General features: G+C 56.3%; 58 protein-coding genes (1 of these 58 cut by a window edge). 19 read left to right on the top strand and 39 right to left on the bottom strand.

Features of this window, described 5'->3' with window-relative positions; genetic code table 11:
• From ABIC80_RS16345 to fkpA, 9 genes are all read right to left on the bottom strand, one after another.
• Positions 1–668, bottom strand: a 668-nt coding sequence (locus tag ABIC80_RS16345; RefSeq protein WP_180238798.1) for a GTP-binding protein, incomplete at its 3' end; no start/stop codon positions are given.
• Between the two features lie 70 nt (positions 669–738).
• Positions 739–2853, bottom strand: coding sequence for an elongation factor G (gene fusA, locus ABIC80_RS16350; protein WP_023481958.1), 2115 nt, complete (start codon positions 2851–2853; stop codon positions 739–741).
• A 100-nt stretch (positions 2854–2953) separates the two neighbouring features.
• Positions 2954–3424: a 30S ribosomal protein S7 gene (gene rpsG / locus ABIC80_RS16355; RefSeq protein ID WP_007369802.1), complete on the bottom strand. Its 471-nt coding sequence runs from the start codon at positions 3422–3424 to the stop codon at positions 2954–2956.
• Between the two features lie 96 nt (positions 3425–3520).
• The gene (gene rpsL, locus ABIC80_RS16360; RefSeq protein WP_003023654.1) at positions 3521–3895 is read right to left on the bottom strand and encodes a 30S ribosomal protein S12; all 375 of its coding nucleotides are present in this window, start codon (positions 3893–3895) and stop codon (positions 3521–3523) included.
• Positions 3896–4020: 125 nt separating this feature from the next.
• Positions 4021–4308, bottom strand: coding sequence for a sulfurtransferase complex subunit TusB (gene tusB / locus ABIC80_RS16365; RefSeq protein WP_263753844.1), 288 nt, complete (start codon positions 4306–4308; stop codon positions 4021–4023).
• Between the two features lie 7 nt (positions 4309–4315).
• Positions 4316–4675, bottom strand: coding sequence for a sulfurtransferase complex subunit TusC (gene tusC, locus ABIC80_RS16370; RefSeq protein WP_429177834.1), 360 nt, complete (start codon positions 4673–4675; stop codon positions 4316–4318).
• Positions 4675–5061, bottom strand: a complete 387-nt coding sequence (gene tusD / locus ABIC80_RS16375) for a sulfurtransferase complex subunit TusD (protein WP_200580521.1) — start codon at positions 5059–5061, stop codon at positions 4675–4677. Before tusD ends, tusC begins: the two co-directional genes overlap by 1 nt.
• Positions 5061–5783 (bottom strand): helix-turn-helix transcriptional regulator, encoded by a 723-nt coding sequence (locus ABIC80_RS16380; protein WP_023482043.1) that lies wholly within the window; start codon positions 5781–5783, stop codon positions 5061–5063. The genes tusD and ABIC80_RS16380 overlap by 1 nt, the downstream gene beginning before the upstream one ends.
• Positions 5784–5941: 158 nt before the next feature.
• Entirely contained in the window at positions 5942–6790 is an 849-nt protein-coding gene (fkpA, locus tag ABIC80_RS16385; protein WP_042716141.1) for an FKBP-type peptidyl-prolyl cis-trans isomerase, read from the bottom strand.
• A gap of 229 nt (positions 6791–7019) precedes the next feature.
• Here fkpA and ABIC80_RS16390 point away from each other — a divergent pair, with 229 nt between their 5' ends.
• Positions 7020–7238 (top strand): protein SlyX, encoded by a 219-nt coding sequence (locus ABIC80_RS16390; RefSeq protein WP_023482131.1) that lies wholly within the window; start codon positions 7020–7022, stop codon positions 7236–7238.
• A 110-nt stretch (positions 7239–7348) separates the two neighbouring features.
• On the opposite strand, the gene slyD is transcribed toward ABIC80_RS16390, so the two are convergent.
• The 4 genes from slyD to kefG form a co-directional block, all read right to left on the bottom strand.
• Positions 7349–7942: a peptidylprolyl isomerase gene (slyD, locus tag ABIC80_RS16395; protein WP_023482004.1), complete on the bottom strand. Its 594-nt coding sequence runs from the start codon at positions 7940–7942 to the stop codon at positions 7349–7351.
• Positions 7943–8036: 94 nt separating this feature from the next.
• Complete coding sequence (locus ABIC80_RS16400) at positions 8037–8237, bottom strand: YheV family putative zinc ribbon protein (RefSeq protein WP_023482007.1); 201 nt, start codon at positions 8235–8237, stop codon at positions 8037–8039.
• 10 nt (positions 8238–8247) lie between these two features.
• Positions 8248–10053 (bottom strand): glutathione-regulated potassium-efflux system protein KefB, encoded by a 1806-nt coding sequence (gene kefB / locus ABIC80_RS16405; RefSeq protein WP_429177836.1) that lies wholly within the window; start codon positions 10051–10053, stop codon positions 8248–8250.
• Positions 10053–10604 (bottom strand): glutathione-regulated potassium-efflux system ancillary protein KefG, encoded by a 552-nt coding sequence (gene kefG, locus ABIC80_RS16410; protein ID WP_042716144.1) that lies wholly within the window; start codon positions 10602–10604, stop codon positions 10053–10055. The genes kefB and kefG overlap by 1 nt, the downstream gene beginning before the upstream one ends.
• Before the next feature lie 179 nt (positions 10605–10783).
• On the opposite strand from kefG, the gene ABIC80_RS16415 reads away from it, so the two are divergent.
• Positions 10784–12688 carry an ABC transporter ATP-binding protein gene (locus ABIC80_RS16415; protein ID WP_042716145.1) on the top strand — a complete coding sequence of 635 codons (1905 nt, stop codon included), beginning with the start codon at positions 10784–10786 and terminating at the stop codon, positions 12686–12688.
• Between the two features lie 59 nt (positions 12689–12747).
• Here the strand turns inward: ABIC80_RS16415 and ABIC80_RS16420 are convergent, their stop codons facing one another.
• Both ABIC80_RS16420 and prs read right to left on the bottom strand, forming a co-directional pair.
• A complete protein-coding gene (locus tag ABIC80_RS16420; protein WP_023482005.1) occupies positions 12748–14238 on the bottom strand; it encodes a nicotinate phosphoribosyltransferase in 1491 nt (496 codons plus the stop codon).
• A gap of 12 nt (positions 14239–14250) precedes the next feature.
• A complete protein-coding gene (gene prs / locus ABIC80_RS16425; protein WP_429177989.1) occupies positions 14251–15111 on the bottom strand; it encodes a ribose-phosphate diphosphokinase in 861 nt (286 codons plus the stop codon).
• 196 nt (positions 15112–15307) lie between these two features.
• Here prs and ABIC80_RS16430 point away from each other — a divergent pair, with 196 nt between their 5' ends.
• From ABIC80_RS16430 to ABIC80_RS16445, 4 genes are all read left to right on the top strand, one after another.
• Positions 15308–16027 (top strand): NUDIX hydrolase, encoded by a 720-nt coding sequence (locus tag ABIC80_RS16430; RefSeq protein ID WP_413312655.1) that lies wholly within the window; start codon positions 15308–15310, stop codon positions 16025–16027.
• A 90-nt stretch (positions 16028–16117) separates the two neighbouring features.
• Entirely contained in the window at positions 16118–17137 is a 1020-nt protein-coding gene (locus tag ABIC80_RS16435) for a hydrolase (protein WP_200135387.1), read from the top strand.
• On the top strand, positions 17134–17352 hold the full coding sequence (locus tag ABIC80_RS16440; protein WP_023481955.1) for a YheU family protein: 219 nt from the start codon (positions 17134–17136) through the stop codon (positions 17350–17352). Before ABIC80_RS16435 ends, ABIC80_RS16440 begins: the two co-directional genes overlap by 4 nt.
• Positions 17353–17406: 54 nt before the next feature.
• Positions 17407–18276 (top strand): phosphoribulokinase, encoded by an 870-nt coding sequence (locus ABIC80_RS16445; protein ID WP_023482098.1) that lies wholly within the window; start codon positions 17407–17409, stop codon positions 18274–18276.
• A gap of 30 nt (positions 18277–18306) precedes the next feature.
• Here the strand turns inward: ABIC80_RS16445 and ABIC80_RS16450 are convergent, their stop codons facing one another.
• Complete coding sequence (locus ABIC80_RS16450) at positions 18307–18711, bottom strand: OsmC family protein (protein WP_023482049.1); 405 nt, start codon at positions 18709–18711, stop codon at positions 18307–18309.
• 309 nt (positions 18712–19020) lie between these two features.
• Between ABIC80_RS16450 and crp the strand changes: the two genes are divergently transcribed.
• Complete coding sequence (gene crp / locus ABIC80_RS16455; RefSeq protein WP_000242758.1) at positions 19021–19653, top strand: cAMP-activated global transcriptional regulator CRP; 633 nt, start codon at positions 19021–19023, stop codon at positions 19651–19653.
• A 48-nt stretch (positions 19654–19701) separates the two neighbouring features.
• On the top strand, positions 19702–21780 hold the full coding sequence (locus ABIC80_RS16460) for a YccS/YhfK family putative transporter (RefSeq protein WP_429177838.1): 2079 nt from the start codon (positions 19702–19704) through the stop codon (positions 21778–21780).
• Here ABIC80_RS16460 and argD read toward each other — a convergent pair.
• Both argD and pabA read right to left on the bottom strand, forming a co-directional pair.
• On the bottom strand, positions 21770–22990 hold the full coding sequence (gene argD / locus ABIC80_RS16465; protein WP_094422347.1) for a bifunctional acetylornithine/succinyldiaminopimelate transaminase: 1221 nt from the start codon (positions 22988–22990) through the stop codon (positions 21770–21772). The two genes, ABIC80_RS16460 and argD, sit on opposite strands and share 11 nt — an antisense overlap.
• Positions 22991–23077: 87 nt before the next feature.
• A complete protein-coding gene (gene pabA, locus ABIC80_RS16470) occupies positions 23078–23641 on the bottom strand; it encodes an aminodeoxychorismate synthase component 2 (RefSeq protein ID WP_429177840.1) in 564 nt (187 codons plus the stop codon).
• A gap of 151 nt (positions 23642–23792) precedes the next feature.
• Here pabA and ABIC80_RS16475 point away from each other — a divergent pair, with 151 nt between their 5' ends.
• The gene (locus tag ABIC80_RS16475; protein WP_429177842.1) at positions 23793–24170 is read left to right on the top strand and encodes a type II toxin-antitoxin system RelE/ParE family toxin; all 378 of its coding nucleotides are present in this window, start codon (positions 23793–23795) and stop codon (positions 24168–24170) included.
• Positions 24148–24471, top strand: coding sequence for a helix-turn-helix domain-containing protein (locus ABIC80_RS16480; RefSeq protein ID WP_054804345.1), 324 nt, complete (start codon positions 24148–24150; stop codon positions 24469–24471). The genes ABIC80_RS16475 and ABIC80_RS16480 overlap by 23 nt, the downstream gene beginning before the upstream one ends.
• 19 nt (positions 24472–24490) lie before the next feature.
• Here the strand turns inward: ABIC80_RS16480 and ABIC80_RS16485 are convergent, their stop codons facing one another.
• From ABIC80_RS16485 to ABIC80_RS16500, 4 genes are all read right to left on the bottom strand, one after another.
• On the bottom strand, positions 24491–25093 hold the full coding sequence (locus ABIC80_RS16485) for a putative adenosine monophosphate-protein transferase Fic (RefSeq protein WP_429177844.1): 603 nt from the start codon (positions 25091–25093) through the stop codon (positions 24491–24493).
• Positions 25083–25253: a YhfG family protein gene (locus ABIC80_RS16490; protein WP_023482040.1), complete on the bottom strand. Its 171-nt coding sequence runs from the start codon at positions 25251–25253 to the stop codon at positions 25083–25085. The genes ABIC80_RS16485 and ABIC80_RS16490 overlap by 11 nt, the downstream gene beginning before the upstream one ends.
• A gap of 125 nt (positions 25254–25378) precedes the next feature.
• Positions 25379–25951, bottom strand: coding sequence for a peptidylprolyl isomerase A (ppiA, locus tag ABIC80_RS16495; RefSeq protein ID WP_042717446.1), 573 nt, complete (start codon positions 25949–25951; stop codon positions 25379–25381).
• 155 nt (positions 25952–26106) lie between these two features.
• Complete coding sequence (locus tag ABIC80_RS16500; protein ID WP_429177846.1) at positions 26107–27405, bottom strand: cytosine deaminase; 1299 nt, start codon at positions 27403–27405, stop codon at positions 26107–26109.
• Positions 27406–27645: 240 nt separating this feature from the next.
• Here ABIC80_RS16500 and nirB point away from each other — a divergent pair, with 240 nt between their 5' ends.
• The 3 genes from nirB (at position 27646) to cysG (ending at position 32000) form a co-directional block, all read left to right on the top strand.
• Positions 27646–30189, top strand: a complete 2544-nt coding sequence (nirB, locus tag ABIC80_RS16505) for a nitrite reductase large subunit NirB (RefSeq protein ID WP_429177848.1) — start codon at positions 27646–27648, stop codon at positions 30187–30189.
• Positions 30186–30512 carry a nitrite reductase small subunit NirD gene (gene nirD / locus ABIC80_RS16510; protein ID WP_054804348.1) on the top strand — a complete coding sequence of 109 codons (327 nt, stop codon included), beginning with the start codon at positions 30186–30188 and terminating at the stop codon, positions 30510–30512. The genes nirB and nirD overlap by 4 nt, the downstream gene beginning before the upstream one ends.
• Positions 30513–30635: 123 nt before the next feature.
• Positions 30636–32000 (top strand): siroheme synthase CysG, encoded by a 1365-nt coding sequence (gene cysG, locus ABIC80_RS16515; protein WP_429177850.1) that lies wholly within the window; start codon positions 30636–30638, stop codon positions 31998–32000.
• A gap of 397 nt (positions 32001–32397) precedes the next feature.
• Here the strand turns inward: cysG and trpS are convergent, their stop codons facing one another.
• The 12 genes from trpS to ABIC80_RS16575 all read right to left on the bottom strand — a co-directional run bounded on the left by trpS (position 32398) and on the right by ABIC80_RS16575 (position 42484).
• Positions 32398–33402, bottom strand: a complete 1005-nt coding sequence (trpS, locus tag ABIC80_RS16520; RefSeq protein ID WP_429177851.1) for a tryptophan--tRNA ligase — start codon at positions 33400–33402, stop codon at positions 32398–32400.
• Positions 33395–34156 (bottom strand): phosphoglycolate phosphatase, encoded by a 762-nt coding sequence (gph, locus tag ABIC80_RS16525; RefSeq protein WP_076769397.1) that lies wholly within the window; start codon positions 34154–34156, stop codon positions 33395–33397. Before gph ends, trpS begins: the two co-directional genes overlap by 8 nt.
• Positions 34149–34826, bottom strand: a complete 678-nt coding sequence (gene rpe / locus ABIC80_RS16530; protein WP_023482084.1) for a ribulose-phosphate 3-epimerase — start codon at positions 34824–34826, stop codon at positions 34149–34151. The genes gph and rpe overlap by 8 nt, the downstream gene beginning before the upstream one ends.
• A gap of 55 nt (positions 34827–34881) precedes the next feature.
• Complete coding sequence (gene dam / locus ABIC80_RS16535; protein ID WP_023482009.1) at positions 34882–35709, bottom strand: adenine-specific DNA-methyltransferase; 828 nt, start codon at positions 35707–35709, stop codon at positions 34882–34884.
• Positions 35710–35776: 67 nt separating this feature from the next.
• Positions 35777–37138, bottom strand: a complete 1362-nt coding sequence (damX, locus tag ABIC80_RS16540) for a cell division protein DamX (RefSeq protein ID WP_305207343.1) — start codon at positions 37136–37138, stop codon at positions 35777–35779.
• A gap of 87 nt (positions 37139–37225) precedes the next feature.
• Positions 37226–38314, bottom strand: coding sequence for a 3-dehydroquinate synthase (aroB, locus tag ABIC80_RS16545; protein ID WP_094422364.1), 1089 nt, complete (start codon positions 38312–38314; stop codon positions 37226–37228).
• Positions 38315–38368: 54 nt separating this feature from the next.
• Complete coding sequence (aroK, locus tag ABIC80_RS16550; RefSeq protein WP_002920267.1) at positions 38369–38890, bottom strand: shikimate kinase AroK; 522 nt, start codon at positions 38888–38890, stop codon at positions 38369–38371.
• 286 nt (positions 38891–39176) lie between these two features.
• Positions 39177–40412 carry a DNA uptake porin HofQ gene (gene hofQ / locus ABIC80_RS16555; protein WP_429177853.1) on the bottom strand — a complete coding sequence of 412 codons (1236 nt, stop codon included), beginning with the start codon at positions 40410–40412 and terminating at the stop codon, positions 39177–39179.
• Positions 40378–40725: a HofP DNA utilization family protein gene (locus ABIC80_RS16560; RefSeq protein WP_429177855.1), complete on the bottom strand. Its 348-nt coding sequence runs from the start codon at positions 40723–40725 to the stop codon at positions 40378–40380. The genes hofQ and ABIC80_RS16560 overlap by 35 nt, the downstream gene beginning before the upstream one ends.
• Positions 40715–41176: a hypothetical protein gene (locus ABIC80_RS16565; RefSeq protein WP_429177856.1), complete on the bottom strand. Its 462-nt coding sequence runs from the start codon at positions 41174–41176 to the stop codon at positions 40715–40717. The genes ABIC80_RS16560 and ABIC80_RS16565 overlap by 11 nt, the downstream gene beginning before the upstream one ends.
• Positions 41160–41699 (bottom strand): PilN domain-containing protein, encoded by a 540-nt coding sequence (locus ABIC80_RS16570; RefSeq protein ID WP_429177858.1) that lies wholly within the window; start codon positions 41697–41699, stop codon positions 41160–41162. Before ABIC80_RS16570 ends, ABIC80_RS16565 begins: the two co-directional genes overlap by 17 nt.
• A complete protein-coding gene (locus tag ABIC80_RS16575; protein WP_429177860.1) occupies positions 41699–42484 on the bottom strand; it encodes a DNA utilization protein HofM in 786 nt (261 codons plus the stop codon). Before ABIC80_RS16575 ends, ABIC80_RS16570 begins: the two co-directional genes overlap by 1 nt.
• A gap of 119 nt (positions 42485–42603) precedes the next feature.
• Here ABIC80_RS16575 and mrcA point away from each other — a divergent pair, with 119 nt between their 5' ends.
• Positions 42604–45156 (top strand): peptidoglycan glycosyltransferase/peptidoglycan DD-transpeptidase MrcA, encoded by a 2553-nt coding sequence (gene mrcA, locus ABIC80_RS16580; RefSeq protein WP_305207337.1) that lies wholly within the window; start codon positions 42604–42606, stop codon positions 45154–45156.
• Positions 45157–45226: 70 nt separating this feature from the next.
• Here mrcA and nudE read toward each other — a convergent pair whose 3' ends face one another.
• The gene (gene nudE / locus ABIC80_RS16585) at positions 45227–45787 is read right to left on the bottom strand and encodes an ADP compounds hydrolase NudE (RefSeq protein ID WP_042717419.1); all 561 of its coding nucleotides are present in this window, start codon (positions 45785–45787) and stop codon (positions 45227–45229) included.
• A 317-nt stretch (positions 45788–46104) separates the two neighbouring features.
• Between nudE and ABIC80_RS16590 the strand changes: the two genes are divergently transcribed.
• From ABIC80_RS16590 to pckA, 5 genes are all read left to right on the top strand, one after another.
• On the top strand, positions 46105–48240 hold the full coding sequence (locus tag ABIC80_RS16590; protein ID WP_042717418.1) for an intracellular growth attenuator family protein: 2136 nt from the start codon (positions 46105–46107) through the stop codon (positions 48238–48240).
• Between the two features lie 66 nt (positions 48241–48306).
• Positions 48307–48984, top strand: a complete 678-nt coding sequence (gene yrfG, locus ABIC80_RS16595) for a GMP/IMP nucleotidase (protein ID WP_200135373.1) — start codon at positions 48307–48309, stop codon at positions 48982–48984.
• On the top strand, positions 48984–49385 hold the full coding sequence (gene hslR / locus ABIC80_RS16600; protein WP_042717416.1) for a ribosome-associated heat shock protein Hsp15: 402 nt from the start codon (positions 48984–48986) through the stop codon (positions 49383–49385). The genes yrfG and hslR overlap by 1 nt, the downstream gene beginning before the upstream one ends.
• 24 nt (positions 49386–49409) lie before the next feature.
• Positions 49410–50288: an Hsp33 family molecular chaperone HslO gene (gene hslO / locus ABIC80_RS16605; protein ID WP_429177861.1), complete on the top strand. Its 879-nt coding sequence runs from the start codon at positions 49410–49412 to the stop codon at positions 50286–50288.
• Positions 50289–50622: 334 nt separating this feature from the next.
• Positions 50623–52242 (top strand): phosphoenolpyruvate carboxykinase (ATP), encoded by a 1620-nt coding sequence (gene pckA, locus ABIC80_RS16610; RefSeq protein WP_094422381.1) that lies wholly within the window; start codon positions 50623–50625, stop codon positions 52240–52242.
• Between the two features lie 62 nt (positions 52243–52304).
• Here pckA and feoC read toward each other — a convergent pair whose 3' ends face one another.
• From feoC to ABIC80_RS16630, 4 genes are all read right to left on the bottom strand, one after another.
• On the bottom strand, positions 52305–52544 hold the full coding sequence (feoC, locus tag ABIC80_RS16615) for a [Fe-S]-dependent transcriptional repressor FeoC (protein WP_042717405.1): 240 nt from the start codon (positions 52542–52544) through the stop codon (positions 52305–52307).
• An 11-nt stretch (positions 52545–52555) separates the two neighbouring features.
• Positions 52556–54874, bottom strand: coding sequence for a Fe(2+) transporter permease subunit FeoB (gene feoB / locus ABIC80_RS16620; RefSeq protein ID WP_429177862.1), 2319 nt, complete (start codon positions 54872–54874; stop codon positions 52556–52558).
• 30 nt (positions 54875–54904) lie between these two features.
• Positions 54905–55132: a ferrous iron transporter A gene (feoA, locus tag ABIC80_RS16625; protein WP_023482091.1), complete on the bottom strand. Its 228-nt coding sequence runs from the start codon at positions 55130–55132 to the stop codon at positions 54905–54907.
• Positions 55133–55581: 449 nt separating this feature from the next.
• Positions 55582–55918 carry the 3' end of a Tex family protein gene (locus tag ABIC80_RS16630; protein WP_429177990.1) on the bottom strand. 2000 nt of this gene lie beyond the right edge of the window, so the window shows 337 of its 2337 coding nt (coding positions 2001–2337); its start codon lies off the right edge, out of view; the stop codon is at positions 55582–55584.

Here is a 55918-nt window from a genome sequence, read left to right on the forward strand (position 1 = left end):
CCGGAGATGGAGAATACGTCTTCGATCGGCAGCAGGAACGGCTTGTCAATCGCGCGCTCTGGTTCCGGGATGTAGGAATCCAGGTAGCCAGCCAGCTCGATGATTTTCTCTTCCCACTCAGCTTCGCCTTCCAGCGCTTTCAGCGCGGAACCGCGAACGATCGGGGTGTCGTCACCCGGGAAGTCGTACTGAGACAGCAGCTCACGCACTTCCATCTCAACCAGTTCCAGCAGCTCTTCGTCATCAACCATGTCACATTTGTTCAGGAACACGATGATGAACGGAACGCCTACCTGACGACCCAGCAGGATGTGCTCACGGGTCTGCGGCATCGGGCCGTCAGTCGCAGCAACAACCAGGATCGCGCCGTCCATCTGCGCAGCACCGGTGATCATGTTTTTAACATAGTCGGCGTGGCCCGGGCAGTCTACGTGCGCGTAGTGGCGAGTCGGGGTGTCATATTCAACGTGAGAGGTGTTGATGGTGATACCACGAGCTTTTTCTTCCGGCGCGTTATCGATCTGGTCGAATGCGCGAGCAGCACCGCCGTAGGTCTTAGCCAGTACGGTAGTGATTGCAGCGGTCAGAGTAGTTTTACCATGGTCAACGTGGCCGATTGTGCCGACGTTGACGTGCGGTTTTGTACGTTCAAATTTTTCTTTAGACACGGCTTTATTCCTTACTATAGTGCTCTCCCTCAATGGAGAGAGCACGGGACTTTGGTTTTAACCCTGCGGCTTATTTACCACGGGCTTCAATTACGGCCTGAGCAACGTTGTTCGGCGCATCATCATACTTCAGGAATTCCATGGTGTATGATGCACGACCTTTGGTCAGAGAACGCAGCTGAGTTGCATATCCGAACATTTCAGACAGCGGAACTTCAGCGTGGATCTTAACGCCAGTAACTTCAGATTCCTGACCGCGCAGCATGCCGCGACGACGGCTCAAGTCACCGATAACGTCACCGGTGTTCTCTTCCGGAGTCTCTACTTCAACCTTCATGATCGGCTCAAGCAGAACTGGTTTCGCTTTCTTAAAGCCATCTTTAAAGGCAATAGACGCAGCCAGTTTAAACGCCAGTTCAGAGGAGTCAACGTCGTGGTAAGAACCGAAGTGCAGACGTACGCCCAGATCAACTACCGGGTAACCAGCCAGCGGACCAGACTTCAGCTGCTCCTGGATGCCTTTATCAACGGCAGGGATGTATTCGCCAGGAATTACACCACCTTTGATGTCGTTGATGAACTCGTAACCTTTCGGGTTAGAGCCCGGCTCCAGCGGGTACATGTCGATAACAACATGACCGTACTGACCGCGACCACCAGACTGCTTAGCGTGTTTACCTTCGATATCGGTAACTTTCGCGCGAATCGCTTCGCGGTAAGCAACCTGAGGTTTACCCACGTTAGCTTCAACGTTGAACTCACGCTTCATACGGTCAACGATGATGTCGAGGTGCAGTTCGCCCATACCAGCGATGATGGTCTGGTTAGATTCTTCGTCAGTCCATACGCGGAAAGACGGGTCTTCTTTAGCCAGACGGCCCAGAGCCAGACCCATTTTTTCCTGGTCAGCTTTGGTTTTCGGTTCTACAGCGATGGAGATTACCGGCTCCGGGAATTCCATACGCTCCAGAATGATCGGGTTGTCCGGATCACACAGGGTGTCACCGGTGATCACGTCTTTCAGACCGATCGCTGCAGCGATATCGCCCGCGCGAACTTCTTTGATCTCTTCACGTTTGTTAGCGTGCATCTGAACGATACGACCGAAACGCTCACGTGCAGATTTCACGGAGTTCAGTACGGTATCACCAGAGTTAACCACACCGGAGTAAACGCGGAAGAAGGTCAGGTTACCAACGAACGGGTCAGTTGCGATTTTGAACGCCAGTGCAGAGAACGGCTCTTCGTCGCTTGCGTGACGCTCAGCCGGGGTATCTTTACCATCGTCCAGCATACCGTTGATCGCAGGAACGTCAGTCGGGGACGGCAGGTAATCAATTACCGCATCCAGCATCGCCTGAACGCCTTTGTTCTTAAACGCAGAACCACAGGTTACCAGGATGATTTCGTTGTTCAGAACACGCTGACGAAGAGCAGTTTTGATCTCTTCTTCAGTCAGGTCTTCACCACCCAGGTATTTCTCCATCAGCTCTTCTGAAGCTTCCGCCGCAGATTCGATCAGGTTCTGGTGCCATTCGTCAGCCAGGTCCTGCATCTCAGCCGGGATATCTTCGTAAACGAAGGTAACGCCCTGGTCAGCATCGTTCCAGTTGATCGCTTTCATTTTCACCAGGTCAACAACACCGGTGAAACCTTCTTCAGCGCCAATTGCCAGCTGCAGCGGAACCGGGTTCGCGCCCAGACGGGTTTTGATCTGATCAACAACTTTCAGGAAGTTAGCGCCCATGCGGTCCATTTTGTTAACGAACGCGATGCGCGGAACTTTATATTTGTTAGCCTGACGCCATACGGTTTCAGACTGTGGCTGAACACCACCAACGGCACAGTAAACCATTACCGCACCATCCAGTACACGCATGGAACGTTCTACTTCGATGGTGAAGTCAACGTGCCCCGGGGTGTCGATGATGTTTACGCGATGCGGTTCATACTGCTTCGCCATACCAGACCAGAATGCAGTAGTCGCTGCAGAGGTGATGGTGATACCACGCTCCTGCTCCTGCTCCATCCAGTCCATGGTTGCGGCGCCGTCGTGAACTTCACCGATTTTGTGGTTTACACCGGTGTAGAACAGAATACGTTCGGTAGTGGTGGTTTTACCGGCGTCGATGTGCGCACTGATACCAATGTTGCGGTAGCGTGCGATGGGTGTTGTACGAGCCATTTGATTCCTCGTTTGTGTCTTTTAGGCGTTCAGAATTAAGTTGCCAAACGGCGGGCGACTTACTTGAAGCGCCCGCCAGTTGACTAGAACTCCGAAGGGATTACCAACGGTAGTGTGCGAACGCCTTGTTGGCTTCGGCCATACGGTGAACGTCTTCACGTTTCTTAACTGCAGTACCTTTGTTGTCTGCAGCATCGGAAAGTTCGTTCGCCAGGCGCAGAGCCATGGATTTATCACCGCGTTTACGAGCAGCTTCAACGATCCAACGCATTGCCAGAGCATTACGACGAACCGGACGAACTTCAACCGGAACCTGATAAGTAGAACCACCAACGCGGCGAGACTTAACTTCGACAGTCGGGCGCACGTTTTCGAGAGCTACTTCGAAAGCTTCCAGTTCATTTTTACCAGAGCGCTGAGCCAGGGTCTCCAGCGCGCTGTATACGATTGCTTCTGCAGTAGATTTTTTACCGTCTACCATCAGGATATTTACAAATTTAGCCAGCAGTTCTGATCCGAACTTAGGATCCGGCAGAATTTTACGCTGACCAATAACACGACGACGTGGCATGGAAATACTCCGTTGTTAATTCAGGATTGTCCAAAACTCTAAGAGTTTAGTGTGACATTAAGTTAAAACAGTTTGGCCTTACTTAACGGAGAACCATTAAGCCTTAGGACGTTTCACGCCGTACTTGGAGCGAGATTGCTTACGGTCTTTAACACCAGAGCAGTCAAGCGCGCCACGAACGGTATGGTAACGAACACCCGGAAGGTCTTTAACACGACCGCCACGGATCAGGATCACGGAGTGCTCCTGCAGGTTGTGACCTTCACCACCAATGTAGGAAGTCACTTCGAAACCGTTGGTTAAACGAACACGGCAAACTTTACGCAGTGCGGAGTTCGGTTTTTTAGGGGTGGTGGTATATACACGAGTACATACGCCACGTTTTTGCGGGCATGCTTCCAGCGCCGGCACGTTGCTTTTCGCAACTTTGCGGGCGCGTGGTTTGCGTACCAGCTGGTTAACTGTTGCCATTAAATAGCTCCTGGTTTTAGCTTTTGCTTCGTAAACACGTAATAAAACGGCCTCATATAATATGAGGACGCAGAATTTTATGGCTGTGCTTAAAAGGTGTCAAGAAATATACAGCGATCCCTGCATTACCAATTCAGCTGAACGGTGTTTTTCACCGCCAGGCTAACGAAATCAGTATAGCTAACGCTGACGGCGCTGCTCGAAATTTGAGCAGAGAGACCACGCGCGTCAACATCGTCTTTCAGCACATGCAGAGTTATGGGGGCATTAAGCAGTAATTCAACGAACGGTGAACCGTTAAGGGCGGCCAGCACACCGTCAGAGAGCAGTAACAGATCGTCACCGGGGCGCAGAACGCGCAGCAGCGCCGTCATATCGCAGTGCCAGGGTGAACGGGATAGAGTCAGCAGCATAAAGGCCTCAAAAATTGAGCACGACGGTGTACTGCTCAAGCTGCTCACGCAGCGCGTCCGGCTCCAGACGCTGGGCAGGTAAGACAAACGCCGCATTCTCGTCCTGGCCCCTTTCACGCAGAGAAGCGGCGCAGAGCCAGACCTCTTCAACATCGTACAGCGGCAATACTTTAAAAGTCGCGATATAGTCGCGCGCCAGGATCTTGCCCGGCTGCTGGTTTGCCAACAGTTGCAACACGCCATCGCCGATAAAAAAGAGGCCAATCTCTTCTGTTAAGGCGGAGGTGGCCAGTACCGCGTCCAGCCCTTCACGACCGGCAGAGGAGCCGTGCGGTGCGGAGGAGAAAACAAAGGCGATTCGCTTCATCAGAACTGCACCACTCTGTCACAGGTCAGCGCCGCTTCCGCCAGCGCGCCCAGACCGGTAAGTGCAAACCCCGCCTGCAGATTAGCGCCCGTTAACTCCAGCCGTGCGGCCTCGCTCTCATCAACCACGCCACGGCGCAGCGCCGCGGCCACGCAGATGTGCAACTCAACTTGCTGCTCAGCATGCAAACGCTGCCAGGCGCGCACAAGATCAAACTCATCGCTGGCGGGCGCAGTCAACGCGTTCGCGTTACTCACCCCTTCCCGGTAGAAAAAGACGCTCGCAAGCGTATGTCCCGCTTCCAGTAGGGCAAGCGCGAACTGATACGCGCTGCTTGCCTGCTGCGTGCCATAGGCCGGGCCGGTCACCATCAACGCAAAACGCATTAATGCCCTTGCCCTGAGAAATCGCCGCTTTTGAACTGGCGAATGTAGAGGTAGACCGTGTGCTTGGAGATATTCAGGCGGTCGGCCACCTGATTAATGGCGTCTTTGATATCAAAGATGCCCTTCTCGTAGAGGTTCAGGACGATCTGGCGATTTTTGGCGTTGTTAGAGACGTTGCGGTCGGCGTTCACCTCTTCAATGGTGAACTCGAGAGTTTGCATCACCAGGTCTTCAACAGACGAGGCGAAGTTAACCGAGGAGCCAACATCCGGTGTTTCCGGTGGAACAAAAGTACTCATGATCTGCGAGAAGGGTACATCCAGATTCATGTTGATGCAGAGCAGACCAATCACTCGGTGATCGCGGTTGCGGATAGCAATCGTCACCGACTTCATCAGTACGCCGCTTTTCGCACGAGTGAAGTAGCACTTCGACACGCTGCTGTCGGCACCGGTCATATCGTGCAGCATACGCAGCGCGAGATCGGTAATCGGCGAGCCGATTTTACGCCCGGTATGCTCGCCGTTAGCGATGCGGATGGCCGAGCATTTGAGATCCTGTAAAGAGTGCAACACGATTTCGCAGTGCGAACCAATGAGCATCGCTAACCCGTCCACTACCGCTTCGTAGGATTTGAGGATATCGAAGTCGGTCTGATCGAAAGGACGTTGATCCAGGAGGTCAAGCTCACTGGTTTCGTTGGTTAATAGCGACCTGGACATGAAAAAAAACACTCCTTTTCAGGAGCCTGTCGTTAAGTTTTCAGGGCAGGCTCAGTATTTGCAGGGGGATATAAATTAATACATCGTAGGTTATGCTTTCCAGAATTATATCCGCGATGCAAAAAAAACGCCGCTCTGAGGCGGCGCGTTTCACACTTTTACTTCTTCGCAGCGGGTGCGTCTTTTGCATCATCCGCTTTATCGCCTGCGGCTGGAGCCGCTTCCGGCGCTGCTGCGTCCGCTTTCGGTGCCGGTTTGATATCCAGCAGCTCAACGTCGAACACCAGCGTGGAGTTTGCCGGAATACCCGGTACGCCGGTTTTACCGTAAGCCAGAGCCGGCGGGATCACCAGCTTGATTTTGCCGCCTTTCTTGATGTTTTTCAGGCCTTCGGTCCAGCCCGGGATGACACCATCAAGACGGAAGGAGAGCGGTTCGCCACGGGTGTAAGAGTTGTCGAACTCTTTACCGTCAATCAGCGTACCTTTGTAGTTTACAACCACAGTGTCGCTATCTTTCGGCGCATCGCCGGTACCCGCTTTCTCTACTTTGTAGAGCAGACCGGTGCTGGAGGTTTTCACGCCCTTCTCTTTTGCGAAGGCGTCACGGAAGGCTTTACCTTTGGTTTCGTTTTCAGTCGCGTCTTTTTCCATGCGATCCTGAGCGGCAGTTTTCACGCGAGTTTCAAACGCCTGCAGAGTCTGCTCGATCTCCTGGTCACTCAGCTTGCTCTTATCAGCAAAAGCGTCCTGAACGCCGGCGATCAGCTGGTCTTTATCCAGTTTGATTCCCAGCTTTTCCTGCTCTTTCAGGGAGTTTTCCATGTAACGGCCCAGTGAGGCGCCCAGCGCGTAAGCTGATTTCTGGTCGTCGTTTTTGAATGCCGATTTGCTGTCAGTTGCAGCAGTTTTGTCTTTGGTTGCGGCATCAGCAGCTAAGGTGAGCGGTGCATGAAGGGCTACAGCCATGGTGGTCGCCAGCAGCGTGACTTTAAACAGTGATTTCATCCATTTCTCCAGGGACCGGGGCATCTCGCCCCAGGGTTAAACATAAAGTAAGAAGCGTACTATAAAGTGTTGCGGCGGAAATCAACATAAGGACTCTGCCCGAATTCACCCGATCTGTGACTATTTTTGTTTAAATAAGTTTCTGCATGAAGGCTGTACCTTCGCGCAAAGTTAAGTAAAATCCGCCCGATTACCCCAATCGACCCGGATATTACCCGGAGGTGAAAAGATGCAAGAGTTATCGATAGAAGCGCGACTGGCTGAACTGGAGAGTCGACTGGCTTTTCAGGAGATGACCATTGAAGAGCTAAACCAGACGGTGGTGGCTCATGAGCTGGAAATGGCGAAGCTGCGCGAACATCTGCGTTTGCTGGTGGAGAAAGTGAAAGCCAGCCAGCCTTCACATCTGGCGTCCCCGTCGGAAGAGACACCCCCGCCCCATTATTAAGACGTAAAAAAAGCGGGTCTCCCCGCTTTTTGTGCCCGGTCGGCTGACGCTTACCGGGCTTCTCGATACCTTAGCCAACGCACCTGCGGCGCGAAAGACGACGGGTATGATTAATGGCAGCCGCAACCGCCGTTACCGCAACCACCTTTACCGCCGTGATCGTGACCATGGTCGTGATCGTGACCGTGACCGCCGCAGCAGCCGTCGTGACCGTGGTCGTGGTCATGATCGTGACCATGCGGGCCATGAACGTGGCCGTGCGCCAGCTCTTCTTCGGTTGCTTCGCGAATCGCGACAACTTCGACGTTGAACTTCAGGTTCTGACCCGCCAGCATGTGGTTACCATCAACCACTACGTGGTCATCTTCCACTTCGGTAATCTCAACCGGCACCGGGCCCTGGTCAGTTTCAGCCAGGAAGCGCATGCCAACCTGCAGTTCGTCAACGCCCATGAAGACGTCTTTCGGAACGCGCTGCACCAGGTTCTCGTCGTATTGACCGTAAGCGTCGTTCGCGCCTACAGCCACATCGAATTTGTCGCCGACTTCATGACCATCCAGCGCGTTTTCCAGACCGGAGATCAGGGAGCCGTGACCGTGCAGGTAGTCCAGCGGTGCACTCACCGGAGACTCATCAACCAATACACCGTCTTCTGTACGTACCTGATAGGCCAGGCTGACCACCAGGTCTTTTGCTACTTTCATGATATCTCCTGAGCGTGGGAAAATTACTGGCGCAGATTGTAACGGAATTCTGCACCCGTGTACCCTTAAGCTTAAAAAATCCTGCCTGATATCGCTAGTCCGGATGAAAAATCCCGATAACTTGCTCATCTTTGCGAACATGATCGCGCGCTTCTTTATCCGCTTCGCGCATCTGATGCCCGCACTTAACACACTCAACAATATCGACGTTATTTTCGCGCCACATCGCCATTGAGTCTTTCGCCTGGCACGACGGGCAGGTCGCGCCAGCGATAAAACGTTTACGAACAGCCATTCGACTCCCCTTATTCAAACTCATCCCAGCCGTCGAGCTGACGCCGCTCTTGCTGCATTTCACGCTGGAAAATCTCTTCCAGTTCGCGGCGCGCTTCACGTACGCGGGAAATTTGTACCGTATCGGTATGCACCGGCATCAGCTCACGCAGCATGCGCATATCGAGCCGTCTGAAGTGCAACTGCGCTCGCTGCGCCTGATGCGGATGCATTCCCAGTGAAATTAGCGCTTTACGCCCCAACTCCAGCGCACTGGAGAAGGTTTCGCGCGAGAACTGCATCACGCCCGCCTGCAACAGTTCATGCGCTTCGACACGTCCCCGCGCCCGCGCCAGAATCGCCAGATGGGGGAAATGCTGCTGGCAAAGCTCCACCAGCTTCATGGTATCGACCGGATCGTTACAGGTAATAACGATCGATTGTGCGGCCTCCGCCCCTGCCGAACGCAATAGCTCCAGCTGCGTCGCATCACCGTAATAGACTTTGTAGCCATATTTACGCATAAGGTTCACGGCGCTGATATCGCGCTCCAGCACGGTGATGCGCATTTCGTTCGCCATCAGCAGGCGACCAATCACCTGTCCGAAGCGACCAAAGCCAACGACAATCACCTGCGGCTTATCATCATCAACCCACGGCGCTTCATCTTCATCCTCCGGCTTGTTGAAGCGCCGGGAGAGCAGCTTATCAATGGCGCGCATCAGCAGCGGCGTGGTCATCATCGACAGCGTGACGGTTACCAGCAGCAGCGCCATCTGATCGTCTTTAAACAGCCGCTGCGAGGAGGCGGTGGAGAAGAGCACAAAAGCAAACTCGCCGCCCTGGCTCAACACCCCGGCAAACTGCATCCGCTCTGAGCTACGCAAACCGTAAATGCGCGCCAGCCCGTACAGCACCAGCGATTTTACGGCCACCAGCACCGCAACGCTCATCACGACCCACAATAGATGGGTATAGAGCACGCCGAGGTTCAGCGCCATGCCCACCGAAATAAAGAACAGCCCCAACAGCAGCCCTTTAAACGGCTCAATGGCAATCTCAAGCTCGTGGCGGTATTCGCTCTCCGCCAGCAGAATGCCGGCGATAAAGGTGCCGAGCGCCATCGACAGGCCGAGGGCATCCATAAACAGCGCCGACCCGAGCACCAGCAGCAGCGTCGCGGCGGTAAAGACCTCGCGCACGCCGGAAGCGGCGATAAAACGAAACACCGGGCGCAGCAGGTAACGCCCGCCAATCAGCATTCCGGCAAAGGCCAGCACCTTCATGCCCACCTTCATCCAGTCGAGATGATCGTCGCCGTTGCCCGCCAGTAGCGGTACCAGCGCCAGCGCTGGGATCACCGCCAGATCCTGGAACAGCAGCACTGAGAAACCGAGCTGGCCGGACTCGCTGCGGTTCATCCCTTTGTCGCGCATCAGTTGCAGCGCCATCGCGGTGGATGACATTGCAAGACCAATACCGCCAATTAACGCCGCCTGCCAGGAGAATTGCGTCAGCATTAACAGGCCTGCGAGGATCGCCGCACTTAACAGCACCTGGGCTGCACCGACACCAAAAATAGAGCGACGCAGCTCCCACAATTTCGAGGGGTTAAGTTCGAGCCCAATGATGAACATCAGGAACACCACGCCCAGCTCTGAGAAGTGGAGGATCTCATCAACATCGCTGATAAACCCGAGTCCCCATGGGCCAATGGCGATACCCGCTAACAGGTAGCCGAGCACGGCGCCAATTCCTAAACGTGCGGCCAGCGGCACAGCGACTACCGCCGCGAAGAGGAATAGCACGCCGGCCAGTAAGAGTGCGGAACCTTCCATTAACGGCCTCCCGGCGGCAGCGGCGAAGCCAGCCAGTCACCGTAGGCTTTGGCGTGGTGCGCCAGCTCCTGCGGCGTCTGCCGACGTGCCCAGTAGATGATAATTGGGCTGAGCCAGTGCATGCGACACATCGCGGCGGTCAACTCAAAGGGGCGTAAAACATCGTTGAGGGAGTAGCGGTTGAGACCATCATGGCGATAAGCCGCCTCCGGCTCACCGGTGGTGATCACGCTACGCCAGTACTTTCCCGCCAGTTCATTCCCGCCTGCTCCGCTGGCAAAGCCGCGGCTCAACACACGATCAAGCCACTCTTTCAGCAGTGCCGGACAACTGTAGGTATAAAGGGGATGTTGAAAAACGATAACGTCATGCTCGCGCAATAACGCCTGTTCATAGGGAATATCAATAAAAAAATCGGGGTAACGGGCGTAAAGATCGTGCACCGTTACATTCTCCAGTTGCGTGGCCGGCTTAAGCAAAACCCGGTTCGCCACCGAGTCCTGTGATTCCGGATGGGCATAGATCAGCAACACTTTTGCTGTCTGCGACATCACTCCCCTCCCGGGTCTAAATTCTCTCTTCTCTGCAAACCAGCGCCCTGCGGCGTGGCCAGAATGCTTTTGTCTATCGTCTTCATTTTGGGCTAACATTGCGGCCCCGGTGCGGCATTTCGCCGTGGCCTTACATTACCATAAAGACAAATTAACATAGTCTGAACATACGGCGTCTTATGATTGTTTTCTCCTCGTTACAAATTCGTCGCGGCGTGCGTGTCCTGTTGGACAACGCCACAGCCACCATCAATCCGGGCCAGAAAGTGGGCCTGGTGGGTAAAAACGGCTGCGGCAAATCGACCCTGCTCGCGCTGTTGAAAAACGAGATAAGCGCTGATGGCGGCAGTGCCACTTTTCCCGGCACCTGGCAACTGGCGTGGGTCAACCAGGAAACACCGGCGCTGGACGAAGCGGCGATAGATTATGTGATAGACGGCGATCGTGAATATCGCCAGCTGGAAGCGGCGCTTAATGCTGCCAACGAGCGCAACGACGGCAATGCCATCGCCACGGTACACGGCAAGCTCGACGCTATCGATGCCTGGACGGTGCGCTCCCGCGCCGCCAGCCTGCTGCACGGTTTAGGCTTCTCTAACGAGCAGCTCGACCGCCCGGTCAGCGCCTTCTCCGGCGGCTGGCGCATGCGCTTAAACCTCGCGCAGGCGCTGATTTGCCGCTCCGATCTACTGCTGCTTGATGAACCGACTAACCACCTCGATCTCGATGCCGTTATCTGGCTGGAGAAGTGGCTGAAGAACTATCCGGGCACGCTGATCCTTATCTCGCACGACCGCGATTTTCTCGATCCGGTAGTCGATAAGATCCTGCACATTGAGCAGCAATCAATGTTTGAATACACCGGGAACTACAGCTCGTTTGAGCGCCAGCGCGCCACGCGCCTTGCGCAGCAACAGGCGACCTATGAAGGCCAGCAGCAGCGCGTTGCTCATCTGCAAAGCTTTATCGATCGCTTCAAAGCGAAAGCGAGTAAAGCGAAGCAGGCACAAAGCCGCATCAAGATGCTGGAGCGTATGGAGCTGATTGCTCCCGCGCATGTTGATAACCCGTTCCACTTCAGCTTCCGCGCGCCGGAGAGCCTGCCCAACCCGATCCTGAAGATGGAGAAGGTGAGCGCTGGCTATGGCGATCGCACCATTCTGAATGCCATCAAACTCAACCTGGTGCCCGGCTCGCGCATCGGTCTGCTGGGACGTAACGGTGCCGGTAAATCGACGCTGATTAAACTGCTGGCGGGCGAGCTGGCGGCGCAGAGCGGCGAAATCGGCCTGGCGAAGGGGATCAAACTTGGTTACTTCGCCCAGCATCAGCTGGAATTCTTACGCGCTGACGAATCGCCATTGCAGCATCTGGCGCGCCTGGCCCCGCAAGAGCTGGAGCAGAAGCTGCGTGATTACCTGGGCGGCTTCGGCTTCCAGGGCGATAAGGTCACCGAAGCAACAGAGCGCTTCTCCGGCGGCGAAAAAGCGCGGCTGGTGCTGGCGTTAATCGTCTGGCAGCGCCCGAACCTGCTGCTGCTCGATGAACCAACTAACCACCTCGATCTCGATATGCGCCAGGCACTCACCGATGCGCTGATTGAGTTCGAAGGCGCGCTGGTAGTGGTGTCGCACGACCGTCACCTTTTGCGCTCGACCACCGACGATCTCTACCTGGTCCACGATGGCAAAGTGGAGCCGTTCGATGGCGATCTGGATGATTACCAGCAATGGCTGAGTGACGTGCAGAAGCAGGAGAGCCAGCCGACGGATGCGGCAAAAGAGAATGGCAACAGCGCTCAGGCGCGTAAAGATCAGAAGCGTCGAGAAGCGGAGCTGCGCACGCAAACACAGCCGCTGCGTAAAGAGATTGCCCGTCTGGAAAAGGAGATGGAGAAGCTCAATGCGCAACTGGCCAACGCGGAAGAGAAGCTTAGTGACAGCGGCCTGTACGATCAGAGCCGTAAAGCGGAGCTGACCACCTGTCTGCAACAGCAGGCGACGGCGAAAGCGGGACTTGAAGAGTGTGAAATGGCGTGGCTTGACGCGCAGGAACAGCTTGAGGCGATGCTTACAGCGGAGTAACACCCCTTCGCCGTAAGCGGTAAAGTTGATGGCGGTACAGGCGTACCGCCATTCAGGGTTTAACGCTGGTTAGCCAGGCGCTGGCGAATGGTCTCAAAGTGCTCGGTGTCGTACAGCTTGCCGTCAAGGAAACGGGTTTTCAGTTCCCCGCCCTGCTCCTGCTCCCAGCTTTGCTCATCGTGCAGTTGCAGTTCGCCCTGCGCATCGCGCTCAACCCGTAACAGACCACGCGCTGAGCGTTTCAGGCCGTTATCCGTTTTCGGCTCTTTAAAGATCATCCGGCCTTCGCCATTCACCGCGCCCCAGGTCGCTTTCATCGCAAAGCCGAAGGTGTCACGGGTGTTGTACTGGTAGGTAAAAGAGCCGACGCCAAAGACCACGTTGGAGCTGGCGAAACCTTTGGCTTCCAGCCGCGCGAGAATTTGATTGGCGCGCGCCAGCGTAATTGAGTCGCCATAAATCAGGCCGACATGCGGATCCAGCACCTTGTAACCCTTCTCGTTAACGGTGCCGCCGAAAATCTCCCACAGCACTTCAACGGAACCTTTCTCCTCCGGGCTGCGATCGGCGCGCGTATCGTCATCTGCGCCGGTGCCGCAAAGGATCTCAACCGGGTCGCCGCTGTCCGGGCGGAAAACGACGCGTCCTTCACGTCCCAGAATCAGCGATTTCAGCTCGCGGGTATACTCGGTGATCACACGCCAGTAATCCCAGGTATCGGAGACGATGGAGACAAAGCCCTGCGGATAGATATCGGCAATCAGGCGGCGGAAGGTCTCAATTTCGTGCTCATGCTCGCCCATACACATCACGCTGTGCTCGGTCGCCGGAATGCTTGCGCCGATAAAGTACTCCTCGCCCCCGGTGTAGAAATCGCGGGCATAGAGCAGCGAAGGGATGCTGTCGGTGCCTTTAAAGCTCAGCAGGTGACCCGCGCCTGCCTGCGCGGTATCGTGCAGACCCGCCATGCCGCGGAATGAGAAGTCGTGGCACTGGAAATCCAGGTGCGAGAGGTCGCTACAAGTTTTCGCTGCCCACTGCTCACAAATTTTGCGGTAGTGGTGCGCGATGGTGGCGTTAGTCGAGGCTTTCCACAACTCGGCGGAGAGCACCGTTTCCAGGTAGTTCACCAGCCAGAAGAACTCTTCACGGGTGTTGGTGATGGTCAGCACCGGCACCTTCATCGGCACTTTACTCCCCTCATCCAGCGATTTGATGTGCAGCGGCAAGTAGCCTAAACGGTGCAGGTCACGGATATGATCGACCGCCACGCTATCCTTACCGAGGTAGCTATCCATCACCTCTTTGTACTCATTCACCACCTCCTCTTCCGGGCGGGCAAAGAAGGCGTCGTTGAAGAGATCGACCATAAACCACTTCAGAAAACCCTGCAGGCCGAAGAAGACCAGCTTGCCGTCGGCAACCGGAGACTGGAAAAAGCGGTCGCTGCGCGGCGTGAAGTTGGAGTAAACCTTTGTTGTGCCCTGCGGATACTGCACGCGGTGCGACACTTTATAGCCGTCGATGGCGAGAATCGGATTCAGTTTCATGGTGTGGTCCCCTTAAGCGCGAAATAACGTGGCGATGTCGATCAGTTCAACGCCCGGTGAAGCCAGCGTCGGCGAAGTAAACGAAGTGGTGGTGTAAATAGCGTCAATCCCGTTATTGAGCAGGTTTTCAACGCCTTTCGAGAAGATACCGTGCGTAACATACAAGCTGACGCTGCGCGCACCCGCTTCACACAGAACCTGCGCCGAGCCGATAAAGGTGCCGCCCGCATCGCAGAGATCGTCGACAATCAGCAGATCTTTCCCCGCCACCTCACCGGCCACCAGCGCAAAGCCGGTCAGATTACCGCTGGCAACATCGCGCTCTTTGGTGAGAATGGCGTAATTTTTCGCGCCAGTGGCTTTCGCCACATTGTGAATTTTTTTCAGCGCGCCCGCGTCCGGAGCTACCAGCATCAGTTCGCCCTGCGCAATGGCGCGGCGCAGCGTCTCGCTCTGAAGCAGGCAGGTTTCCTGAGGAATGGCGACGCAGTTGTTAATCGCGGCTGCGGCGGCATCGCTGTGAGGATCGAGAATAAAGACTTTATCGAAGTTCAGGGTGTTGAGCTGGTTGGCGAAGACTTTCAGCGCGAAGCTGTCGCCCGCCACCATATGGCGATCCTGACGAGCCCACGGCAGCCAGGCGAGCTGCAGATGGCTAACCGCAACATCAGTAACGTGGCGTACCGCGTCTACCAGCTGCGCCAGCAGCATAAAATCATTCATATCGCGCATGGCGGCGACACGGATGCGCATCAGCTGGGCGAAAGCAGGCAGTTCGCCCGTCACTTTCAGCCACACTGCACAATCGGGAAATACGCCGTTTTCGATTTCAACGTTTTGATTATCGATAAAGAGTTCGATTCTGCTCGCCATCATTCACCTCACCTGCATTAGTTAATGTCCCTTGGACACATTTAATATTGTCCATAAGACACTATTAAGCAAGCCCCTGTCTGGATTATTTTTATACTGAATATATAAGACACTGAAAATACATAAAATAAAAGTTCGCTTGCCGCACCAGGGTAGGCTGATAAACTTGCTGCGTGTGAAATGAGGTGAGTCAGTGATGATCAGCGAAGCAGAATATCTGGATTCTTACGATCCGAGTCGTTTTCCCTCGCCGCTGGTGACGGTCGATAGCGTGCTGTTTAGCCTGCATCAGCAGACGCTCTGTGTGTTGTTGGTCGAGCGCGCCAGCCAGCCGCAACAAGGGCGCTGGGGATTGCCCGGTGGCTTTATTGATATGGCGCAGGATAGCTCCACCCGGGCCACGGCGCTGCGCAAGCTGACGGAAAAAACCGGCGTCTCGCCCTCGTGGCTTGAACAGCTGGATACCTTCTCCGGCCCGGATCGCGATCCGCGCGGCTGGAGTTTGACCGTTGCCTGGTATGCGCTTATTTCGTGGGTCGCCTGCGCGCCGCATATCACAAGCGTCAGCGATGCCAAATGGGTGCCGGTGGCCGAACTTAATGAGCGCGAGCTGGCCTTCGATCACGGCGAGATAATCCACGCTGCGCTGCGCCGCCTGCGGCAGAAAACGATGTATTCGTTACTGCCCGTTTACTGTTTGCCTGATACCTTTACCCAGAGCCAGCTGCAGGAAGCGACGGAGATCATTCTCGGCCAGCCGATTCAGCGCAAAAGCCTGATCCGCCGTTTTGAAGCCTCCGGCATGTTTGAAGAGACCGGCGAGAGCGTGGCGACCGGCGCGCGAAAAGCGCGCTTGTGGCGACGTAAAGCAGATGTCGATATCCACCTCTTTTCGCGCAACCTGCTGGCTGATTGAAGCAAAGCTAGCTGATTTCCCGTTAAATGAGTAAACGGGGGCCTCGCGTGCGTTTATAGTTGTCCCACTTTTTATCTATTTTCTTGTGCTATGACAGACACTACACCTTCACAACTTGCGGTTTTGAAAGATGATACGCATGGCTTCCAACCGATGCGTGGCGCAAGCAACCCACATCTTCAAACCATGCTGCCGCGTCTTATTCGCCGTCGCGTCGCGTTTGAACCCTGGTGGCAGCGCCTTGAACTGCCGGACGGGGATTTTGTCGATCTCGCGTGGAGCGAAGAGCCGAACCAGGCGCGACATAAACCGCGGCTGGTGGTGTTTCATGGCCTGGAGGGCAGCCTGCACAGCCCCTATGCGCACGGCCTGATCAATGCGGCGAAACAGCGCGGCTGGCTGGGCGTGGTGATGCATTTTCGCGGCTGTAGCGGCATTCCTAATCGCCTGAACCGCATCTATCACTCCGGCGAAACAGAGGACGGTACCTGGTTTCTCACCTGGCTGCGTCAGGAGCTTGGCGAGGCGCCGACCGCGGCGGTGGGATATTCGCTGGGCGGCAATATGCTCGGCTGCCTGCTGGCGAAAGCGGATGATGATCTGCCGGTGGATGCGGCGGTGATTGTCTCGGCCCCGCTGGTGCTGGAAGCGTGCAGTTATCATATGGATAAGGGCTTCACGCGCGTTTATCAGCGTTATTTGCTCAACCTGCTGAAGGCCAATGCCGCGCGGAAACTGCGCGCCTATCCCGGCTCGCTACCGACGACCATGGAGGTGCTGCGTAAAATGCGGCGCATCCGCGATTTTGATGATGTGATCACCTCGAAAATCCACGGCTTCGACGATGCACTTGATTACTATCGCCGCTGTAGCGCCATGCCGCTGTTGCCGCAGATTCGTAAACCGACGCTTATCATTCACGCCAAGGATGATCCGTTTATGGATCATCACGTCATCCCCGATCTTGCGCAATTACCCGCTAATATTGAGTATCAACTGACGGAACATGGCGGGCACGTCGGCTTTGTCGGCGGCACGCTGCGTCGCCCGGAGATGTGGCTTGAAACGCGCATTCCGGACTGGTTATCCGCTTATCTGGGAGCATCATGATTATTCCGTGGCAAGAACTCGACGCCGACACGCTCGACAATCTGATTGAGAGCTTTGTCTTGCGCGAAGGCACCGATTATGGTGAACATGAGCGTTCGCTTGAACAAAAGGTCGCCGACGTAAAACGGCAATTGCAGCGCGGCGAGGCCGTGCTGGTGTGGTCAGAGCTGCACGAAACGGTGAATATTATGCCGCGTGGGCAGTTCCACGAATAACCGGACGCCGGGCGGCCTTGATACTGAACAACAGTTTTTCTTCAGGGAGTTGCTATGTCCGCCAAACATCCGGTCATCGCCGTCACTGGCTCCAGCGGCGCGGGAACCACCACCACCAGCCTCGCCTTCCGTAAGATTTTCGCCCAGCTCAACATGCATGCGGCAGAAGTGGAAGGCGACAGCTTCCATCGTTATACCCGTCCGGAAATGGATATGGCGATCCGCAAAGCCCGCGATCTCGGGCGGCATATCAGCTATTTTGGCCCGGAAGCGAACGATTTCGGCCTGCTGGAGCAGACCTTCAGCGAGTATGGCCAGAGCGGCCAGGGCCAGGCGCGAAAATATCTCCACACTTATGATGAAGCCGTGCCGTGGAATCAGGTACCGGGAACTTTTACCCCCTGGCAGCCGCTGCCGGAGCCAACGGATGTGTTGTTCTACGAAGGGCTGCACGGCGGAGTGGTGACGCCGCAGCATGATGTGGCGCGCCACGTTGATCTGCTGGTGGGCGTGGTGCCTATCGTTAACCTGGAGTGGATCCAGAAGATGATCCGCGACACCAGCGAGCGCGGCCACTCCCGGGAAGCGGTGATGGATTCGGTGGTGCGCTCAATGGAAGATTACATCAACTACATCACGCCGCAGTTTTCCCGCACCCATCTCAACTTCCAGCGCGTTCCCACTGTCGATACCTCAAACCCCTTCGCCGCCAAAGGCATTCCTTCTCTTGATGAAAGCTTTGTCGTCATTCATTTCCGCAATCTGGAGGGGATCGATTATCCGTGGCTGCTGGCAATGTTGCAGGGATCGTTTATCTCACATATGGATACGCTGGTGGTGCCGGGCGGCAAAATGGGGCTGGCGATGGAGCTGATTATGACGCCGCTGGTGCAGCGGCTGATGGAAGGCAAAAAGATTAAATAACCCGGCGGGAAGCGCCGCCGGGCAGGCTTATCAGGCCTCGATAACCTCAAAGGAGTGGGTAATCTTGACCGCCTTTTCCAGCATCAGCGCCACGGAGCAGTACTTCTCAGCTGAGAGATCGACCGCGCGGGAGACAGCGGCCTCTTTCAGTGCTTTGCCAGTAACAATGAAGTGCAGGTTGATATGGGTAAAGTAGCGCGGCGCTTCTTCCCGGCGCTCGGAGGTCAGCTTCACTTCGCAGTCGGTCACGTCATGACGCCCTTTTTGCAGGATCGACACCACGTCGATAGCGCTGCAACCGCCAGCGGCCATTAAGACCATCTCCATCGGGCTGGGAGCTTTATCCCCGGAGTTGCCATCCATCAGGATTTGGTGGCCGGAAGCGGACTCACCAAGGAACGTTAACCCTTCAACCCATTTCACTCGTGCCTGCATGTTCATCACTCCGGTATGGCAAATTTTTTCACAGATTACGCGTACATAACAAAACGCGCAACGGAAGGCGACCTGCGTCATGCTGAAGCGAGACACCAGGAGACAGGCGCCAAAAGCTATGCTAAAACAGTCTACATGCTACAGAGAAACATTGACGTTACGAATGTACGCAAGGGATATCATACATTAGAGACCGCAGATGTCGCTGACGGTCCACTTCCCGGGATTTGGGAAGCTTTGATTGCAACCCCAGAAGCTGAATGATTCACGCCGTTTCTGGAGCCAGCTTATAACAGAGGATAATCGCGCATGGTGCTTGGCAAACCGCAAACAGACCCGACTCTCGAATGGTTCTTGTCTCATTGCCATATTCATAAGTACCCGTCGAAGAGCACGCTGATTCACCAGGGTGAAAAAGCGGAAACGCTGTATTACATCGTTAAAGGCTCAGTGGCAGTGCTCATCAAGGATGAAGAGGGTAAAGAGATGATCCTCTCTTACCTCAACCAGGGCGATTTTATTGGTGAACTGGGCCTGTTTGAAGAAGGTCAGGAGCGTAGCGCCTGGGTTCGCGCCAAGACCGCCTGTGAAGTTGCGGAGATCTCCTACAAAAAATTCCGTCAGCTTATCCAGGTGAATCCGGATATTCTGATGCGCCTCTCCTCGCAGATGGCGCGTCGCCTGCAGGTGACCTCGGAGAAAGTCGGTAACCTGGCGTTCCTCGACGTGACTGGCCGTATTGCTCAGACTCTGCTGAACCTGGCGAAACAGCCGGACGCGATGACCCACCCGGACGGTATGCAAATTAAAATTACCCGTCAGGAGATTGGTCAGATCGTCGGTTGCTCCCGCGAAACGGTTGGCCGCATTCTGAAAATGCTCGAAGATCAAAACCTGATCTCTGCCCACGGTAAAACTATCGTCGTCTACGGTACGCGTTAATCTGCAAAATGGCGCATCGCTTATGCGGTGCGCCGTTTTTGTTTTCCCATGTGGCGCAGGCTGATTTATCACCCCGAAATCAACTACGCACTGCGACAAACGCTGGTGTTATGCCTGCCTGTGGCGGTTGGGCTGCTGCTCGGCCATCTGCAACAGGGGCTTCTCTTCTCGCTGGTTCCCGCCTGCTGCAATATTGCTGGCCTCGATACCCCGCATAAACGCTTCTTCAAACGCCTGATTATCGGCGGCTCGCTGTTTGCCGGCTGTAGCCTCGCGGTGCAGCTTCTGCTGGCGGAAAATCTTCCGCTGCCGGTGATCATGACAGTGTTAACCCTGCTGCTCGGGGTGACGGGTGAAATCAGCGCGCTGCATGGCCGCCTGCTGCCAGCCTCGCTGATCGCCGCTATCTTTACCCTCAGCCTCGCCGGGAACATGCCGGTGTGGGAGCCGCTGCTGATCTACACCCTCGGCACCTTGTGGTACGGGCTGTTTAACTGGTTCTGGTTCTGGCTATGGCGCGAACAGCCGCTGCGTGAATCCCTCAGCTTGCTCTACCGGCAGCTGGCGGACTATTGCGAAGCGAAATATAGCCTGTTAACCCAGCATATCGATCCGGAAACCGCGCTGCCGCCGCTGCTCGACCGCCAGCAGAAAGCGGTGGATCTGATTAGCCAGTGTTACCAGCAGTTGCATATGCTGGCGGCCAATCAGAACAACGATTACAAGCGCCTGCTGCGCGTCTTTCAGGTCGCATTGGATCTGCAGGAGCATATCTCTGTCAGCCTGCATCAGCCGGAAAAGGTGCAGAAGCTGGTCGAGCGAACCCATGCCGAACAGGTGATTCGCTGGAATGCGCAGACCGTCGCGGCTCGCCTGCGCGTGCTGGCGGATGACATCCTCTATCACCGCTATCCGACCCGCTTCACCATGGAGAAGCAGGTCGGCGCACTGGAGAAAATTGCCCGTCAGCATCCTGATAATCCGGTCGGGCAGTTTTGCGCCTGGCACTTCAGCCGCATCGCCCGCGTGCTGCGCACCCAGCGCCCGCTCTATATTCGCGATTTGATGGAGGATAAGCAGGAGCGCCTGCCGCTGATCCCGGCGCTAAAAAGCTATCTGTCGCTGAAATCAACCGCCCTGCGCAATGCGGCGCGCATCAGCGTGATGCTCAGTATCGCCAGCCTGATGGGCAGCGCATTAAATCTGCCGAAGCCTTACTGGATCATGATGACGGTGATGGTGGTGACGCAGAACGGTTATGGCGCAACCCGCGTACGCATTGTTAACCGTGCCGCCGGTACGCTGGCGGGGCTGGTGGTGGCGGGTATGACGCTGCACTTTCATGTGCCGCTCGGGTTTACGCTGGCAGCGATGCTGATGATCACCCTAAGTAGCTATTTGATTATCCGCAAAAGCTACGGCTGGGCGACGGTCGGTTTCACGATTACAGCGGTCTATACCTTGCAAATCCTGACGCTCAATGGCGACCAGTTTATTCTCGCCCGGCTGGTCGATACGCTGATTGGCTGCCTGATTGCCTTCGGTGGGATGGTGTGGCTGTGGCCGCAGTGGCAGAGCGGCCTGCTGCGCCAGAATGCGCACGATGCGCTGGAGACTTATCAGGATGCGATTCGCCTGATCCTTAGCAACAACCCGGAAGCGACGCCGCTGGCCTGGCAGCGTATGCAGGTTAACCAGGCGCACAACGCCCTGTTCAACTCCCTTAACCAGGCGATGCAGGAGCCCGGCTTTAACAGCCGCTACCTGAGCGATATGAAACTGTGGGTGACGCACAGCCAGTTTATTGTCGAACATATCAACGCCATGACGACGCTGGCGCGCGAGCACACCATGCTGACACCGGATCTGGCGCAGCGCTATCTTGAGTCGTGCGAAATTGCGCTGCAACGTTGTCAGCAGCGGCTGGAGTATGACGGGCCGGGGGAATCAGGCGAGGTGAATGTTATGGAAGCGCCGGAGGCGCTGACCCACGGCCCAATGAGCACGCTGGAGCAGCATTTGCAGCGCATTATCGGGCATCTGAGCACCATGCACACGATCTCGTCGGTGGCATGGCGTCAGCGCCCGCATCACGGCATCTGGCTACGCCGACGCCTTACGCGTTAACCACGCTTGCGACGGCCTGCGCAAAGCGCTGCATCCCTTCATCAATATCCTGCTCTTCGATAATCAGCGACGGCGCAAAACGCATCACATCCGGACCGGCATTCAGCACCATTACGCCCGCTGCGGCAGCCGCATGCAGGAAGTCGCGCGCGCGGCCTTTGTATTGCGGTTTCAGCTCGGCACCAATCAACAGGCCCATGCCACGAATATCGCTGAACAGGTCGTACTGCTCATTAATCTGCTGCAGGCACTGCACAAAGTGCTGACGTTTGGCACTGACGCCATTCAGCACCTCAGGGGTGTTGATGATATCGAAAGCAGTGCCAGCCACGGCGCAAGCCAGCGGGTTTCCGCCGTAAGTGGAGCCGTGGGAACCCGCGTGGAAAACGCTGGCGATCTCATGGGTCGTTAACATGGCGCTGACCGGGAAGCCGCCGCCGAGGGCTTTGGCGCTGGTCAGAATGTCCGGCGTCACGCCGTAGTGCATGTAAGCGAACAATTCACCGCTGCGCCCCATGCCGCACTGCACCTCATCAAACACCAGCAGTGCGTTGTGCGCATCGCACAGTTCACGCAGGCCTTTGAGGAACTCAGGGGTTGCGGCGGTAACTCCGCCTTCGCCCTGAATCGGCTCTACCACCACGGCGCAGGTGTGATCGTCCATCACCGCTTTAACCGCGTGAAGATCGTTAAACGGAACATGCACGATGTCGGCCGGTTTCGGGCCAAAGCCGTCGGAGTATTTCGGCTGACCGCCGACGGTAACGGTAAAGAGGGAACGCCCGTGAAAAGCGTGGTGGAAAGCGATGATTTTGGTTTTGTGCGGGCTGTGGCGCGTTGTTGCATAAAAACGCGCCAGCTTAAAGGCGGTCTCGTTGGCTTCGGTACCGGAGTTCATAAACACGACGCGCTCGGCAAAGGTGGCATCCACCAGCTTGCGCGCCAGACGCAGCGCCGGCTCGTTAGTGAAGACGTTGCTCAGGTGCCAGAGCGTCTCGCCCTGCGCTTTCAGCGTCTCCACCAGTGCCGGATGGCAGTGGCCTAAAGCAGTTACCGCAATGCCGCCAGCAAAATCAACGTACTCTTTACCCTGCTGATCCCAGACGCGGCTGCCCTTTCCCTTTACCGGGATAAACTCGGCCGGTGCGTAAATTGGCAGAATAACGTCATCGAAGTTTGCACGTGTCACCGCGTCTTGCTGAGTTGCCATAGGTTGCCCATCCCGTGTTATGTTGCATTCATAGTGAAAATATAATCACGAAATATGCATAAAAAATCACTATATGGCAACCACAAATCACCGCGTAAGGAAGTTTTCCAGCAATTGGTGGCCCTGCTCACTGAGAATACTTTCCGGGTGGAACTGCACCCCTTCCAGATCCCACGCCTTATGGCGAATGCCCATAATCTCACCGTTTTCACTCCAGGCAGTGACCTCGAAGCAGTCAGGTAAGGTAGGCGGAGCGATGACCAAAGAGTGATAACGCGTAACAGTTAACGGATTATTTAACCCGCTAAACACGCCTCTGCCAGAGTGCGTAATGGGGGAAGTTTTGCCGTGCATCACTTTCGCCGCGCGCACAATGGTGGCACCAAATGCCTGGGCAATCGCCTGATGGCCGAGGCAAACGCCGAGGATCGGCAGCTTGCCCGCATAGTGCGCAATAACCTCAAGCGAAATGCCCGACTCATCCGGCGTGCAAGGGCCTGGCGAAATAACAATTTTCTGCGGCGCTAGCATCTCAATCTCCGCCAGCGTCAGCTCATCGTTACGCCTCACCTCCACGTCTGCGCCCAGCTCACAAAAATATTGGTAGAGGTTCCAGGTAAAGGAGTCGTAATTGTCGATAAGCAGGATCATGTGAATTCAACCAATGGATGTGCCGCGTTTCATGCAGTTTGCGCGAAACTATACGGTACTTCGCAAAGATAAAAAACGGGTTTACGGAAATCTTCCTTTCCACACTTGAAGGATTACTATTGCACCAAGTGCTACATTGTGGATGGAAGTAATGGTATCTTTTAAACGGATTTTTAAAACCAAATGGTTTGCCAAAGCGGCCAAAAAACTTGGCATCCGCGACAGCGAATTACGTCAGGCAATCGATGAGTTGATGCAGGGCCAGGCGGATAATTTAGGCGGAGGGGTCTACAAGAAACGGCTAAATCAAAATCGCGATCGTGCCATTATCCTGACAAAAGGCGGCGCACATGCGTTTTACACCTTTATCTATGCAAAGCAGGATATGGCAAATATTAATGACGGTGAGTTAGCCGCGTTTCGTGAGCTGGCAAAACATTACGCTCGCCTTTCCGAAAGCGTCCTTTTGGTGCTAATCAGTAACAGAGAGTTGGTTGAGATTACTCATGACAACGACACGAAAAAGTAAAAGCCTCGCTTATGAGGCAATCCATAGCGCGGCAAAGGGGTTATTTGATGCCGGGGCCATGACTCAGGAAACAATGCGTAACTTTGATGAGCGTTGCCTGAGCCCTGTTGACGCTCTTAAACCTGAGGAGATCAAAGGGCTACGCGAGCGATTCAACGTTAGTCAGTCGGTCTTTGCCCGCTATCTCAACACCAGCGTTTCAACGATACAAAAGTGGGAAAACGGTATGAAGCGACCAAGTGGTGTCTCCCTCAAGTTACTTTCTGTAGTGCAAAAACATGGGCTTAAGGTCTTGCTCTGACTGGAGCAAGACCTTCGTTTTACTCGCCCTCGTGCGCCTCGCTCACCACCTGGCTGAAGATTGCAGTTAACGGTTCAAGATCGCCCATCGCACCCGCCTGGTTAGCGTTGCGCCAGTCGTCGGGATCGATATCGCGCCAGTCGAGCGAGAAGCCCGCGTGCAGCGCCAGCTGTTCGAAGAAGATACGCTGCGCAATGCCATTACCCAGGCGGAACGGGTGCAGGACGTTGATTTCGCAGTAGTAATGCGCCAGGCGTGCGATGAACGCCTCTTTTTCAAGCCCGACGAGCCACTCCTCATCCTCAAGCTGCTGCATCAGGGCATTGCCCTCTTTCTCGATATACTCGAAGTGGCAAAAGCGGGTATCGCCCTCGTAGATATCGACTTCGCGGATCTGCCCGGCCCAGTCGAAGACATCCTGGTAGAGGTGCCGATGAATGGCGCAAAGATGCGGCAGCCCGCGGGCAATCGGCCCCAGCTCGAGAGTTGCTGCGCGAAGGGCGGTGAACTGATACGCCTCCTTCTCCAGCCCCTTAGCATTGCGAATGCCGAGGCGATTGCGCATCACTTTCAGGCCCGGGAAAAGATACGGGTCGCGCCCGTCGCCGAATTTATCGCTCATTTTGCCTCCGCAGCTCTTCAAGACGTAAAGTCGCCTCTTCCGCATTCAGCGTAACAAGCTCGCTATCAACGCCCTCCAGCCGGCGGCTGGCCTGAAAATTGATGTTGCGCTGCTGCTCCCAGAGTCGGGATTTTTGCCTGTCGGTGAGTTTTTTCGGCATAGCGCCTCCCAGTTAAGCGATATACATACCCAAATGATGTACATGCCCAAAAAATTATAAGCAGTAATTCCGGGTTACGCAGGGAAGCGGTAAAACACGGGCCGCAAAGCCCGTGTGGAGGAAACTTATGGCAGCACTTTCGCGGAGAGGATAACAACCGGTTTTGACGGGACATTCTGATACGGGCCAACATCGTGCGTCGGCACCTGGGAGATCTTATCGGCAACGTCCATGCCTTTTACCACTTTGCCAAACACTGCGTAGCCAAAGTCACGCTGGCCATGATCCAGGAAGGCGTTATCCGCAACGTTGATAAAGAACTGGCTGGTGGCGCTGTCTTTATCCGCAGTCCGCGCCATGGCAATGGTGCCGCGCGTGTTGCGCAGGCCGTTATCCGCTTCGTTCTTGATAGGCGGGTTAGGCTGCTTCTGCTGCATCTGCTCGTTAAAGCCGCCGCCCTGAACCATAAAGCCAGGAATAACGCGATGGAAAGTGGTGTTGTTATAAAAACCGTTATTCACGTAATCAAGGAAGTTTTTCACCGACACGGGGGCTTTCTGATTGTTCAGCTCCAGTTCGATATTACCGGCAGAAGTGGTGAGCAGAACATGCGGGTCGCCTTTTGCGGCCAGCGCAGCAGGGGAGATAGCAGAAAGGGCGAGCAGAGCCGCCATAGCCGCCAGAGTCGATTTAACCATAAGGTTTCCTTAACGAAGTGCAGTAACGAAAGCGAGTGGCTTGATTCTAAAGAGCACTCAGCCAGCAGGCCAGCCTTTTACTTAATTTTACGTATTTGGTAACAGATGTAACGCCAGACCGCCAAATTCGTGCGTCTTAACGGCCTGGCACGCCGCTACGCTTGCGGCATCCGGTTAAAATGCACCTCTTCGCACCCCTGCTCCATCCGTACCCAGCTCTGCGCAGGTTGCGTACTGGCAATGATGCGTCCGTGACGAATTGACCAGCGTACCGGGGACTGGCAGCGCACCGCCTCAAAGCCGTTTTCAACAGGCAGAATAACCATATTGGCAGGCAAGCCTGGCGCAATGCCGTACTCTTTCAATCCCAGCGTTTTGGCGCTGTTGTGGGTAATGAGTTGCAGACCCTGTTCAATCTGCGAATAGCCCATCAGCTGACATACGTGCAGACCCATATGCAGCACCTGCAACATATTGCCAGTGCCGAGCGGATACCAGGGATCGAACACATCATCGTGACCAAAGCAGACATTCATCCCCGCCGCCATCAACTCTTTCACCCGCGTAACGCCCCGCCGTTTCGGGTAGTCATCGAACCGCCCCTGCAGGTGAATATTGACCAGCGGGTTGGCCACGAAATTGATGCCGGAACGTTGCAGCAGGCGGAAAAGACGGGATGTATACGCGCCATTGTAGGAGTGCATGGCGGTGGTGTGGCTGGCGGTGACGCGCGAGCCCATCTCCATTTCAAGTGCCAGCGCGGCGACGGTCTCAACAAAGCGCGACTGCTCATCATCAATCTCATCGCAGTGGATATCCAGCGGGCGCTCATACTCACGCGCCAGATCGAAAGCAATATTGAGTGATTCAATGCCATATTCACGCGTGTACTCAAAATGCGGAATCGCACCGACCACATCGGCCCCAAGCTGAAGTGCTTTTTCTAACAGCGCAGCGCCGTTCGGGTAGGAGAGGATCCCCTCCTGCGGAAAGGCGACAATTTGCAGATCGATCCACGGCGCGACCTCCTCTTTGACCTCCAGCATCGCTTTCAGCGCCGTTAACAGCGGATCGGAAACATCAACGTGGGTGCGCACATGCTGTACGCCGTTGGCCATTTGCCATTTCAGCGTCTGCCAGGCGCGCTTTTTCACATCCTGATGGCAGAGCTGCGCTTTACGTTCGGCCCAGCACTCAATCCCCTCGAACAGCGTACCGGACTCGTTCCATCGGGGATCGCCCGCCGTTTGCGTGGTGTCCAGGTGAATATGCGGTTCGACGAACGGCGGCAGCGCTAAACCGCCACCGGCATCAAGCACGTCAAGTGTCTCGCTCTGGGCGTCATCCATCGGCGTAATCTCGCCAAATCGCCCATTCTCAATGGCGATTTGCCACACTCCTTCGCGATCGGGCAAGTGCACATTCTGCACAAGCCATAGTGATGTTGCTGACATCGCATTATCTCCTCTTTCTCCCTCAGATATGTCGTAGCTAGCCTCGTACTAAAAAACGTCACTTTCAGTATAGAAATTCCTCAACATATAAATATGAATGATATCCAATACTTATAAAAACCATGAAAAATCAGCAATATACTCATTAGGGAGTAGGCTAAGGTGTAATTGATATACATCAATAACCGTGCAAGCTGAATCGTTAAGGTAGGAGGTAGTAAAAAAGAAATCGAGGCAAAAATGAGCAAAGTCAAACTCGCTATCATCGGTAACGGCATGGTCGGCCACCGCTTTATCGAGGACCTTCTCGACAAAGCCGACGCCAGCCAGTTCGACATTACCGTATTCTGTGAAGAGCCGCGTAAAGCCTACGACCGCGTCCACCTGTCATCCTACTTTTCCCACCATACAGCCGAAGAGCTGTCGCTGGTACGCGAAGGCTTCTACGAAAAACATGGCGTCAAAGTGCTGGTGGGCGAACGCGCCATCACCATCAATCGCCAGGAAAAAGTGATCCACTCCAGCGCAGGTCGCACGGTCTATTACGATAAGCTGATCATGGCCACCGGCTCCTACCCGTGGATCCCGCCGATCAAAGGGTCTGAAACCCAGGACTGTTTTGTTTACCGCACTATTGAAGATTTGAATGCCATTGAGTCATGCGCGCGTCGTAGCCGCCGTGGCGCGGTGGTTGGCGGCGGCCTGCTGGGTCTGGAAGCCGCAGGCGCGCTGAAAAACTTAGGCGTCGAAACCCACGTTATTGAATTCGCCCCAATGCTGATGGCGGAACAACTCGATCAGATGGGCGGCGAGCAGTTAAGACGTAAAATCGAAAGCATGGGCGTGCGCGTGCACACCAGCAAAAACACCAAAGAGATCGTGCAGGAGGGCGTTGAGGCGCGCAAAACCATGCGCTTCGCCGACGGCAGCGAGCTGGAAGTGGACTTTATCGTATTCTCGACCGGCATCCGTCCACGCGATAAACTGGCGACCCAGTGCGGGCTTGAAGTTGCCCCGCGCGGCGGCATCATGATCGACGACTGCTGCCAGACCTCCGATCCCAATATTTATGCTATCGGCGAGTGCGCCAGCTGGAACAACCGCGTTTATGGTCTGGTCGCGCCAGGCTACAAAATGGCGCAGGTGACGGTTGACCATATTCTCGGCACGCAAAATGCCTTTGAAGGCGCAGATCTTAGCGCCAAGCTGAAGCTGCTCGGCGTGGATGTTGGCGGCATCGGCGATGCACACGGCCGTACAGCGGGCGCTCGCAGCTATGTCTACCTCGACGAAAGCAAAGAAGTCTATAAACGCCTGATTGTCAGCCCGGATAACAAAACTCTGCTCGGCGCCGTACTGGTTGGCGACACCAGCGATTACGGCAACCTGCTGCAACTGGTGCTCAACGCCATCGAACTGCCGGAAAACCCCGATGCGCTGATCCTGCCAGCGCATGCCAGCGGCGGTAAACCTTCAATTGGCGTCGATAAGTTGCCGGACAGCGCGCAAATTTGCTCCTGCTTCGACGTCACCAAAGGCGACCTGATTAAGGCCATCAACAAAGGCTGCCACACCGTAGCCGCACTGAAAGCGGAAACCAAAGCCGGAACCGGCTGCGGCGGCTGTATTCCGCTGGTTACGCAGGTGCTGAACGCCGAGCTGGCGAAACAGGGTATCGAAATCACCAATAACCTGTGTGAACACTTCGCCTACTCCCGCCAGGAGCTGTTCCACCTCATCCAGGTGGAAGGGATTAAAACCTTTGACGACCTGCTGGCGAAATACGGTACCGGCTACGGCTGCGAAGTGTGTAAACCGACTGTTGGCTCGCTGCTCGCCTCCTGCTGGAACGAGTACATCCTGAAACCGCAGCACACGCCGCTGCAGGATACCAACGACAACTTCCTCGCCAATATCCAGAAAGATGGCACCTACTCTGTTATCCCACGCTCTGCGGGCGGTGAAATCACCCCGGAAGGGCTGATGGAAGTGGGCCGCATCGCGCGGGAGTTCAATCTCTATACCAAAATCACCGGCTCGCAGCGCATCGGCCTGTTTGGCGCGCAAAAAGACGATCTGCCGGAGATCTGGCGTCAGTTAATCAATGCCGGGTTCGAAACCGGTCACGCCTACGCCAAAGCGCTGCGTATGGCGAAAACCTGCGTCGGCTCGACCTGGTGCCGCTATGGCGTCGGCGACAGCGTCGGTTTCGGCGTCGAGCTGGAAAACCGTTACAAAGGCATCCGTACTCCACACAAAATGAAGTTCGGCGTCTCCGGATGTACCCGTGAATGTGCGGAAGCGCAGGGGAAAGATGTCGGTATTATCGCTACGGAAAAGGGCTGGAACCTCTATGTGTGCGGTAACGGCGGCATGAAACCGCGCCATGCGGATCTGCTGGCGGCGGACCTCGATCGCGAGACCCTGCTGCGTTACCTCGACCGCTTTATGATGTTCTACATTCGCACCGCCGACAAACTGACCCGCACCGCCTCCTGGCTTGAGGGGATGGAAGGCGGTATCAACTATCTGCGCAGCGTCATCATCGACGACAAGCTGGGCTTTGATGCACAGCTTGAAGCAGAGATGACCCGCCTGCGTGAAGCGGTGATTTGCGAGTGGACGGAAACCGTCAACAACCCGGCGGCGCAAACGCGCTTCAAACACTTTATCAACAGCGATCGCCGCGACCCGAACGTGCAGGTGGTTCCGGAGCGCGCGCAGCATCGCCCGGCGACACCTTATGAACGTATTCCGGTGATGTTAGTGGAGGAGAACGCATGAGCCAGTGGAACAGCGTTTGCAATATTGATGAGATTGTCCCGGCAACCGGCGTCTGCGCGCTGGTCAATGGCGAGCAGGTGGCGATTTTCCGCCCGCGCCACGATGACCAGGTTTACGCCATCAGCAATATCGACCCCTTTTTCCAGTCGAGCGTGCTCTCTCGCGGCATTATCGCCGAACATCAGGGCGAACTGTGGGTTGCCAGCCCGTTAAAAAAACAGCGCTTCCGTCTGCGTGATGGCCTCTGCATGGAAGATGAAAGCCGTTCAGTTGCCCATTTTGAAGCACGAGTGAAGGATGGTGAGGTGCAGATCAAAGCATAATCCCCTGCCCTCTCAACGGCCGTAGCGATAGCTTGCTGTTATGCTACGGCTCATGCTCAGCGCCCGCGGTTCTCGCCGCGCGGCGCCCGCTTCAGCCTATAACTACAATTCCGGGGTAATGTCGTGGATCACCTGCCAATTTTCTGTCAATTACGGGGACGCGCCTGTCTGCTGGTCGGCGGCGGCGACGTCGCGGAGCGCAAAGCGCGTCTGTTGCTGGATGCGGGCGCGCAGCTCACCGTCAATGCCCTCTCCTTTATTCCTCAATTTACCGCCTGGGCCGCCGAAGGCATGCTGAGGCTGGTCGAAGGCGAGTTTAGCGAAACGCTACTCGATGAGTGCTGGCTGGCAATTGCCGCCACCGATAACGACGCGGTAAACCAGCGGGTCAGCGATGCGGCAGAAACGCGTCGCATCTTCTGCAATGTGGTCGATGCGCCGAAAGAAGCGAGCTTTATCATGCCGTCGATTATCGACCGTTCGCCGCTGATGGTGGCGATCTCCTCCGGCGGCACGTCGCCGGTGCTGGCGCGTTTACTGCGCGAGAAGCTGGAGTCGCTGCTGCCGCAACACCTTGGTCACGTAGCGAAGTTTGCCGGGCAGCTGCGCAGCCGTGTGAAGCGCCATTTCGCCACCATGAGCGAGCGCCGTCGTTTCTGGGAGAAGCTGTTCGTTAACGATCGGCTGGCCCAGTCGCTGGCGAACCAGAATATGGCCGCCGTGGAGACTATCACCGAGCAGATGCTGAACGAGCCGCTGGATAACCGCGGTGAAGTGGTGCTGGTGGGCGCCGGGCCTGGCGATGCCGGGCTGCTGACGCTGAAAGGCTTACAGCAAATCCAGCAGGCGGATGTGGTGGTGTATGACCGGCTGGTCTCCGATGAGATCATGAACCTGGTGCGCCGCGACGCTGACCGTGTGTTTGTCGGTAAACGAGCGGGCTATCACTGCGTGCCGCAGGAGGAGATTAACCAGATCCTGCTGCGCGAGGCGCAAAGCGGGAAGCGCGTGGTGCGGCTAAAAGGCGGCGATCCCTTTATTTTTGGGCGCGGCGGCGAAGAGCTGGAAACGCTGTGCCATGCGGGCATTCCCTTCTCGGTTGTGCCAGGGATTACAGCGGCTTCGGGCTGTTCCGCTTACTCGGGCATTCCGTTGACTCACCGGGATTACGCTCAGAGCGTGCGGCTGGTCACAGGCCACCTGAAAACCGGCGGCGAACTTGACTGGGCTAACCTGGCGGCAGAGAAGCAGACGCTGGTGTTCTATATGGGGTTAAATCAGGCAGCGGCGATTCAGGAGCAGTTGATCGCGCACGGTATGCAGGCGGATATGCCGGTAGCGCTGGTGGAAAATGGCACATCGGTGCAGCAGCGGGTGGTGAGCGGCGCGTTGTCGCAGCTTGGGGACCTGGCGCAACAGGTGAAAAGCCCGTCGTTGATTATCGTCGGCAGGGTTGTCGCGTTACGCGATAAGTTGAAGTGGTTTTAAAGACAATGCCTGATGGCGCAAGCTTACCTGACCGAGGGCGGAGGCTAATGCCTGATGGCGCTGCGCTTATCAGGCCTACAAAAATGCGCTAACCCACAGGCCGGATAAGGCGTTATGCCGCCATCCGGCAATCACCGCCGGGCACAATGCCTGATGGCGCTGCGCTTATCAGGCCTACAAAACCATGCTAACCCGTAGGCCGGATAAGGCATTTATGCCGCCATCCGGCAGTCAGCGCCTGACACAATGCCTGATGGCGCTGCGCTTATCAGGCCTACAAAAACGCGCTAACCCACAGGCCGGATAAGGCATTTATGCCGCCATCCGGCAGTCAGCGCCGGGCACAATGCCTGATGGCGCTGCGCTTATCAGGCCTACAAAACCGAGCCTATTCCGCTTACGGCTTCGCAACAAACCCAATCGCTTCGTACACTTTCTTCAGGGTTTCTGAAGCGTGCGCGCTCGCTTTTTCCGCACCTTCGCGCATGATCTGCTGCAGGAAAGCTTCGTCATTGCGATAACGATGGTAACGCTCCTGCAACTCGGTCAGCATGCCGGAAACCGCGTCCGCCACTTCGCCTTTCAAATGGCCATACATCTTGCCTTCGAAATGCTGCTCCAGCTCGGCGATGCTCTGGCCGGTCACGGCGGAGAGGATATCAAGCAGGTTAGAGACGCCCGCTTTGTTCGCCACATCGTAACGCACCACCGGCGGCTCGTCGGAGTCGGTTACGGCGCGTTTGATCTTCTTCACTACCGCTTTCGGATCTTCCAGCAGGCCAATCACGTTGTTGCGGTTATCGTCCGACTTGGACATCTTTTTCGTCGGCTCCAGCAGCGACATCACGCGCGCACCGGACTTCGGAATAAACGGCTCAGGCACTTTAAACACATCGCCATAGATGGCGTTAAAGCGCTGGGCGATATCGCGGCTCAGCTCCAGATGCTGCTTCTGGTCTTCGCCGACCGGCACCTGGTTAGTCTGGTAAAGCAGAATGTCTGCCGCCATCAGCACCGGGTAGTCAAACAGGCCGGCGTTGATGTTTTCTGAATAGCGTGCGGATTTATCTTTGAACTGCGTCATACGGCTCAGCTCGCCGAAGTAGGTGTAGCAGTTCAGCGCCCAACCCAGCTGGGCATGCTCAGGAACGTGGGACTGCACAAAGATCGTGCTTTTCTGCGGATCAATACCGCACGCCAGGTAGAGCGCCAGCGTATCCAGCGTCGCCTTGCGCAGCTTCTCCGGATCCTGACGCGCGGTAATGGCATGCAGGTCAACGATGCAGTAGATACAGTGATAGTCGTCCTGCATGTTCACCCACTGACGCAGCGCACCCATATAGTTGCCAATGGTCAATTCACCTGAGGGCTGTGCGCCACTAAAAACGATGGGCTTAGTCATTTTTCATTTCCTGATGTTCACTGAGCGGGAGCCCGAGCGCGGGCAGTAAATCGTTAAAGCGGTCGAAGACGTAGTCCGGCTCGCTTAGGGTAATCGCTTCACCATAGTTATAGCCGTAGGTCAGGCCAACGGAGACGCTGCCGGCCGCCTGCGCGGCGCGGATATCGTTGCGTGAATCGCCAACGAAGAGCAACTCATGGGGTTGAATCGCCAGCTTGTCGCACACCAGCAGCAGCGGCTCCGGGTGCGGTTTCTTATTCACTACATCATCGCCACCGACGACAAAAGTGAAGTAGTGGGCGATCTCCAGCGCGTCCAGCAGCGGCGCGACAAACGGCGTCGGCTTGTTGGTCACCAGCGCCAGCGGCAGCCCTTTTTCGTGCAGCGCCGCGAGAGTCTGCGCCACGTCCGGGAACAGGAAGCTGCCCTCCTCCACGGTCTCTTCGTAGTAGCGGTTGAAGAGCTTGCGCAGCATGGCGATCTGCTCGGCCTGCGGCACATCGCCGGTATCAATATCGGGCTTGCCCTGCGAGGCGCGCTGAATGGCACGCTCCTGGCGGGCCCAGTTGAAGGCGCGCTCCATCAATACATCGGCACCGTTACCAATCCAGGTAATCACGCGCGCTTCGCCAGCCTGCGGCAGCTCAAGGGCATACAGCGCGCTGTCTACGGCGGCGGTAAGCCCCGGCGCGCTGTCCACTAATGTGCCGTCGAGATCGAACGCGACACCCCGAATCGACTGCAATTTATCCATGACTTACCTTCGCCAGTTCGCTACGCATTTCATCAATAACCTGTTTGTAATCCGGCTGATTGAAGATCGCCGAGCCCGCCACGAACATATCCGCGCCGGCTGCCGCGATCTCGCCGATATTGCTCGCTTTCACGCCGCCATCCACTTCGAGACGGATATCAAGGCCGGAGGCGTCAATGCGACGACGCACTTCACGCAGCTTGTCGAGCGTATGGGGAATGAAGGATTGACCGCCAAAACCGGGGTTCACGGACATCAGTAGGATCACATCCAGCTTATCCATAACGTGATCCAGATAGCTCAGCGGCGTCGCCGGGTTAAACACCAGCCCCGCTTTGCAGCCGTGCTCTTTGATCAGCTGCAGCGTGCGGTCGATATGTTCAGAAGCTTCAGGATGAAAGGTGATAATGCTTGCCCCGGCTTCGGCGAAGTCCGGTACCAGACGGTCGACCGGCTTCACCATCAGGTGCACATCGATAGGCGCGGTGATGCCGTAGTTGCGCAGCGCTTTCAGCACCATCGGGCCGATGGTCAGGTTCGGTACGTAGTGGTTGTCCATCACGTCAAAGTGAACAACGTCGCCGCCCGCGGCCAGTACGCTGGCGGTGTCTTCGCCCAGGCGAGCAAAATCAGCCGACAGAATCGAAGGGGCAATTAAATACTGTTTCATCCGCATCTCCTTGAGAAAGTAGGTTTCGGCAGGCGGCGGCGCGGTGAACGCAGGGTTAGCGAGGCGCGGGAGCCGGGCGATAGAGCGCCAGCAGCTCATCCACTTTTTTACGCGTCCCACCATTACTGCTGATACTGCGTCGCACTTTCACCACATGCAATTTCGCCTGACTGTACCATTCACGCGTCAACAGCGTGTCATGGTTGGAAATCAATACCGGGATTCGGTTCTGCACCAGACTCTCCGCAATCGCGGCAAGATGAGCCTGCTGCTCAAGGGTAAAGCTATTGGTATGGTACGCCGTGAAGTTGGCTGTCGCAGAGAGCGGCGCATAGGGCGGATCGCAATAGACCACCGAGTTCGCATCCGCGCGCGCCATACTCTCGGCGTAAGATTCGCAGTAAAAGAAGGCATTCTGCGCTTTTTCTGCAAAGTGGTACAACTCCGCTTCCGGGAAGTAGGGCTTTTTATAGCGCCCGAACGGCACATTAAACTCCCCGCGCAGGTTGTAACGACACAGACCATTGTAGCCATGCCGGTTGAGGTATAAAAACAGCAGCGCGCGCCGGAACGGCTCCTGGCACTGGTTAAACTCCTGACGCAGCTGGTAATAGACTTCGGACTGGTTCACCGCAGGCACAAACAGCGCGCGCGCGTGATGAACATACTCATCAGGGCGCTCTTTAACGATGTTATAGAGGCTGATTAAGTCGCTGTTGATATCTGCAAGGATATAGCGGGAGTAGGAGGTGTTGAGAAACACCGAGCCCGCGCCAACGAAAGGCTCGATGAGGCACTCTCCCTTGGGCAAGTGCCTACCGATATCGTCGAGCAGGGGGTATTTTCCCCCTGCCCATTTTAGAAAAGCGCGATTCTTTTTCATGCTGACTGATTACTTACACTCTCTCCGGCTGTGGAGAAAGCTCCGACAGCATCCTGCGCTTTACACATTACTTAAGATCGGCCTGAACCTGATGCAGCGGCTTCGCCCACGGGTTTTTCGCCTGCACATCCGCTGGCAGCGCGGAAACGGCGCGTTTAGCATCATCCTTCGAGGCATAGACGCCGCTCACCAACACATACCACGGCTGACCGTTACGCGTTGTCTGGTAGACCACGAAGTTTTTCAGGTTCTCTTTCTTCGCCCACGCATTGAGGTTGTTGTAGTTCGATGAACTGCTCAGCTGCAGGGTGTAGTGGTTACCCGGAGCCGACTTCAGCGCACCGACATTGCCGGTAGAAGCCGTGCCGCTGGCAGCAGGTGCGCTGCTTGCGCTCGCCGCCGGAGCCGTGGTTTTCGGCTGAGCCGGTGTGGATGCGGCCGTTGACGTTGACGGTGCTGCTGTCGACGTTGCAGCAGGCGCTTTCACTGGCGCAGAAGCGGTGCTTTCCGTGCGTTTCGGCGGTTGAGCAACCGGGCGGGATTCCGCTTTCGGCTCGCTTTTCGCTACCGGCGTTTTGGCGGCTGGCTTCGGCTCAATCACCATCTGCTTGCGTTCGTTACGCGGCGCTGTAGTGCGGCTTTCACCGGACGTTGGCTGCTGCTGATTACGCGCGGCGTTGGCATTATTGCTGCCATTACCGTTATGAATCGGTGCAACCGTTGCCGGTTCGGTCGGCAGCGTCGAGCTGGCCGCGCTATCAAGCTGCGTCTGGCTCTGCGGCTGCGACAGTGCGTTGTTGAGATCGCCCTGCACTTCAACGCGGTTTTGTCCTTCCGGCGTAGCCGACGGCTGGCCTTGCGACGGCGTCGAGGAGATCGGCGGCAGCGTCACATCCTGCTGAGCCGGCGCGGTGCCTGCGTTCTGTGCCTGAGACGGCGACGCGCCCGGTGCGGGCTGTGCGCCATTTGCCTGATCGGCAGCGTTGCCGCTGTTACCAGCAGTGTTATCCGTCGCGCCGAGATCGATATTTTTCTCGCCCGACGTGTTTTGTTCGTTGTTAGCAGGCGCGGGGGATTTCAGCGCAGAGCCAATGCCGATAATCAGCAGCAGTAACACAAGGATACCGACGCCCATCATCAGATACTGGCGGGAGGCTGGCTTCGCAGCGGCAGCGGCTTTCTTACGCTTACGCGGGCGACGCTCCTGCGGCTCCTCGTCCAGAGCGGCTTCATCTTCTTGATAGCTCTCTTCTTCGCGCTCATCACGCACCCGGCGCGAACGCGCAGGACGGCGATCGTCGGCATCAACATCAACCTCATCAAAGTTGATCTGCGGCTCATCGACACGCTCGGAAGATTGACGAGAACGACCAGTACGACGATCGCTGGGATCGGGTTTCAGCTCGTCTTCTGGTTTGAATTCATCCATTTAACACCCCACACAAAGGCGTATGCCACTGATGCATATCGCCCGAAGTTAAACGCCACGCAGCGCGTGAACAGACCTTTCTTATCGTTACGCCTGCTGGCAATCAGCAATAGCGCTAAGTACTACGTCGTGCGACACTCCGCCGCGAACTTCACTCTTCCCTATGGCCAGCGGAAGCACTAAACGCATCTCTCCCGCTAACACTTTTTTATCGCGCATCATGTGCGGCAGGTAAGCCTGCGCCGCCATTTCACGCGGCCCCTCAACGGGTAAACCGGCGCGTTTTAACAACGCTTTGATGCGCTGCGTATCTGCTGCGCTAAACTGCCCGAGGCGTTCTGACGCGTGTGCCGCCATCACCATCCCGGCAGCAACGGCTTCGCCGTGTAGCCAGTTACCGTAGCCCATCTCCGCCTCAATCGCATGGCCGAAGGTATGACCAAGATTGAGTAAAGCACGTAAGCCGTGTTCGCGCTCATCGGCGGCAACGACCTCCGCTTTCAGTTCGCAGCAGCGGCGAATACAGTAAGCCAGCGCCGCGCCATCAAGGCGCAGCAGAGCGTCCATATTCTCTTCCAGCCAGCTAAAGAACGCGCCGTCGAGAATAATGCCGTATTTGATCACTTCCGCAAGACCGGAGGAGAGTTCACGGGCAGGAAGGGTTGCCAGGCAGTCGAGATCGACCACAACCGACGCGGGCTGATAGAACGCGCCAATCATGTTTTTGCCAAGGGGGTGGTTTACCGCCGTTTTACCGCCAACGGAGGAGTCAACCTGAGAAAGGAGCGTGGTCGGCACCTGGATAAAGCGCACGCCGCGCTGATAGCTGGCCGCAGCAAAACCGGTCAAATCGCCGATTACGCCGCCGCCGAGCGCGACCAGTGTGGTATCGCGCCCATGTGGTTTTTGCAACAGTGCGGTGAACACCGTGTCCATCACCGCCAGGCTTTTGTACTGCTCGCCGTCAGGCAGGATCACGCTATCGACATTAACGCCGGCCTGTTCCAGCACGCTACGCACCTTATCAAGGTAGAGCGGTGCCAGGGTTTCGTTGGTGACCAGCATAACCTGATCACCAGACTTCAGGGGCGCGAAGGAAGCTGGGTCGTTAAACAAACCAGCCGCGATGGTGATAGGGTAACTACGTTCCCCGAGAGTAACGGTGATCCTCTCCATGACGCGACATCCACCTTAGTTGCTTAAACCTACAGGCCGTCTATTAAGCCTGATTTAGTTGCTTTCCAGCATATGAATAATCTGGTTCGCCACCACTTTCGCGCTCTGATCGTCAGTACGGATGGTCACGTCGGCAATCTCTTCGTAGAGCGGATTGCGTTCATCGGCCAGCGCTTCTAACACTTCACGCGGCGGCGCGTCCACCTGCAGCAGGGGACGTTTTTTATCACGTTGAGTACGTGCCAGTTGCTTCTCGATAGTGGTTTCCAGATACACCACTACACCGCGGGCGGAGAGACGATTACGGGTTTCGCGGGATTTCACAGAGCCGCCGCCGGTCGCCAGAACGATGCCCTGCTTCTCCGTCAGCTCATTGATGATCTTTTCCTCGCGATCGCGGAAACCTTCTTCACCTTCAACATCGAAGACCCAGCCCACATCAGCTCCGGTTCGTTTCTCAATCTCTTGATCAGAATCGTAAAATTCCATATTGAGTTGTTGAGCTAACTGACGCCCAATAGTGCTTTTGCCGGCACCCATAGGCCCAACCAGAAAGATATTGCGTTTCTCTGCCATTTTTTCGGTACTACTAAGACTATTCGTTGATGATAAACCCGCTTCGCAAACGTGCGGCGTAGCAGGACATGAACTGAAACCTCATATGCGATAGTGCGAGAGTCAGATCGAAAATTATCTCAGTACTCCGGCTTGTTTGGCAACTGAATAAACACGTTATCCCTCTTACCGCCCTTTATTATTCGGAGACCGCTGACACTCAAATCGGTACTCCTTGTAAGCTAAATCATCTCCCACGTCAAACACCTGGGCCAAGTTACGGCGAAAAAGGGGCGTTACGGCAGATTTAATGTACCGCTGCCAGCCTGGGGGTAATAAAGACCACCAGTTCGCGGCGATCCCCCTCTTTTGCTTCCTGACGAAACAGACGACCGAAGCCGGGAATAGCCCCAAGGCCTGGAACCTGGGTTCTGCCGTTACGCCTCTTTTGCGAGAAGATGCCACCCAATGCCAGCGTTTCACCGCTTTTCACCTCCACCACAGTTTCAATCTCCTGCTTATCAATCGCCAGCGCTTCGCCTCCGGCCTGCTGTAATACCTGGCCGGGCATATTCTGGCTGATGCGCAGCTTCAGGCGCACCCGTCCGTCCGCCAGCACGGTTGGGGTCACTTCCATGCCCAGCACCGCCTCTTTAAACTCAACCGCCGTATTGCCGCTCTCTCCATTCGCCACCTGGTAAGGGATTTCACTCCCCTGCTTAATGCTTGCGGGCTGCAGATGGGAAGCCAGCAGGCGTGGGCTTGCGATAATCTCGAGTTGCTGCTTCTGTTCAAGCGCGGAAAGCTCCAGCTCAAGAAGACGCGCATTAATACTGCCGATGTTAAAGCCGATGCGCGTTGTGGCGCTGGCAACGCTGTGATCTGCCGCCAGAGTGCTCACCTGCCCGCGCGTGGCGGCAGGCTCTTGCCCGAGCCCCCACTTTACGCCAAGCTCACGCAGGCTTTTTTCATTAATAGTGACGATCCAGGCCGCCAGTTCGACCTGCTCAACCGGCAGATCCATCTGCGCGATCCACTTTTCCAGCGCGGCGAGGCTCTCTTTATTATCCCGCACCAGTAAGCGGTTAAGGCGCGTATCAACGGTGATGGTCCCCTGGGCACTGATCAGCTTCTCTGCGGCTTTTGCCAGCTCGGCGGCATTCGCATAGTGCAGCACAATGCCGCGCGTCAGCGTTGGCGCGTTCTTTTTACGCCGCGCCTGTGCCGCCTCCCGCTCAGCCAGCTTCTGCTGCTGCCACGAGGCGGTATGCACCTGCCAGATAGCGCCCTGCTGACTCAGAATTAACCCTGCGCTGGCCGCGACGGTCTGCATCGCCTGTAGCCAGGGCACTTCCGTCAGGTTAAGGGAGACGACACCGCTCACCTCCGGCGGGATAACGATATTCTGTTTTTCCAGCGTCGCCAGCGCCTGTAGCACCTGCGCGACGGGCACCTCGTCAACGCTCATCGTCACCAGAGGCGTAGCTCTGACAAAGGCCAGCGGCAGACTAAAGAGCATGACGCTCGCTATCCATTTTCTCATCCTGAGTTCCTTTTCGTTTCCAGCGCCATGTTGAGGGGGCGCACGCCTTCCCTGTTGCTATCTCTGTTTCATCTGTGTTGATGGCGGTAACGCGCCAGCCGGGTGAAAGCGTGTCGCCCACGCCTACCCGGTGCCAGCGTCCTGCCGCATCGCGGATGATGGCCAGCCGCTGCGCGCTTTCAATAACGCCGTGCAGTTGCCAGGCGCGGAGCTGTGCAAGCTGGCAGCGATCCGGTGGAGGCTGAAAAGGATCGCGCATACCGCACAGCACTGTAACGATCCCGAAGGTGAAAAGCAGGCGTTTAACCCTCATCGTCATGCTCCAGTTGCAGCGTAAAACGTAGCCCGCTTTCGCTGGCGGAGAGAGAAAATGCCGGGATCTGCATACCGCGCTCCGCCAGCAGTGAAAAGGTCTCCACGGCTTGCGACCAGCGGCTTTCCAGCACCAGTTCACCGCCGCCCTGCATCGGCTGCCAGCGCAAGAGCTGCCGCGCCTGGCCGTGAAAGTCGAGCGGGCTAAAGCGGCGCACCTCCGTAACAGCGCTTTGCGCTTCCGGCAGCACCAGCGCGCGAAGCTTTCGCCACTCTGCCTGTAACTCCGGCTGGAGGGCGCTCTGCTGGCGGAGCGTAAAGCGTTGCGCATGATTCAGCGGGCGGATGGCGAACCAGCCGATAAGCAGAACACTGCTAAACATCGCGGCCAGCCAGCAGATCGCCCGCATGCGGGGCGAAAGCGCGAGCCAGACTTCAGGGTTTAGCGACATCGACCTGCTCCCGGCTCAGCTGGTAGGTAAATTGCCACAGCCCCTGACCATCACGCGAGGCGCTCCCCATCGGCTGAAGGTGAAACCCCGCCAGCTTTTGCAATCGCGGCTCAAACTCGCCCAGGGCGTTGACGGCGCGTGCCAGGCCGTGGATTTCAAGCTGGTTCTGCCGCCAGCGCAGCTGCGTCAGCCAGGCGTTTTCCGGCAGCGCAGCCGCGAGCGTGAGTAGCGTTTGCCGCCAGGCGGCTGTTATCTGCCGCCGATGCGCTTTCTCCTGCGCCAGCTGCCACTGCTGTCGCCGCAGGCGAAGCGGCTCTTCTTGTGCATGTAATGCAGCCAGCAATAACCGATCCGCCGCCAGCCAGAGTGAACCGCTACGCCCGGCCTGAGCGCGCTGCGCATGCCACAGCGCACCGCCCAACGGCAGGCTCACTACGCTTACCACCGCGATTGCCGCCCAGAAGCGCAAACAGCGCCGCCGCTGCAGCTGTCGCCACGGCATAAAATTGACCGCAGGGCGCATCAGTACCCCCTGGCGATCGCCAGCCCCAACGCAACGGCATAGCGCTGGCTTGCATCCGGTAGCGGCGGCTGGCGCGACGGTACCGCGCTCCAGCAGTCAAACTCCCCCACACCTTCGCCGCACTGGATAATTTCATCCGGGGGAAGCGCGAGCAGAGCGCCAAGTTGCGCGACATTTTCCGCCTCTTCGCGCGCTCGCCGCCCCCAGCTCTCTTTTGTCGCCCACAACCACTGGCGTTCATCGCACCAGGCGAGACAGCGCGCCGGTGCCGCTAACGAGGGCAGCAGCGGCTGAAGAGCGCAGGCATCGGGTGTGATAGAGGAGAGGTGGAGTGAAAGCTGCTGCGCGATCTCCAGCAGCGCGGCGATATCCCGGTTCTGCGCGGCGGTCACGCCGTAGCTTCTGGCGGGCTCATCCTCGGTGAAGTCGAAGCAGAGATCGCTTTGCGCCATCTCCAGCTCGCGCGCCATCGCTTGTGAAACCCAGCCGGTCAGTGCAGGTTCACGCAGCGTCACCGCCGGGCGCGGCAACCTTCGCTGTAGGGTTTGCCCGGCAGGAAAGGCGATACGCGCGCAGTGGCGCTGCGGCAAAGCATGGCGCCAGGGACGCAGCGCATCAAGCAGCTGCTCCGGTGCTTTAATCCGCCCCTGAACCACCGCGCCGCTGGGCAGCGGAAGGTGCCACCAGCGGCGCAGCACCCGCCCATAACGCCCGGCGGAAAGCGCCACGATAAAGACTCCATCCTGTTGAATATGCACACCAATTTGCCAATGCCTGAATGTCATAAATTACGATCTCCTTATCGTCTCGCTGGCGGACGCTATATCAATGCTCAAGGCTTGCCTTTATACTACCGCGCGGTTGTTTATAAACTGCCCAAGTGACTCTAAATGGGAAATCTCCAGTGAAGTTCGTAAAGTATTTATTCATCCTTGCAGTCTTTTGCATTCTGTTGGGAGCAGGCTCGATTTACGGTCTGTACAAATATATTGAGCCGCAGCTACCAGACGTCGCCACACTGAAGGATGTCCGGCTGCAGATTCCAATGCAGGTCTATAGCGCCGACGGCGAGCTGATCGCGCAGTACGGTGAAAAGCGCCGTATCCCGTTGACGCTGGATCACATTCCGCCGGTAATGGTGAAAGCCTTTATCGCCACGGAAGACAGCCGCTTTTATGAGCATCACGGCGTTGACCCGGTAGGGATCTTCCGTGCGGCCAGCGTGGCGCTCTTCTCCGGCCACGCCTCGCAGGGCGCAAGTACCATTACGCAGCAGCTGGCGCGTAACTTCTTCTTAAGCCCGGAACGCACAATGATGCGTAAAATCAAAGAGGTGTTCCTGGCGATCCGTATTGAGCAACTGCTGAGCAAAGACGAAATTCTCGAGCTCTACCTCAATAAAATTTATCTCGGTTACCGCGCTTACGGCGTGGGTGCGGCGGCGCAGGTCTACTTTGGTAAAAGCGTCGACCAGCTCACCTTAAGCGAGATCGCGGTGATTGCCGGGCTGCCAAAAGCACCCTCTACCTTTAACCCGCTCTACTCTCTCGAACGTGCTACCGCGCGACGTAACGTAGTGCTGGCGCGTATGCAGAGCGAAGGGTATATCAGCGAGCAGCAGGCTGATGAAGCCCGTAGCGAAGCTATCGACGCCAATTACCATGCGCCGGAAATCGCTTTCTCTGCCCCTTATCTCTCCGAGATGGTGCGCCAGGAGATGGTGAGCCGCTACGGTGATAAAGCCTACGAAGATGGTTATCGCGTTTACACCACTGTGACGCGCAAAGTGCAGCAGGCCGCGCAGGATGCGGTGCGCAATAACGTGATGGATTACGACATGCGTCACGGCTATCGCGGGCCGTCTAACGTGCTGTGGAAAGTGGGCGAAGCGGCGTGGGAGAGTAAAAAGATCACTGACTCTCTGAAAGCGCTGCCGACTTATGGGCCGCTGTCGCCTGCCGTTGTCACCAGCGCCGATCCGCAGGAAGCGACCGCGATACTGGCGGACGGTTCGACGGTCTCACTGAAGATGGAAGGTGTGCGCTGGGCGCGCCCTTACCGCTCGGATACGCAGCAGGGCCCGACGCCGCGCAAAGTGACCGATGCCGTGCAGGTAGGTCAGCAGATTTGGGTTCGCCAGGTTGGCGACAGCTGGTGGCTGGGACAGGTGCCGGACGTCAATTCGGCGCTGGTGTCGATTAACCCGCATAACGGCGCGGTAATGGCGCTGGTAGGGGGTTTCGACTTCAACCAGAGCAAGTTCAACCGCGCCACACAAGCGCTGCGCCAGGTGGGCTCGAATATCAAACCGTTCCTGTATACCGCCGCGATGGATAAAGGCCTGACGCTGGCGAGCATCCTTAACGATGCGCCGATTTCGCGCTGGGATGCGGGCGCGGGCTCCGACTGGCGACCGAAGAACTCGCCGGATGAGTATGCCGGGCCGATCCGTCTGCGCCAGGGTCTGGGGCAGTCGAAGAACGTAGTAATGGTGCGCGCGATGCGTGCGATGGGCGTCGATTACGCGGCAGAATATCTGCAGCGTTTCGGTTTCCCGGCGCAGAACATTGTGCATACCGAATCTTTAGCGCTCGGCTCTGCCTCTTTTACTCCGCTGCAGGTCGCACGCGGGTATGCGGTGATGGCCAACGGCGGCTTCCTGGTTGACCCTTATTTCATCAGCAAAATCGAGAATGTTCAGGGCGATAAGCTGTTTGAAGCGCGTCCGAAGGTCGCCTGCGCCAATTGCGATATTCCGGTGATTTACGGCGAAACGCCGAAGTCGAACGTGCTGGAAAACAAAGATATGGAGAACGTCGCGACCTCGCAGGAGCAGCAAAACCCTGCCGTCCCGATGCCGCAGCTGGAGCAGGCAAACCAGGCGCTGGTTGAACGCACCGGCGCGGAGGAGTACGCACCGCACGTCATCAGTACGCCGCTCTCCTTCCTGATTAAAAGCGCGCTGAACAGTAACGTCTTCGGCGAGCCGGGCTGGCAAGGTACCGGCTGGCGCGCGGGTCGCGATCTCAAGCGCAATGATATCGGCGGCAAAACCGGTACCACCAACAGCTCGAAAGATGCCTGGTTCTCAGGCTACGGTCCGGGCGTGGTGACATCGGTGTGGATTGGCTTTGACGATCATCGCCGCAACCTTGGCCGCACCAGTGCTTCCGGCGCGATTAAGGATCAGATCTCCGGTTATGAAGGCGGCGCGAAGAGTGCGCAGCCAGCGTGGGATGCTTATATGAAAGCGGTGCTGGAAGGTGTTCCGGAAGATCCGCTTACGCCGCCACCGGGCGTGGTGACGGTCAATATTGACCGCAGCACCGGGCAGTTAGCCAACGGTGGTAGCAGCCGTCAGGAGTACTTTATCGAAGGAACGCAGCCGACTCAGCAGGCGGTTCATGAAGCGGGCACTACGCTTATCGATAATGGCGAGACGCACGAGCTATTTTAGCGCAGCCACTGCACAGAGGTATAAAAAAGGGCGCTTTCGCGCCCTTTTCTTTTTTTATTGCTTGCTGCGGTTAAAGCCGCCCCTGCCCTTTGAGCCACTCACGCACTAAAAAGAGCGCGCTGACATTGCGGGCTTCGTGGAAATCGGGGTCTTCAAGCAGATCCATTAAATGCTTTAACGGCCAGCGCACCTGCGGCAGCGGCTCAGGCTCATCGCCCGGCAGGGATTCCGGATAGAGATTTTCCGCCACCAGAATATTCATTTTGCTGGAGAAGTAGGAGGGCGCCATGCTCAGTTTTTTCAGAAAAGTGAGCTCGTTCGCACCAAATCCAACCTCTTCCTTTAGCTCCCGGTTAGCCGCTTCATATATACTTTCACCCTCATCGATCAGGCCTTTGGAGAAGCCCAGCTCGTAGGATTCGGTCCCAACCGCATATTCACGGATCAGAATCAGGTGATCGTCGATGATCGGCACAATCATTACCGCTTCACGATTAGAGGGGCGCATGCGTTCATAGACCCGACGCACACCGTTGCTAAATTCCAGATCCACGCTTTCGACGTTAAAAAGCCGTGATGAAGCCACGGTTTTGACGTTGAGAATGGTGGGTTTTTGCAATGATTTGCTCATTATTATCGGTCTTTGCAGAGAAACTTTCGTTATTGTGCGACACTACGCACGCCCTGGGCAATCTCCTTTGCCGCTTATTTACATTCTTGCAACCTATCTGAAATCAATTCGCATTTTCACTAAAAAGTCAATAGCTTGAAATAAAACTAAGAATTTGCTGATATTCCCGCCAGGGGGCTTTTGCTATTCTTCCCAACGATGGTATGCGCTTAAAAATACTCAAGTTAATTTCTTGCTTATCGCGGCCAACCACATTAGATATTTACGGGAAGGGTGCAACTGACTACACCTGTTTGAAAAAGTAAGATGGGGAAAGCATGAGCACCATTTTGATTTTTTTAGCTGCTATGCTGGCCTGCGCATTCCTCGCCGGATGGATTTACAGGTACAGGTCGCAACGTCGATACCGACTGCCTTATTTACCGGCATTCTCCGGCGCGACGGCTCGCAAATTGACTCCAGAAGAGCGCGACGCCGTCGAACGCTACCTGGAATCGCTTTCCCGTACCCAAAATACCCCAGGCCCGACCGGCGCGACTGCCGCTCCTGTCCCGATTAAACTTACCGCACACAGTAATACGGTGCTGTTTGTCGCCCATCCCATCACGCGCTACGGCATCACTACCGATGCGCCGAATAAATGGCGCTACTACCTGGACTCCGTTGAGGTCCATCTCCCGCCATCATGGGAGCAGTATATTAATGATGAGAATAATGTTGAGCTGATTCGCACCGACTCCATGCCGCTGGTGATTGCGCTTAATGGGCACACGCTTAGCGAATATATGTATGAAGAGCGCGGCAGCGAACTGCAGCATATTGGCTCAACCCATTCGGCTATCCGCGGTGAAGAGAGTGAACAGATTGAACTGCTCAATATTCGCCGCGAAAGCCCCTATGAACATACGCTGAACCGCCCGGACGGTATGCGCGAAGCGCTGCTGATCTGCGCCTCATTCCTGATGTTCTTCTTCTGCCTCGCGTCGCCGGAAGTCTTTGTTCCGTGGATGGCGGGCGGCGGCGTGCTGCTGCTGGCGGCTGGGCTGTGGGGGCTTTATGCCCCGCCGGCGAAAAACACGCTGCGCGAAATTCATTGCCTGCGCGGGACGCCAAAGCGCTGGGGGCTGTTCGGTGAAAATAATCAGGAGCAGATGAACAACATCTCGCTCGGTATTATCGATCTCATCTATCCAAAACACTGGCAGCCCTTTATTACCCGTGATTTAGGCCAGCAAACCGATATTGATATCTATCTCGATCGTCACGTCGTGCGCCAGGGGCGCTTTTTGTCACTGCATGACGAGGTAAAAAATTTCCCGCTTCAGCACTGGGTGCGCAGCGCGGTGATCGCGCTCGGCTCGCTGGTGGTGCTGGCGATGCTGCTGATCTGGGTACCGCTGGATATGCCGATCAAATTCACCGTGTCGTGGATTAAAGGCGCGCAAACTGTTGAAGCCAGCAGCGTCAATCAGCTTGAATCCGCCGGTCTGCGTATCGGCGATACGCTGCGCATCAGCGGCACCGGGATGTGTAACATTCACACGCAGAGCAACTGGGCCTCGCGCCAGACGTCGCCGTTCACGCCATTCGACTGCTCGCAGATTATCTGGAACAACGCCCCTCCCCTGCCGCTGCCGGAATCGGATATTGTGACCAAAGCCACCGCGCTGGCGCAGGCAGTCAGCCAGCAGCTGCATCCGACCACGGAAGAGGATTCCCGCGTCAGCCCGGTGTTGCGCTCCGCTATTCAAAAATCCGGCATGGTTCTGCTGGATGATTTCGCTGATATCGTGCTGAAAACTCAGGAACTTTGCTCTGCTGAAGATGAGTGCCTGCGCCTGAAAAATGCGCTGGTAAACCTCGGCAACAGCAAGGATTGGGAGACGCTGACCAAACGCGCCAGCGAGGGCAAGCTTACCGGGGTGAACGTGCTGCTGCGCCCGGTGAGCGCAGAGTCCCTCGACAACCTCGTCACCACTTCGACCGCGCCGTTTATTATGCGTGAAACCACGCGCGCGGCGCAGGCGCTGAACAGCCCGGCTCCGGGCGGCTTCTTAATTGTCAGCGAAGAGGGTAATGAACTGGTCGATCAGCCGTGGCCGCCGATGGCGCTCTATGATTATCCGGCACAGGAGCAGTGGGCCGAGTTCCAGCGCCTGGCGCAGATGCTGATGCAGACGCCGTTCCACGCTGAGGGGATCATCACAAGCCTGGTGACCGATGCCAACGGCACCAAACATATCAGCCTGCACCGCATGCCGGATGCCGCCGGTTTATGGCGCTATGCCGCCACCACCCTGCTGCTGGCAGCAATGCTCTTATCCAGCATCTACAATGGCGTGCTGGCGCTGCGCCGCTATCAGCGTAACCGCACCCGTATCGAAGAGATTCAGCAGTACTACGAGAGCTGCCTGAACCCCCGCCTGATCCCCAGCGAAGATAGCCTCGGCTGATAACGATCTGCTGCGCGAGCTGTGTTAACCTTTCGCGCAGATTTTTCTCAGGCTGGAGCCCTTCTCATGCACATTGATATTGCCTGGCAGGACGTCGATACCGTTCTGCTGGACATGGACGGCACGCTACTCGATCTCGCCTTCGATAACTATTTCTGGCAACAGCTGGTGCCGCAAACCTACGGTGAGAAAGCGGGTTTAACGCCGCAAGAGGCACAAAGCGCTATTAGCCAGGCCTATCACGACGTGCAGCATACGCTAAACTGGTACTGTCTGGACTACTGGAGCGAACGGCTTGGGCTGGATATTTGCGCCATGACTACCCAGCAAGGCGCGCGCGCCGTACTGCGTGAAGATACGGTTCCGTTTCTTGAAGCGTTGAAAGAAAGCGGCAAGCGCCGCATTTTGCTGACTAACGCGCACCCGCATAACCTGGCGGTTAAGCTTGAACACACGGGTCTGGCGGCGCACCTTGATTTATTACTTTCCACCCATACATTTGGTTATCCGAAAGAGGATCAGCGCTTGTGGCAGGCTGTCGCCAGTCATACCGGCCTTGATCCCGCGCGGACGCTGTTCATTGATGACAGCGAGCCGATTCTTGATGCCGCCGCGACATTTGGTATTCGCTACTGTCTCGGCGTTGCCAATCCAGACTCCGGGTTGGCGGATAAGCGCTATTTGCGCCATCCGGCCATGAACGACTACCGCCGCTTACTTCCCTCGCTTCTAAAGGAGATGTAATGAAACAGCAGCCTGCGCAAGAGGTCCGCCTGGATAAATGGCTCTGGGCAGCGCGTTTTTATAAAACCCGCGCCTTTGCCCGCGAGATGATCGATGGCGGAAAGGTGCACTACAACGGGCAACGCAGCAAGCCGAGTAAAGTCGTCGAGCTGAACGCCACCCTGACCCTGCGTCAGGGCAATGATGAGCGAACCGTGATCGTAAAAAGGATTACCGATCAGCGCCGTCCAGCAAGCGAAGCCGTTGAACTGTATGAAGAGACGGCAGAGAGCATTGAGAAACGCGAAAAAATGGCGCAGGCCCGCAAGCTCAATGCGCTGACCATGCCGCACCCCGATCGCCGCCCGGATAAGAAGGAGCGCCGCGATCTGATGAAATTTAAATCCGGTGGCAGCGAGTAACGCGCACCCGCAAGAGAGAAAAACATGGCCAATCAAGACCAATTACACCGCTACCTTTTTGAAAACCATGCCGTGCGCGGCGAGCTGGTAACCGTCTCCAATACCTGGAAAGAGGTGCTGGAAAACCACAACTATCCCCTGCCGGTGAAGAACCTGCTCGGCGAGTTGCTGGTTGCCACCAGCCTGCTGACCGCAACGCTGAAGTTTGCCGGTGATATTACCGTGCAGGTGCAGGGCGATGGCCCGATGAGCCTTGCGGTGATCAACGGCAACAACCGTCAGCAGATGCGCGGCGTCGCACGCGTACAGGGCGAGATTGCAGATGATGCAAGCCTGAAAACGCTGGTGGGTAACGGTTATCTGGTGATTACCATTACGCCGGAAGAGGGCGAGCGCTATCAGGGCGTGGTTGGCCTTGAAGGCGAAACGCTGGCCGAATGCCTGGAAGATTACTTCCAGCGCTCTGAACAGCTGCCGACGCGCTTGTTTATCCGCACCGGTGATGTCGAAGGCCAGCCAGCGGCAGGCGGTATGCTGCTGCAGGTGCTGCCAGCGCAGGATACCCAGGCGGAAGACTTTGAGCATCTGGCCGTGCTGACGGAAACCGTCAAAGCGGAAGAGCTCTTTACCCTGCCGGCAAACGAAGTGCTGTGGCGTCTCTATCATGAAGAAGAGGTCACCCTGTACGATCCGCAGGATGTTGAGTTCAAATGCACCTGCTCGCGCGAGCGTTGCGCAGGCGCGCTGAAAACCCTGCCGGATGAAGAAGTGGACAGCATCCTCGCCGAAGAGGGCGAAATCGATATGCACTGCGATTATTGCGGTAACCACTACCTCTTCAATGCGATGGATATTGCAGAGATCCGCAATAACGCCTCCCCGGCTGACCCCCAGGTTCATTGATAGCAGTTATTAATCGCCGCCTCCGGGCGGCGTTTTTGTCTCGCCGATCACGTTTCCGTTAAAATCCTGCCTGTAAGTGTTACGTAATTCTCTTTCATGAAAGCGATTACAGTCACAAAGCAAAGGTTAAAAATGCCGTCCCGCGCCGTTTTAAGAACATTTCCCCGATGAATGTAATAAATTTTGGCATAATCCGTGCCGTTAAGTGACCTCAATCACAGCGTTTTCGTCAGACTGGGCTTTGAGCCAGGTAAATCTATGAACCTCGTCCCGGTTGCGGCAAAGAATCACCCCTACACTTTCAGGCAGTACATTTTGGCTAAGGAGCAGTGACATGCGTGTTAAGAGTTTAACCCCGCAAGATCTCAAGGCTTATGGAATCAACGATGTTCAGGATGTCGTTTACAACCCCGATTACGAAACGCTGTATCAAGAGGAACTTCGTCCGGACCTGGAAGGGTATGAGCGCGGCGTATTGACTACCTCCGGCGCGGTTGCCGTCGATACCGGCATCTTTACCGGCCGCTCGCCGAAGGATAAGTACATTGTTCGCGATGACACCACGCGCGACACCGTCTGGTGGTCTGATAAAGGCAAAGGCAAGAACGACAACAAGCCGCTCTCGCCACAAGTGTGGCAGCATCTGAAAGGCCTCGTCACCGAACAGCTCTCCGGCAAGCGTCTCTTTATTGTCGATGCCTTCTGCGGCGCCAACCCGGACACCCGCCTCGCGGTACGCTTTATTACGGAAGTGGCCTGGCAGGCCCATTTCGTCAAAAACATGTTTATTCGCCCGAGCGACGAAGAGCTGGCAGAGTTCACGCCGGACTTTATCGTGATGAACGGTGCGAAGTGTACCAACCCGCAGTGGAAAGAGCAGGGCCTCAACTCAGAGAACTTTGTTGCCTTCAACCTGACCGAACGCATCCAGCTGATTGGCGGGACGTGGTACGGCGGTGAGATGAAGAAAGGGATGTTCTCAATCATGAACTACCTACTGCCGCTGCAAGGGATCGCCTCGATGCACTGCTCGGCAAACGTTGGCGAGAAAGGCGATGTTGCCGTCTTCTTTGGCCTCTCCGGCACCGGTAAAACTACCCTCTCCACCGATCCGAAGCGCCGTCTGATTGGCGATGATGAGCACGGCTGGGACGACGACGGCGTCTTCAACTTTGAAGGCGGCTGCTACGCGAAAACCATTCGTCTCTCTGAAGAGGCGGAGCCCGATATTTTCCATGCTATTCGCCGCGATGCGCTGCTGGAAAACGTCAGCGTGCGCGCCGATGGCAGCATCGACTTTGACGATGCGTCGAAAACCGAGAACACCCGCGTCTCCTACCCGATTTACCATATCCAGAATATTGTTAAACCGGTCTCGAAAGCAGGTCACGCCACTAAAGTGATCTTCCTGACGGCGGATGCGTTTGGTGTGCTGCCGCCGGTATCGCGCCTGACCGCCAGCCAGACGCAGTATCACTTCCTCTCCGGCTTTACCGCGAAGCTGGCCGGCACCGAGCGCGGTGTCACCGAGCCGACGCCGACCTTCTCCGCTTGCTTTGGCGCAGCCTTCCTGTCGCTGCACCCGACGCAATATGCGGAAGTGCTGGTAAAACGCATGCAGGCCTCCGGCGCGCAGGCCTACCTGGTGAATACCGGCTGGAACGGCACCGGCAAACGCATCTCCATTAAGGATACGCGTGCGATCATCGACGCCATTCTTAATGGTTCGCTGGACGATGCCGAAACCTTTACCCTGCCGATGTTTGACCTGGCGATCCCGACCTCGCTGCCGGGCGTTGAGAGCCGTATTCTCGATCCGCGCGGAACCTACGCGTCGCCGGAGCAGTGGCAGGAGAAAGCCACGCAGCTGGCGAAACTCTTTATTGAGAACTTCGAGAAGTATACCGATACCCCTGCGGGTGCCGCGCTGGTCAGCGCCGGGCCGAAACTGTAATCCGCTTACGCAAGAGAGACAAAACCCGCCGAAAGGCGGGTTTTTTTATAGCAATGAATCGGTTAGCGCAACATCCACCACTCGCGCGAACAGGCGGCTTTGCCTTCCGGACACGCTTTGCAGCTACCGGTCAGGCAACCACTCGCCTCCTCTTCAACACGCACCGCGCGCCCCATGGCTTCCAGCCGTGCCAGCATGGCGTCAATCAACGCTTTGGGCGTGTGCAGGGCGAGGCTGAGCTGGCTTGCCTCCATCCGCCCCTGCAACGCCAGCAAATCGCGTACCTCAATAAGCGATGCCATTACGCTTCTCCTTAATGACAGTCGCTTGCCGGGCTGTCACAGCAGCTGGCCACCGTTCTGCGCGTAGCCAACAGATTCACATTCACGCGGCTGCGCGCCCGGCGCAATACGCTAATCACCAGCACGTTAAACACCACTACCGCCAGGATGCAGGTCAGGCTGTAGAGCGGATGCTGATGGAAGGTGACGGTTTGATAAAAGAGCGTGGAGAGCGAGTAGGCAATATTCAGCCCCCACAGCACCGAGAAGCCCATCCAGCCGCGGCTCGCTTCGCGGGCAATCGCGCCCATCGCCGTAATGCATGGCACGTAGAGCAGGACGAAAATCAGGTAGCTGTAGGCCGCAGCCGCGCTGCCGAATTTCTGGCTCATCACCCCCATGGTGCCGGTCGCCATTTCGCCGTCGCCCTTGCTGGCTTCGATCGGGTTAGCAAGCACGCTCAGGCTGAAGGTCTCTTTGACGGAATTGCCGGTCTCTTCCAGCGCGGCAATCAGTTCATCACTCAGGCTGAACGTCGCCGGATTAAAAGCCTCCTGCTCAATATTTTCCGCGGTGTAGAGCGTGTTGAGCGTGCCGACCACCACCTCTTTTGCCATCGCGCCGGTAACCAGCCCGACAGTTGCCTGCCAGTGATCGCCCTGTACGCCAATCGGCTCTAACAGCGGGGTAAAGACGCGGCTGATAGAGGCCAGCGCCGAGTCGTTGATGTTATGCACCGTGCGGCCATTCAGCGAGAAGCTGTTCATCGCGCTGAGGAAAATGCTGACGATGATGATCACTTTCCCGGCGCGGATAACAAAACCTTTCAGCCGCTGCCAGGTTTGCAGCAGCAGGCTTTTCAGATGCGGAACATGGTAGACCGGTAGCTCCATCACAAACGGCGACGCTTCACCGCGCAGCAGGGTGTATTTCAGCATCAGCCCGGTAAGGATCGCCATCACCACGCCCAGCAGATAGAGCGAGAAGACCGCCACCGCACCCTGCTGGCCGAAAAAGGCGGCGGCAAAGACGGCAAAAATCGCCAGCCGCGCGCCGCAGGACATAAACGGCGCCATCATGATAGTAATCAGCCGTTCGCGCGGCGCATCAAGCGTACGCGCGCCCATTACTGACGGCACGTTACAACCGAAGCCGACAATCAGCGGTACAAAGGATTTGCCCGGCAGACCGAGCGACTGCATCAGGCGGTCCATTACAAATGCGGCGCGCGCCATATAGCCGGAGTCCTCAAGAAAGGACATAAACAGGTACATCATCCCCAGTTGCGGCACCAGTGGCAGCACAGTATTTACACCGCCGCCCAGACCCTGCGCGAGAAAGACCGTTAGCCACTCCGGGAAGTGCAGCGTATAGCCGAGCCACTGAATGCCGTGGATAAAGATCGCCACCGAACCGGCATCAAAAATGGGTGAGAACGCCCCGCCAATATTGATGGCGAAGAGGAACATCAGGTACATGACAAACAGGAAGATCGGTAAGCCGAGAAAGCGGTTGAGAATGATGCGGTCAACGGCGGCGGTGAAACGGCTTGGCTCGGCGGTCAGCGTATTGCTGACGGTATCGCAAATCGCGGCGATAGCCTGGTAACGCGCATCGGCGATATGCAGCGCCGGATCGTCCATCTCCGCCTGCAAACGCGAAAGCGCGGCGTTAAGCTGGCCGTCGGAAATATCGGCATTGGCGCGGCTATAGATGTCCCCTTCCAGCATTTGCAGCCCCATCCAGCGGCGTTGCTGCCAGGGAAGCGCGTCGCGCATCTGCCCGGCCAGCGTATCCGCCTCGCGCGCCAGCGGCAGCGCGTAGTGCACCAGCTCGACATTGTCATTGGCACGGTGGCGATCGATGGCGAGTTTCAGCGCCTCGATCCCGCGTCCACGCGTGGAGACCAGCGGGATCACCGGGCAGCCAAGGCGGCTGGCCAGCGCATCGATATCAATGCGCAACTTCTGCTTTTCGGCGATATCGAGCATGTTGAGGGCGATAATGCACGGCACGCCAAGCTCCAGCAGCTGTAACGTCAGGTAGAGGTTGCGCTCAAGGTTAGAGGCATCCACGACGTTTATCAGCAGGTCGGCATCGCCGTTCAGAATGTAGTGGCAGGCAATCTGCTCATCGAGAGAGGTTTGCGCGGAGATGGTGGTTAGCGAGTAAGTGCCGGGCAGATCAACCAGCGTGACCTGGTGGTCGGTGGTGGTAAAGAGCCCCTCTTTGCGTTCAACGGTGACCCCGGCCCAGTTGCCGACGCGCTGGCGCGCACCGGTTAACTGATTGAATAACGTTGTCTTGCCTGAATTGGGGTTGCCAATTAAGCCAATGGTCATTTTTTTCATTTTATTTCGCACCCCGCGAAAACGTTGCGATTAACGTGAAACCACTTCTAATTTGAGAAAGGCGAGATCTTTTTTTCTTAACACTAAATTAACGCGGCGCGTTTCGATATGCACCGGATCGCCCAAAGGGGCAACGCGAACAACATTAAAAGAGGAGCCGGGCAACATGCCGAGGGATAAAAGTTTCTGCCGCCATGCCGGGCTTATTTCTGGCGAGAAACCGAGAATTTTCCAAGCGCTATCAGGAGAGAATTGCATAGAGCCTACTTATCTTTTCTGCGAGTCAATATCACTCATGCGTCGTTGAGACGTACCGTTGGTCATCAAAGAGAGAAGGAGTGAACCTGTGGCTGCGATGATAATGAGAATGGTTTCTATCAGCAATCCAAAGCGTGCGCTTCCGGCGGGGATAATTAAAAAGTTACGCTCTTTTTGATGTAGAACAATATTTGCCACATCGGAATTTTCGGGAACAAATAGTGACGAGAGCGTCAGAATAATAAGAATAAATTTATATTTGGCAGCCTGGTTTAATAACACAGCGAAATATAATAAATGACGTCAATATTAGCTCAATCGCTAATGGCACACGGAATAGCTTAAATTTCCTCACGATTTTCTTCAGCGAAAAATAAAAACCTAAGCGCAACGGAAAAAATAAGCAGCGGGCGAGAAAAAGCCCTCTTCAGGTGAAGAGGGCTTATCTATTAGCGTTTCTTACCCATCGCCGCCGCCAGCGCATCCATCATCGCGCTGTTGCCGGCAGGCTGCGTGTCGCGACCGCGCGGTGCTTTCGCCGGACGAGCGGCATTACGGTTGCCGTTATCACGGTCATTACCGTTGCCACCGCGGCGCGGCGCGCTTTCACCCGGCTGCTCATTGAGACGCATAGTCAGTGCGATACGTTTGCGGGGAAGATCGACTTCCAGCACTTTCACCTTCACGATATCGCCCGCTTTCACCACCGTATGCGGATCTTCAACGAACTTATCCGCCAGCGAAGAGATATGCACCAGCCCATCCTGGTGGACGCCGATATCAACG

It is taken from the genome of Kosakonia sp. 1610 (assembly GCF_050435845.1).
In the GTDB taxonomy this organism is placed as follows: domain Bacteria; phylum Pseudomonadota; class Gammaproteobacteria; order Enterobacterales; family Enterobacteriaceae; genus Kosakonia; species Kosakonia cowanii.

Bases quoted from the DNA above. Each gene is read 5' to 3' on its own strand.
- aroB (WP_094422364.1), bottom strand. From the start codon at position 38,314: ATGGAGAGGATCACCGTTACTCTCGGGGAACGTAGTTACCCTATCACC.
- ABIC80_RS16400 (WP_023482007.1), bottom strand. From the start codon at position 8,237: ATGGCTGTTCGTAAACGTTTTATCGCTGGCGCGACCTGCCCGTCGTGC.
- dam (WP_023482009.1), bottom strand. From the start codon at position 35,709: ATGAAAAAGAATCGCGCTTTTCTAAAATGGGCAGGGGGAAAATACCCC.
- ppiA (WP_042717446.1), bottom strand. From the start codon at position 25,951: ATGGTTAAATCGACTCTGGCGGCTATGGCGGCTCTGCTCGCCCTTTCT.
- ABIC80_RS16415 (WP_042716145.1), top strand. From the start codon at position 10,784: ATGATTGTTTTCTCCTCGTTACAAATTCGTCGCGGCGTGCGTGTCCTG.
- ABIC80_RS16390 (WP_023482131.1), top strand. From the start codon at position 7,020: ATGCAAGAGTTATCGATAGAAGCGCGACTGGCTGAACTGGAGAGTCGA.
- kefG (WP_042716144.1), bottom strand. From the start codon at position 10,604: ATGTCGCAGACAGCAAAAGTGTTGCTGATCTATGCCCATCCGGAATCA.
- ABIC80_RS16430 (WP_413312655.1), top strand. From the start codon at position 15,308: ATGATCAGCGAAGCAGAATATCTGGATTCTTACGATCCGAGTCGTTTT.
- ABIC80_RS16420 (WP_023482005.1), bottom strand. From the start codon at position 14,238: ATGAAACTGAATCCGATTCTCGCCATCGACGGCTATAAAGTGTCGCAC.
- slyD (WP_023482004.1), bottom strand. From the start codon at position 7,942: ATGAAAGTAGCAAAAGACCTGGTGGTCAGCCTGGCCTATCAGGTACGT.
- feoB (WP_429177862.1), bottom strand. From the start codon at position 54,874: ATGAAAAAAATGACCATTGGCTTAATTGGCAACCCCAATTCAGGCAAG.
- ABIC80_RS16380 (WP_023482043.1), bottom strand. From the start codon at position 5,783: ATGTCCAGGTCGCTATTAACCAACGAAACCAGTGAGCTTGACCTCCTG.
- rpsG (WP_007369802.1), bottom strand. From the start codon at position 3,424: ATGCCACGTCGTCGTGTTATTGGTCAGCGTAAAATTCTGCCGGATCCT.
- kefB (WP_429177836.1), bottom strand. From the start codon at position 10,053: ATGGAAGGTTCCGCACTCTTACTGGCCGGCGTGCTATTCCTCTTCGCG.
- ABIC80_RS16450 (WP_023482049.1), bottom strand. From the start codon at position 18,711: ATGCAGGCACGAGTGAAATGGGTTGAAGGGTTAACGTTCCTTGGTGAG.
- hofQ (WP_429177853.1), bottom strand. From the start codon at position 40,412: ATGAGAAAATGGATAGCGAGCGTCATGCTCTTTAGTCTGCCGCTGGCC.
- feoA (WP_023482091.1), bottom strand. From the start codon at position 55,132: ATGCAATTCTCTCCTGATAGCGCTTGGAAAATTCTCGGTTTCTCGCCA.
- fusA (WP_023481958.1), bottom strand. From the start codon at position 2,853: ATGGCTCGTACAACACCCATCGCACGCTACCGCAACATTGGTATCAGT.
- prs (WP_429177989.1), bottom strand. From the start codon at position 15,111: ATGGCGAGCAGAATCGAACTCTTTATCGATAATCAAAACGTTGAAATC.
- ABIC80_RS16435 (WP_200135387.1), top strand. From the start codon at position 16,118: ATGACAGACACTACACCTTCACAACTTGCGGTTTTGAAAGATGATACG.
- damX (WP_305207343.1), bottom strand. From the start codon at position 37,138: ATGGATGAATTCAAACCAGAAGACGAGCTGAAACCCGATCCCAGCGAT.
- nudE (WP_042717419.1), bottom strand. From the start codon at position 45,787: ATGAGCAAATCATTGCAAAAACCCACCATTCTCAACGTCAAAACCGTG.
- ABIC80_RS16560 (WP_429177855.1), bottom strand. From the start codon at position 40,725: ATGAGGGTTAAACGCCTGCTTTTCACCTTCGGGATCGTTACAGTGCTG.
- ABIC80_RS16445 (WP_023482098.1), top strand. From the start codon at position 17,407: ATGTCCGCCAAACATCCGGTCATCGCCGTCACTGGCTCCAGCGGCGCG.
- hslO (WP_429177861.1), top strand. From the start codon at position 49,410: ATGGCCAATCAAGACCAATTACACCGCTACCTTTTTGAAAACCATGCC.
- tusC (WP_429177834.1), bottom strand. From the start codon at position 4,675: ATGAAGCGAATCGCCTTTGTTTTCTCCTCCGCACCGCACGGCTCCTCT.
- trpS (WP_429177851.1), bottom strand. From the start codon at position 33,402: ATGACTAAGCCCATCGTTTTTAGTGGCGCACAGCCCTCAGGTGAATTG.
- yrfG (WP_200135373.1), top strand. From the start codon at position 48,307: ATGCACATTGATATTGCCTGGCAGGACGTCGATACCGTTCTGCTGGAC.
- feoC (WP_042717405.1), bottom strand. From the start codon at position 52,544: ATGGCATCGCTTATTGAGGTACGCGATTTGCTGGCGTTGCAGGGGCGG.
- ABIC80_RS16480 (WP_054804345.1), top strand. From the start codon at position 24,148: ATGACAACGACACGAAAAAGTAAAAGCCTCGCTTATGAGGCAATCCAT.
- ABIC80_RS16475 (WP_429177842.1), top strand. From the start codon at position 23,793: ATGGTATCTTTTAAACGGATTTTTAAAACCAAATGGTTTGCCAAAGCG.
- ABIC80_RS16490 (WP_023482040.1), bottom strand. From the start codon at position 25,253: ATGCCGAAAAAACTCACCGACAGGCAAAAATCCCGACTCTGGGAGCAG.
- ABIC80_RS16500 (WP_429177846.1), bottom strand. From the start codon at position 27,405: ATGTCAGCAACATCACTATGGCTTGTGCAGAATGTGCACTTGCCCGAT.
- nirB (WP_429177848.1), top strand. From the start codon at position 27,646: ATGAGCAAAGTCAAACTCGCTATCATCGGTAACGGCATGGTCGGCCAC.
- ABIC80_RS16575 (WP_429177860.1), bottom strand. From the start codon at position 42,484: ATGACATTCAGGCATTGGCAAATTGGTGTGCATATTCAACAGGATGGA.
- tusB (WP_263753844.1), bottom strand. From the start codon at position 4,308: ATGCTGCTGACTCTATCCCGTTCACCCTGGCACTGCGATATGACGGCG.
- aroK (WP_002920267.1), bottom strand. From the start codon at position 38,890: ATGGCAGAGAAACGCAATATCTTTCTGGTTGGGCCTATGGGTGCCGGC.
- rpe (WP_023482084.1), bottom strand. From the start codon at position 34,826: ATGAAACAGTATTTAATTGCCCCTTCGATTCTGTCGGCTGATTTTGCT.
- ABIC80_RS16485 (WP_429177844.1), bottom strand. From the start codon at position 25,093: ATGAGCGATAAATTCGGCGACGGGCGCGACCCGTATCTTTTCCCGGGC.
- ABIC80_RS16460 (WP_429177838.1), top strand. From the start codon at position 19,702: ATGTGGCGCAGGCTGATTTATCACCCCGAAATCAACTACGCACTGCGA.
- gph (WP_076769397.1), bottom strand. From the start codon at position 34,156: ATGGATAAATTGCAGTCGATTCGGGGTGTCGCGTTCGATCTCGACGGC.
- fkpA (WP_042716141.1), bottom strand. From the start codon at position 6,790: ATGAAATCACTGTTTAAAGTCACGCTGCTGGCGACCACCATGGCTGTA.
- hslR (WP_042717416.1), top strand. From the start codon at position 48,984: ATGAAACAGCAGCCTGCGCAAGAGGTCCGCCTGGATAAATGGCTCTGG.
- ABIC80_RS16440 (WP_023481955.1), top strand. From the start codon at position 17,134: ATGATTATTCCGTGGCAAGAACTCGACGCCGACACGCTCGACAATCTG.
- ABIC80_RS16565 (WP_429177856.1), bottom strand. From the start codon at position 41,176: ATGTCGCTAAACCCTGAAGTCTGGCTCGCGCTTTCGCCCCGCATGCGG.
- ABIC80_RS16590 (WP_042717418.1), top strand. From the start codon at position 46,105: ATGAGCACCATTTTGATTTTTTTAGCTGCTATGCTGGCCTGCGCATTC.
- nirD (WP_054804348.1), top strand. From the start codon at position 30,186: ATGAGCCAGTGGAACAGCGTTTGCAATATTGATGAGATTGTCCCGGCA.
- argD (WP_094422347.1), bottom strand. From the start codon at position 22,990: ATGGCAACTCAGCAAGACGCGGTGACACGTGCAAACTTCGATGACGTT.
- pabA (WP_429177840.1), bottom strand. From the start codon at position 23,641: ATGATCCTGCTTATCGACAATTACGACTCCTTTACCTGGAACCTCTAC.
- tusD (WP_200580521.1), bottom strand. From the start codon at position 5,061: ATGCGTTTTGCGTTGATGGTGACCGGCCCGGCCTATGGCACGCAGCAG.
- pckA (WP_094422381.1), top strand. From the start codon at position 50,623: ATGCGTGTTAAGAGTTTAACCCCGCAAGATCTCAAGGCTTATGGAATC.
- ABIC80_RS16570 (WP_429177858.1), bottom strand. From the start codon at position 41,699: ATGCGCCCTGCGGTCAATTTTATGCCGTGGCGACAGCTGCAGCGGCGG.
- rpsL (WP_003023654.1), bottom strand. From the start codon at position 3,895: ATGGCAACAGTTAACCAGCTGGTACGCAAACCACGCGCCCGCAAAGTT.
- crp (WP_000242758.1), top strand. From the start codon at position 19,021: ATGGTGCTTGGCAAACCGCAAACAGACCCGACTCTCGAATGGTTCTTG.